The sequence below is a fragment of the Chryseosolibacter histidinae genome, assembly GCF_018598225.1.
Lineage (GTDB): Bacteria > Bacteroidota > Bacteroidia > Cytophagales > Cyclobacteriaceae > Chryseosolibacter > Chryseosolibacter histidini.
Genome location: NZ_JAHESF010000015.1, coordinates 57,672 through 115,342, shown reverse-complemented (window position 1 = coordinate 115,342; position 57,671 = coordinate 57,672). Strand labels below are relative to the sequence as shown.

Sequence of the window (57,671 nt, the reverse complement as noted above, 5' to 3'; positions counted from 1 at the left end):
TTACTCCTTTTTCTCTGTTTTCTCCATCGGTAGCTCCTCCAATCTGCTCCACTCCTGCAGTGAGCCGTCATACAGTTTCATATTGTAGCCGAGCAATCTTCCAGCCATGTATACCACACTGGCGGTCTGGCCAATGAAGCAATAGGTTACTAATTCTTTGTCCTTTCCGGATACAGGTGTAAAATAAGCCTGGAGCTGGTCCAGTGGCTTGAACATGTTAGCCTGATCCACCATTTCTGTATAGGGGATATTTTTGGCACCTGTGATGTGTCCGTCGCGGGGATTGCCGGTAGGCTCACCGTCATAGAAGCGCTGCATGCGTGCATCCACAACAATGCCGTTGTCAGACTTCAATGTTTTCAGCACATAGTTCTTGTCTACCAGCAGCGGAACACCAGGGCTGATCTTAACATTTCCTTTTTTTACCACGGGCACATCTTTCGTAACAGGGTTGCCTTCCTTTTTCCAGGCGTCAAGGCCTCCGTTCAAAAAAGATACTTTCCCGGCGAAGCCCAGGTGCTCTAACGTGAGGAACATACGCGCTGTGGGGCTTACCTCACCGCGGATGTGGCACAACACAATGTGAGAGTTGTCTGACACGCCCAATGTTTGCAGCAGCTCGGTAGCTTTTTTCAGGTCCGGCGCATTGTAGGCGCCTTCCGGCGAATCCGGCGCAAGCCATCCGGGCCACAGGTAGCGGGCTCCTTCAATGTGTTCGCGATCGTAATCGAATTTCAGGAAACTGGTCTGAAGCACCACAACATTTGGGTCGCGGAGGTGTTCCTTCAACCATTGTACTGACACCAGGATCGGTTTATCTTCTGCTTTCGCCACCAATAACAGGCACATGAGCAGGAAAAGGCCACTTATTTTTTTCATACCATCAAGATAACGATAAGAATTGTTGCTTGAAAATACCTCACCTGCCCTCTTCTGGGAGGAGGCGGTCGGGGTGAGGTTTTCCCACCGCTGTAGAATAATGCAACACGTTAAGCGGGCGTATGGAATAGTCGTTTTTTTTGAGCCCTGAATGGCAATGAGTTAGAAGCGGCCTTGCCAGATAGGTACGACATTCGAATTAAAGGCGGGAAAATATGTTAAACTAAACTCTTTAAAGTCATGAAAAAGTTATTGTTATCAATAGGCCTGTTGTTGGGTGGTGTTGCTTTTGTTAACGCACAGGATACAACTTCGGTACAACCACAGCCTCAACAGTCCACTACTACTACATCTCAGGACCAGCAACGTGAACAGGTACAGGTGAGCGACCTTCCGGACCCTGTTAAAAGGGCCATCGAAAGTCAGGACTACCAAGGCTGGACAGTAGCTGCAGCCTACAAGTCGACCATGAGCGACTCCGGTGTACAAGGTGAGAACGCCACAAAAGCAGGAGAAGAAATTTACATCCTTGACCTGAGAAACGGTGCAGAAACCAAAACTGTGAAGTTCGACAAGGACGGCAATAAGCTGGACAAAGAGCAAAAAGATGACCAGAAAAAATAATCTGCTCGTCTGAAGAGTTTGTTTCGTGCTGACCAAACAGAAGGCTGAAACATTACGGGTGCCATTGAACAAATGGCACCTTTTTTTGTGCCTGCGCCTTCCTCTCCGATTTCGCTAGGTTAATTTTATTCCACGATGATCCCCATTCTTTTCACGTTGGCAGAGATCTTCATACCTCTGCGCTCGATCGATCCGCAGTTGATCTCATATTTCAGTTTACCTTCCACCAGCAGAAAATTCACGCCGCTTCCTTTTCTGGCATAGTCCATCTTATTGGTAATAATGAGTGTCGGCTGAACACCTATTTTTTCCAGCACCGCAGCCAGGGCCCTGGCTTTGTAAGCAGGGATAAAAAGGATATGGCATCCTCCAACCTCCTCGGGTCGCTGAATTTCTTTTACCTCGATCTTCTGATTTCCTATTTTAGCGGAGGCCGTTGCTGTACCCAGCTCCGCCGCCAACGGAGGATACTCCAGCACACCGATGACAAAATTTCCGTTGTTTTTTGTTTCGGGCCATTGTATACCTCTTGCAAAATTGAGCATCATCGCCGAATATATTTTTTCCTGCGATTGCGACCACACCTGGCCCCTGGTCAACGTGAAGAGTGTGCAAAGTGCGATAAACCTTATCGATCTTGTAAGACTTCGAATACGCATCCTGAATGATTCGTTGGTGATCCGTCAATACTAGTGCGTTGCTGTTATCCGGATGTTACGGGGGCATTATTAAACAAAATGGTAAACGGTAATCGGGTAATCGGTATTCAGTAATCGGTTCGAGCGTTGTATTATCCCTCCACGTTACTGATCCTGATTACTGGTTACTGATTACCGATTACTGACTCCGTTACTAGATCATCTCGTCCAGTATCACGGCTTCGCTTTCAGGTGTGTTCACATTGCCTTGCCTGAGATTAGGCAGGTTCAGGTAAAAAACGGTCCACTCACCGAGGCTCGACTTTACAGAGATCCGGCCCCGCAGCATCTTCACCGACTCTTTTACGAGGAACAATCCGATGCCCGTTCCTTTTGAATGTTCAACGGCCCTGTAGAACATATCGAACACTTTGCGAATGTGTTGCCTGGCAATACCGATGCCGTTATCGGCCACCGAAATATTCATACAGGTTTCGCTCACCACACCCTCTATCCTGATAAAGGGATCGCTCTTGGTGAAGTCCATGTAGCGAAAGGAATTTGAGATCAGGTTTTTAAGGATGATCTCGAGCCGGGTTTTGTCGGTATAGAAATCAGCTCCTTCGATGTTCACAATCACCTGCATGCGGTCCGCCTGGGGAAGGAACCTCACGCTTTCGAGGATCTCCCGTACCATACGCTCCGCATCCACACGTTCTACCCTGAGCTGCTGTCTTTTGTTCTTGGCGTAGTCGGTGATGTCGCGGATAAATCCATCGAGCTTGCCCAGCGAAGCGCTCATCATCTCGAAGTAATGCGCATGCTGTGGACTGTTGATCTCTCTTTCGGCCAGTAAAACCAGTCCGTGCAACGACGCCAGTGGCGACTTGAGGTCGTGGGCAGCGCTATAGATAAAACGGTCGAGCTCTTCGTTGAGCTTTTGCAGTTCTTTGTTCTGGTGGAGGATCTCGCTGAACTGTGTTTTCAATTTGCGGCTCAGCTTGATAAAGGAATGTGAAAGATTACCGATCTCATCGGCGACGGCCGCATTCTCCAGCTCCTTTTCATTCAGCCCTTCGTTCACAATAAATTTTCCGATGGTGGATGAAAGCTTCCGGATCGGTCTTGCCAGCCGGGTGGAAGTGTAATAAGTAAGGATCATCGAAAAAACGATGAGAATAAAAGAGATCACCGAAAAGATGATCGCGCTTTTTTTGATCACCTCGTCTTTACGCTCGTTCGACAGCAGTGTGAGCTGCGCCAGCCGGTCTGACATCACCTTCGTTTGAACGTTCAGCTTGCCGAGCAGTCCTTCCTGGGGCGTGACGCCGATCTCGTAGTCGAGTGCCGTGAGATGCCTGAATGCAGCCTGGTAATTTCCGAGGATCTCGGCGCAAGCCTGTTGTCCCTTCTGGTTCATGGCCAGCAATGCCCTGGCGGCCACTTCATTGAAGCGATCTATGTAACGGTCTTCCTTGCGCAGCATGAAATCTTTTTCATGGCGGCGCAGGGTGAGCAGCTCCGTCATAGGAATGGCAGTATGCATGTTCTCGAGCTGGTGTGCATACTCACGCATGATGCCCTCCAGCCCGTGATCTTTAAAGCCGCGCTCGTTGATCCTGGACGTGAGCACGCTGAAAGTAGTATTGTAGATGGCAAGCGCACTGTCGATCTGGTGAAACTCATAGTCGATCAGGAAGTCGTTCGCCACCATTTCGCCGTATAATAACAGGTTCTGATTGCGAATCAATTCTGAGAGGCTGTCGCGCTGCTGCAGTAGCGAACTCTGCCCTGTTTCATAATACTGCTGATTGACGGTTTCAAACCGCAGAAAATCGAGATCGGTTTTAATAAGCTGTATGGCCAGGATCCGCTGGTTGTCGATGCGGTGGCTGATCTTGCTGATCACACCTGTGCGCCAGAGGAAGAACAGGGCCAGCACTGAAATGATCACAATATTGAAGACAAGGATACCGAAAGAAAAGAACAACCGTGTGGTTATTGTATTGATACGAAACCTCATTGCAGAATTAAACCGAAAATTATCAGATAATGAAGGGCACCGTAATGAATGTTGATTATTAATTCGTTAAGAAAAGATTACCGAAGAGTCCACGGTTCACAGTCGACAGTCCACGGCCGTGTAGTGTGTCGGCCATGACCGCACTTCGTATCCAGATAGCCATTGGCAGGTACTACTACCGTCTCGAAATAAGCAAACGCTGATTTAGCACGGCATTGCTGTGGACCGTCGACCGTGGGCTGTGGACTATGCATTTCCGCGTTGTCGTTCCTGCCGGATCTTGTATTCGAGCTCGTGCATTTTCAGCCAGTCCTGAAGTGGTAATTCCAGGAACAGGCCTATGATCTCGTCGTTGGTCATGGGTACCAGGCCGAACTTGTTGCTGAATCTTCCGGAGCGGCCGCAGGTGGCGCAGACGAGGATATCATCTTCTTCGAGCGAACCGGTGAGGCTCCAGCCTGACAGGGGATTCATACAGGCGCGGCATACATGCTGCTCGTCCTTAACAAAACCATGAAGATCTTTTTTGGGGCCTGGCTTACGCCCCATCCAACGCTGTAGCAGTAATTTCAAGGATGGAAATATTTTCAGTATTACATTTTAAAATAAAATCAGGAACCGGAAGCCGAGCTGAGATATATTAACCTAAACCTTCTTAATCAATGCAAGGATTTGAAGAGAGGCGTTCCGGTCCTGATTTTGCCAACGTTACCCATTTAGAGGAAACTCCTGAGACTAAGAAGTACTTTAATAACAATGCAGTTCACGCAAAGTGCACGAAGAGGCAAAGCGGCTAAGTTTTTTTTAACCGCGGAGATCGCGGAGAACACGCAGAGGGCGCAGAGTTCTCCTTGAACGAGCATTAGCGAAATCTTTGTGTTCTCCTGCCGTATCCGATAAGCGATTCAAACAGATCTGCGCAGGCCAGAGGAAATACTGCATATACTTCTCTGCGGTCTCTGCGGTTCCTTTGCGCTTTTTTGCGTTTTGCATTTTAAATAAGACACGGACGCACGAAACGATGACTAGTGGCGATGAAAATTTTCAAAAATCATAAAATTTTATCCGGAAAACGTAAACATGCGTTCTGGCGATTTTGCGAAATTAAGTCGGTTAACCCCACGTTTTATGAACCTCAATACCACAAATACCCTCGTGCCGCTAACGCTGGCAGGCCTTGCAGACCCCCTGGAGAAGGATAAGCTGGGCTTTGCGTACCTCTCGCACGCCAGCCGCACTGTTACTTCCGCCACCACCTTTTCAATAGCCCAGCGGCGTGATTTCATCGGACTGCATTTTAACCTGGGGGCCCGCGTACATTACACCATCAATGGCAAAAGTTACAGCCTTCGCCCGCAACAATATGCCCTGGTATGCGTGCCCACCGCTACTTACCAATGCACTGTAGCGCCCGGCAGATCGGAGACCTTCAGCATTCACCTCTCTGTTGAGTACCTTCAACGTCTGGAAGCGCACTTCCCCATTCTCAGCGAGATGCTTAAAAGTATCAGGGAACAACAGTTCTTTTCAGCGAGTGAAAAGATCCTGGAGTGCACCACCGACATGCGAAAGAAAATAAACGAGATACTGCACAACGACTGGACCGGCATCTGCTGGCAAACGTTTATGAATGTGCGCGTGCTCGAGATCCTGTTAGAGTGCCTCAATAACATCGCCATGCGCAATACAAAACAGCTCACCCGGCACCGGCTGGAGCTTGTGCGCAAATACCTGATCGATCATTTACAGGATCGTTTCTCTGCCGACGCTGTGGCCGGCAAAATGAAAATAGACAAACACAAGCTGCGGAAGGATTTCAAAGCCATGTACAACGTCACCATGCAGCAGTTTGTGCTGGAAGAACGTATGAAAAGGGCACGGGCTTTTCTTCGCGACTCAAAACTACCGGTCAGCGAGATCGCCGCCAGCATCGGGTACAAGAAGCTGTCGCATTTCAATGATCTGTTTAAAAAACGATATGGATATCCGCCCAGTCATTTGAGATAGAATTTTAAAACAGAATTTAGAATTTAGGAGTTAGAATTTAGAATAATACAAATACCTCATTCTATATTCTAAATTCTACATGCTATACTCTTTTCTTTAAGATCTGCTGGATCGATTCAGTCCATTCCTGCTCATTCAGCCCCTTTTGCTCATCGTCGCGCGCCAACAGGTCGTCCATGTGCTTTTCAATTTCGGCAGCCGCCTCGTCGTTTTGGCTCATGCGCAGGAATTCTTCAGCTTCCGGCTGCGATGCCGTGTTTTTGCTGAAGCGCTGAAGGAGGTCTTTGAACTTATCCATATATCGATACGGAATAGAATAGTCTACTGGCCTAATATAGTAAAGACCCAGCGAAAGGTCCAAATGACTATATCTGCTGCCTTTTTTTGGAAATGAAAAATTGTTTAAAAAAAAAGCCGGAATTGCTCCCGGCTCTTTTCTTAATGCTTCACGGTTACAGAACAATTACCAGGGTGCGTTGTTTTGCCACACGCCCTGCATGATGTCCATCTGACCCTGCGGGATGGGCCAGAGGTAGCCATCGAATTTACGCTTGCTTCCGTTCTGGTGATACTGGATCTGGGGGATATTGATGTGAGCAATATTCCAGCGGATCAAATCATTGTAACGCAGTCCTTCGTAGGCCAGCTCAACACGGCGTTCGTTTCGGATAATGTCCTGGGTCAACGCAGGTACGGGAGGCATATCCACGCCGGGCCGGGCACGCACATCGTTCAACGCTTTGAGCGCACGTGCATCGCTTCCCTGACCGCTTTCAAACATCGCTTCCGCATATAGTAACAGCAGATCTGCATAACGCATCTTCACGATATGCTGATCGCTCAGATTGGATGAGTTGGCGGTACGGAGCGCAGGATCGATCCATTTTTTAAATGCCATGTTGGTGAATGGTATAGCACCTTCCGATACGCGGCCGTCATTGGAGAAAGTACCCGTTTTGGTATTGTTAACCCATGGATCACCTGCCTGAAAAATAGTCATCTTCAAACGTGGATCCTTCAGCCCTGTCACCGGATTGGTCTCATAAGAGTCGCGTAGCTGCGGCGTGGGGAACACGGACATACGGCTGCTGACATACTGATCCAGCTGATGATAATCATCCGGGGCCTGGTATTGAACCGAGAACATGATCTCGGGATTGTTCTTCTGTTCTTTGAAAAAAATACCGGGATAATTGTTGTAAAGCCTGAACGGGTTAGCCGCATCTCCGATGAGACTCCATGCGGCGCTTGCGGCCTCATTGTAACGCTGGTTGTTCATCAGGATGCGTACTTTCAGCATGATGGCGCTTCCCTTAACGGCATGGCCATCGGTGTAAGCTGAATTGGGTAAACCGGCGATGGCTACATCGATATCCTGGAGTAGCTGTGTCACCACTTCAGCCTTCGGTGTACGCGGCACATTCTGGTATCCGCTGTTCAGATCCTGAGATACCAGTATCAAAGGAACTGCTCCATATAATTGCACCAGTTCGTTGTAAAAGTAACAACGGTTGAACAGCGCTTCGGCTTTGTACTTATTGTAATTGGCATCTGTAAGAAAGCCCTTTGCCTTGTCGACATTATCAAGGAAATAATTGCATTTAGCTATACCATTATAACAATCGCTCCAGAACTGGTTGATCGCTCCTCCCGTGCTGGGACCGATACCGCCCTGCATGATTCCCTGGTAGCCTGCAAAGCTTGAAGTGATGATGGCATTATCCGACAGGCTTTCCAGATCGAACGAAACACCGTTGGCGCCCCTGGCCGAACCAAAAATGCTGGTCCGGTATGCCGAATAGGTAGCAGCTAGCGCCGCCTGTACATCCTGTTCCGTTTTCCAGAACGTTTCAGAGCTCAATCTCGTCAACGGCTCCTTTTCCAGAAAATCACTGCAAGCCGATAGCAACATGATGGCTGCAATAAAAAAGCTTACTGATCTTATATTCGTTTTCATCGGTGTAAATATTATAAGGTTGCTCTGACGCCAAATGAATAAATGGTTGACTGAGGATAGATGGCGGCACGTGCCGAATTCGTTGCCGTACGTTCAGGATCCAGTCCCTGGAAGAACTTGGTAAAGGTCACCAGGTTGTCGGCGGCGGTGTATACCCTGAGGCTCTGCAGTTTCACCTTCTGGCTCCATGCAACCGGGAGTGTGTAGCCCAGTTGTACATTCTTCAAGCGCAGGTAAGAAGAGTTGCCCAGCCAGAACGTGGAGTTCTGTGAATTAGGGGTGTATCCGCTGTCTACATAGATGTGCGGAACGGAGTTGGACGTTCCTTCGCCATCCCAGGCATCTGTTTTCCACCAGGAAGGCGGCGCCGATGCCTGGTTGAACGGAGAAACTCCCCAGCCTGTAACATACGTTTTCCTTCCATAAACACCTTGCACAAAAACGCTCAGGTCGAAACCTTTATACGAAGCGGAAAGGTTCATGCCGTAATTGAACTTTGGAAATACGCCTTCCACCGGTGCCCGGTCATAGGTCAGGTCTACCACGCCATCCGGAACACCATCGGGGCCGCTGATATCTTTGAATCTCAGGTCACCTGGCTGAGGCAGTATGCTTGTATAGGCAGGGGTGGGTCCGTTAGTGACCTCATTTTGGTTTTGGTAAATACCGTCCTGGAGCAGCACATAATAAGTATTGTAAGGAAGTCCTTCCTGACGGATGTTGACACCGCTGATCTCCCGTGCGCCGAACCTGATCAGTTTGTTCCGGTATGTTTCCAGGTTTCCATTAACGCTGTAGCTGAAATCTCCGATCTTGTTTCTGTACCCGAGAATGAACTCCCAGCCGGTATTCTCGAGGATACCGTCGTTGATCGTAGGAGCTTCCAGTCCGATATGATCGGGCACCTGCAGGCTTCGCAGGATATCTTTCGTGGTCTTTTTATACCAGTCTACTGAACCGAACAATTTTGCGTTGAAGAGCGCAAAATCCAATCCGAGGTCCGTTACGGTGGTGGTCTCCCACCGGATGTTGGTATTGTTCAACGAACGCTTGGAGATCCCTTGCGTCAGCACGCCGCCGAAATTATAATCCAATACCTCATCATCAGGTGCCGTCGAGATATGCAGTATATCCTGATAAGGATAGTTACCGATATTCTGATTACCCAGCTGCCCCCACGATCCGCGCAGCTTCAGCTCGTCGATCCAGCTGATACCGGTCATGAAAGATTCTTCCGAGAGACGCCAGCCTCCCGAAAGCGATGGGAAAAATGCCCAGCGATTGCTCTCCGGAAAACGTGATGAAGCATCATAACGGAAGCTTGCCTCGAACAGGTAGCGATCCTTGTAATCATAATTCGCCCGTCCAAAAAACGACCGAAGCGCCCACTCATAAGCATCGCTGCCGGTGGTCTGACTTGCCGCAGGCCCTGCTGCGAGCTCCCAAAGCTGTTTGGATGGAAGTTTGGTGCGGTAAGCATCGAGACGGTCGTAGCGGAAACTTTCCTGCTGAAAGCCCGCCAGGCCTGTGATATGATGATCGCTGCCAATGGTTTTTGTGTAATTGAGTGTTCCAAACAGCGTATACTGATTCTCACGCGTGTTGCGCTGTGCAAGCGAGTTGGCGCCGCCATTCCATATCGCGCCCTGATTGTAAACGCCATTGGCATCAGGGAAGAACTCATAGCCTACAGACGACACCACCAGCGCCTTGGCCATCTCTTCCTGGAAACGGACGGAGCCCTTGACCTGGGCCGTCAATCCTTCCAGGATCTTAACATCTATATAAGGTGTGAACAGTATATAGTTATTGACGAATTCTTTTCCACCACCGTCTGTGGCAATAGCGATCGGGTTCTTGTTACCGCCTTTGTTCTGAAAAGCATAAGCTGTGAACCTCCCACTGCCATCGGCCAGCAAAGGTGTGCTCGTCGGAGGTGCCGCATAGGCTGACAACATTTGATCTTCAGAGCTGTTGGAGTCGATCAGCTGAGGTCCTGTGTTGCCGGTCGTCAGCGCTGAATCATGACGTTTTCCTTTTGCCATGGAAATATTACTCCCAAAGGTCACACGCCCGCCCAGGTTTGTTTTGAAATTGACCTGCGCATCATAACGGGAATAATCAGTAGCTAACAATAGCCCGGTCTCGTCAAGCACCCCCAGGCCGACATTGAAAGTGGTGCCACCTTTACCACCGTTGATCCCGAGATAATGTTTGTGGATCGGAGCTTTGCGGATGAGATATGAAGTCCAGTCGGCGCTGGGATATTGCGCGGGGTTGGTGACGGATCCCTGACGGTATGCCTCGATCTGCGCATCGGTGTATCGCCATTGTGTCTGTCTTCCGGAGTAGTCGATCGCCTTGTTCATCAGCTCCATGTACTCCACCGAGTTGGTCACACGATCGATCTTGATCGATGGGTCCTGCAGGGAGTAATTGTAGTTGTATTCGATGTTGAGGCGGCCTTCCTTTCCTTTTTTAGTGGTCACGAGGATCACACCGTTTGCAGCGCGCGAACCGTAGATGGCCGCCGAAGCCGCATCTTTCAACACGGAAATATCTTCGATCACATTGGGATTCAGCAACTCGAGCTTGCCTTCAACACCGTCGATCAGTACCAGTGGGTTGCTGCCCGCAGAGCTGAACGTGCCCTGTCCGCGGATCCGGATCTGGTTATCTTCAGCTCCCGGCAGGCCCGAATTCTGAACGATCTGGAGGCCGGGCGTACGGCCCTGCAACAAAGAGACCGTATTGGGAGCCTGCCTGGAAACGATCTCTTCAGAAGAGACTGTTGACACCGCTGCCGTAAGATTCACTTTCTTCTGCGTTCCATATCCTACCACAACAACTTCATTGAGTGTTTGAATATCCGGAAGCAGTGTTACGTTAACAACAGTTTTATTGTCTACCGCCACACGCTGGGTGGTATAGCCTATAAAGGAAAATACGAGCACTGCATTAGGGCTGCCAACACTCAATGTATACTGACCACTGGCATCCGTGGTTGTACCGATGGATGTGCCGTCAACGATCACATTAACACCGGGCAACGCTTCGCCATCATCGGCGCTCACTTTACCGGAAACTTGCTGCGCCCACGTTGCATTCGAAAAGAGCAGCAGGATCACCCCCAGCCCCAACGAAGTCCGTAGCGGATTCATAAGGTTCAATAGTTTTCTTATCATATGTTTTAATTAAGGTTCGACTTGAAAGATGAGATCAACTCATCTGTAGCAGATGACGTAAAAACGCGCAACAAACCTGATGTGCAAACATGGGTTTTGTTTGAAAAGTATCAGGCGACAGTAACGGTGTGCACATAACTGCGCAACTTACTGTGCAATTGCACAATGCTGGAGCGACCGGGTGTTGCTTTATTTAAATGCTGATGACAAGGGGAAGTAACATGAGACCCATGTGCGGCTCAAGCCTCTCGCGGATAAACCTCAGGGCGGTGTTCATATGATTGTTGACGGTGCGGTCAGAAATGTTGAGTCTGAGGGCGATGTCTTCGTGCGTGAGTCCTTCCATGCGTGAAAGCTCATATACGCGTCGCTGTTGTGGTGGTAGTTTTTCCAGGGTCTCTTTCAGCAGCGTGGCGTATTGCTGATCAGCCAGCGGATGTTCGGCCGTGCTGCAAGCCTTATCCCGCCTGATCGCATACTGATATGCCGCGGCCACTTCGGTAGCTTTTTTCCGGAGAATGTTCAGGGTAATATTTTTCGCCATGGTGAAAATGAAGGCTTCGAGGTTCCGCACATTCTCGAAGGCCTCTCTGCGCGTCCATACTTTCAGGAACACGTCTTGTACAACATCTTTGGCGAGCTCGCGTGATTTGAGAAGGTCAAGCGCTGCAGCAAATACCCTCGGGTGGTAACGATCAAAGATGCGGGTGAAAGTATGTTCGCTGCCCTGCACCAGCAGCGAAAGCATTTTGGCTTCATTGAAGGGAGTGTTTTCTTTCATTGACCCGGTAATACGTAGTCTTGTTACTTTTCAACATGCCGCTCCTTTCTTTCCCGGAAAAACCTTACGTCTAAAAGTAATGAAAAATTGAGCCACAATTCGTAAAGGATACTCGTCTACCGGTAATAAATTCTGCAGCAATTTCTCTTGCAGAAGAGAACTCAAGTGTGCGCAGAAAAAAGTGAATCCCTTTCACACCCATCGGCGTGGAAGTATAAAACAACAAAAAATGAAATGGATATTACACCGGGGAAATAGGCATTGGGAATGCCTCACTCATAACAGCCCAACAGCATCTTGTAAAAATTGATGTGCGTTTCACCTCCGGCTACCACAGCACATTGCGCAGACACCACGCAAACATCTTCTTCTTTTGATACATCGGCCCCTATGGGGAACTGGGCCAGGTAGCTTGCAGCGATAAAAAGTGCATCCAGGAATTTGCTGCTGTTGCTGGCGCAGGAGTTGAGGATGTGGTCTTTCGCGTACATCTTCAGCAGCACGTGCCCGGTACTTTTTTCAATGACCAGGTCATCGGCCTCACACCTGCCGAAGTAATAGTAATGACCATCCTGCCTGATCACTTTGTTGAAGGTGATCGCACCGATCTCCAGGCGCGAGGTATCGTAACCGCTGATGAGCGACAACAATGGATCGGTGGGTTCTTTGGGAGGGCCCTGATTTCGCTTCCTGATCCTGTAGCTGCTCTCCAGGTCACGGATATAGTCCCTTCCATAAACCTGGAGGTCGTTCTCACTTACGTTAAAAGTGATGGTGTTCATGATATCGGCAAATTCTTTTGCTTCCATTCCTTTGGGAAATCGTAGTGTTACAGATTCAAAAAATATTGGGATGGTTCGCAGTGCCGCAACGGGTACATGCGCAAAAAGCCAGCAGACAGGCGCCCAATATCGCAGTCGATTTTTTAATGGAATACATGCAGGTCTGAGCGCGGGTAAAATCAGAGGTAAGGTTTGCCCTGAAAATGCAACAATGCCCCTATAATCTCTCGGCGTCAACCACGTGACACGATCGGTCGACAACGGATCGTTTACTGGTTACGTGCGGCGAATGCAGGATGGCTGTATAAAACAAAGCCTGATTACTGGTGTAAGATGAATAAACATTCAGGCGATTTATAGTGAGGGCTGACCGGGTATCTTTATTCCAAGATTAAAGTTTTCAAAGAGAGGGTCTTTTCTTTAATCCTTATAACAAACCCCGGAGGATGTCCGGGGTTTTGTTTTTTTTGGTCATGCCTGATGCCCGGCCGGCCAGTAACGCAACCGTTGACTCTGTTGTGCGTGGCCGTGCACTCTTGCCATTGCCGTGAAATTTCATGCTTCCGTTTTTCAGCACATGGTGCCCCACGGCGCCCTCTGACCAATTTGGACATAACGTTTTACCAGCGTAACCCTGTTGGAGCAGGCTTCACAATCACTTAAATAATCCATACCGGCAGTTGAGGAACCAGGAGTGGGCTGGCGAGCGGCCGCTGGCAGACATCAGCTTAAAAGTGGTATTTTAGGGTCGGAAAACTGCGTAAAAATGGCCCTGAGGCAGGTATTTCGCCATTTTTTGAGCACAAAGCCAGAATTGATTGACGTCAGGCATTGCAAATTCGGTTTTAACTTCTACCTTTGCAGTCCTTATTTTGAAGTAGCACCATGGCAAATCATAAGTCAGCAGAGAAAAGAATCCGGGCAAATGAAGCTAAACGGGTAAGAAACCGTTACCAGCACAAAACCACCCGCACGGTTGTAAAAAAGCTTAAGGCCACCACAGTGAAATCAGAAGCTGAAGCCCTGTTGAAAGAGGTTTCTTCCATGATCGATAAACTGGCCAAAAAGAACATCATTCACTGGAAAAAGGCTGCCAACCAGAAATCGAAGCTGGCCAAGCAGGTGAACGCACTGAAGTAATTCCATTATATCTTTCAGATATCTGAAACCCTTTCCGGGCACCGGGAAGGGTTTTATTTTTGTTTAGGGGTAAACCATTTTCACAAGCCGGCGGCTATATTTGGTTTATGGAAGTGAGTGATTCAAAGGTTCCCAATATCAAGCACTGGTCGCCGCAAGACCGGCCGCGCGAGAAGCTTATGCTGAAAGGCACCACTTCGTTATCGGATGCCGAGCTCCTTGCCATCCTGCTGGGCTCAGGCAACAAGACCATGAGCGCCGTAGACCTCGCCAAAAAAATACTGAGGTCTACAGGCAACAATCTGCACGAGCTTGCCAGGCTTTCCGTGAACGACCTGATGAAAATAAAGGGCATCGGCGAGGCCAAGGCCATTGCAGTGGTTGCGGCGCTGGAGCTGGGCAGAAGGCGGAAAGACCTCGAAGCCGAAGACAAACCCAGGATCTCGGGCTCCAAAGACGCTTTTGAGCTGCTGAGACCCCACCTGCAGGATATCCAGCATGAAGAGTTCTGGATCATCCTGGTGAACCGCGCCAATCGGGTGATCCGGAAACAACAGATCAGTCAGGGCGGCGTAGCCGGTACCGTGGCCGATCCTAAAATAATCTTCAAGGCCGCGCTTGAAACACTGGCTAGCGGCGTGATACTGGCGCATAACCATCCGTCGGGCAACCTGATCGCCAGCCCGGCCGACATCCAGCTCACCAGAAAGCTTAAAGAAGCAGGTAAACTGCTGGAGATTCAGGTTCTCGATCATTTGATAGTGTCAGGGCAGAATTATTTTAGTTTTGCAGACGACGGAATGTTGTAATAAGGGGAGGGAAGTGTAGCATGAGAAAGAGAAAAGGCAACAGGAAAATCAAGATCGTTTTATGGGTGCTTGCACTGGTCTCTTTTTGCGCCCTCCTGATCAACCTTTCGGAACAGCCACAGGGAAAAACACCCGTGCCCCACGTAACTCTTCCGGCACAGCTCGAGCCCAACCCTTATGTTCTTGGACTCCTGAACGAGTACGAAGGTGATATCCTCAAGCTGCAGGCCCAAACCGGCACCCCCGGCGTGGCCATCGCCATTGTACAGGATACTTCCATCATCTACCTGAAAGGTTTTGGCGTGAAGCAGGTGGGCACAACAGACTCCATTGACGTTCACACCGTTTTCAGGCTGGCGTCTGTTTCAAAATGTTTCGCACCCCTGCTGACCGGCCTGCTGATCGAAGACGGAATCCTCCACTGGAACGACCGCATCGTAAAACACCTGCCTGATTTTTCGCTCAAGTCGCAGGTTTTCACAGACAATCTCACCATCAAACACGTGCTGTCGCACACCACGGGGCTGCCCTATCACACCTACACCAACATGGTGGAAGAAGGCATGGACCTGAAAAGTATGCTGGCGCTGCTGAAAGACGTGAACCTTACGGGAAAAAAGCCCGGCGAGATCTACAGCTACCAGAATGTAGCCTACAGCCTCATCGGAGAAGTGATCCGCTCTGCCACCGGAAAAACCTACGAGCAGCAGATGGCGGAAAGGGTTTTTATCCCCCTGAAAATGACCGACGCTTCCATGAGCTATTCCGACATCCTGCTGAACAAAAATGTGGCGAGACCTCATTTACAGTGGCGCAAAGGATGGCGTGTCACCTCTATCAACGACACTTATTATAATGTTGCTCCCGCGGGCGGCATCAACGCCAGCATTTCAGACATGGCCCAATACCTGAAAGTGCTGCTGGGCACGCGCAAGGATTTTATCCAGGATGCAACCCTCGATTCGATCTTTACACCTTCTGTGAAAGCCCGCTCGAAGAACCGGAACTTCAGGCGATGGATAGAACGCGCTGACTCATACTACGCCCTTGGCTGGCGGGTGCTCAATTTCCGGAACGACACCCTGCTCTATCACGGCGGATATGTGAACGGCTACAGGAGCGAGCTGGCCATCAACCGTAAAGACAAGATCGGCATCTGTGTGCTGAGCAACGGCCCCGGCAGCCTGCCTGACAACAGCGTTCCTTATTTTTTCAGCTTATATTTCAACCAGCGCGATTCCATTCTCCACTGGCAGGACGAGCAGGCTATCCTCGCCCAGCAATCGAAACTGATCAAACGTTAACATGAAGAAAAAAAATATCCTGTTGCTGCTCACGGTGGTACTGGTCATCATCATTGTGTTCTATGGTTTTCAGGGAAACGATACAGACCCCGCCTATGCAAACAAGATCCTGAAAGCACGGGAAGAGAAAGACAGGTTCATGCGCACATCGCCGGAGTCGCCATTCGCCAAAGCAGAAGGCACGTTCAACGGGCTACGGTATTTTGCTCCCGACGCGCGCTACCGCGTTGTGGCCAACCTCACCCCTGTGGAGAATAAAAAGATGGTGGCGCTCTCCACCAACGACGGCAAGAGCCAGCGTTACATGGAATACGCCCATGCAACTTTTTCAGTGGACGGTGTGGATTGCAAACTGCTGATCCTCGAAGTGATGGAGATGGGCCCCTTCCGCGGAAAATTATTCCTGGCGTTCGGCGACGAGACCAGTGCCCGCGAGACCTATGGCGCCGGACGTTACCTCGACCTGAACAAGGTGCCCGGAGCCACGTCTATCACCCTCGATTTTAATGAAGCCTACAATCCGTACTGTGCTTACGACAATACCTACTCCTGCCCCCTGCCTCCCACCGAGAACCTGCTGAAAGTTGCGTTGAAAGCCGGCGAGAAGAGTTATCACTAAAGTCCACAGTCGACAGACCACAGTCCACGGCAGTTTTGTTGCTGTTTTCGCTTTTCTGACAACGAAACACAGAACCGGTGATCTTTCACCCGGTCTAACCGTCGACCGTCGTCTGTGGACCGTCGACTATTCAAGAGTTTTCACAACTTTTAGGGGAGATTTCATCAAAGACCTTTATTTTTGAAGGTTTAAATCATTTCAAAGGCTAAGCCTCCAATTATGACCATATCGTACAACTGGCTGAAAGAATATATCGACATCCCCGAATCGCCCGAGGAGATCGGAAAAGTGCTGACGTCCACGGGACTGGAAGTTGAACATGTTCACGCTTTTGAAACTGTAAAAGGTGGCCTGAAGGGACTGGTGATCGGCGAGGTGCTCACCTGCGCCAAACATCCCAATGCTGATAAACTGTCTTTAACAACGGTTGACGTTGGCGGTGAAAGGCCGTTGAACATTGTCTGTGGTGCCTCCAATGTAGCTGCCGGGCAGAAAGTTGTGGTGGCGCTCATCGGCACAACGGTGTACCCCACCAAAGGAGAACCGTTCGCGATCAAGGCCGCCAAGATCCGGGGCGAGCAGTCCGAAGGTATGATCTGCGCCGAAGACGAGATCGGCCTCGGCGAAAGCCACGCAGGCATCATGGTGCTCAACACCACCGCTGCCAACGGAACCCCTGCAGCTGAATTTTTCAAAATAGAGAACGATCATACCATCGAGATCGGGTTAACACCCAACCGCGCAGACGCCACCTCACACATTGGTGTTGCACGCGACATCAAAGCATCCAGGAACAGGCTCATCAAATGGCCCGCGGTGGATCATTTCAAGACCGATAACCATGACCTTTCAATTCCCGTGGTGATCGAGAATGCAGACGCATGCCCGAGATATTCAGGTGTTACACTTACGGGTGTAACCGTTGCGGAATCGCCGGCATGGCTGAAGAACAGGTTGCTCACCATCGGGCTCACCCCGATCAACAACATCGTGGATATCACCAACTACATTTGTCACGAGATGGGTCAGCCCATGCACGCTTTTGATGCCGATGAGATCGCGGGTGGCAAGGTGATCGTAAAAACATTACCGGCGGGCAGCAAATTCACAACCCTCGACAACAAGGAGAGGACTTTGTCTGCTAACGACCTGATGATCTGCAACGGTAAGGGAGAAGGCATGTGCATCGCCGGTGTTTTCGGAGGCATCACTTCGGGCATTACCGCCAAAACCAGGAATATTTTTCTGGAGAGCGCGCATTTCTCCGCACAATACGTGCGCAAGACTGCCATGCATCACCAGCTGAAGACCGATGCATCGTTCCGTTTCGAACGCGGCACCGATCCTCACATCACCGTGTATGCCCTGAAACGCGCGGCCCTGCTCATCAGGGAGATCGCCGGTGGCAAAATATCGTCAGAGATTGTGGATGTATACGCGAAGAAGATCGAGAACCGGATCTTCGAAGTGAAAGACAAGAACATCAACCGCCTGATCGGCAAGGTGATACCCCGCGACGAAGTGGTGGCCATCCTCAAAAGGCTCGACATCGAGGTCTCCAACATCCAGAACGACAGGTACACCGTATCGGTACCGCCTTACCGCGTGGATGTGATGCAGGAGGCAGACATCGCCGAAGAGATCCTGCGCATTTACGGTTTCAACAACATCGAGCTGTCTGATACGGCCCGCACCGATTATCTCGCGGAATTCCCGGTGAAGAACATTGACCGTTACAAACGCACCATCGGAGAGATGCTGGTGGCCAATGGCTTTTACGAGATCTGGACCAATTCTCTTACCAATCAGTCATACCAGCAAAAGCACAACCTCACATTCAAGGGTGAAGCGGTGGAGATCCTGAACAAGCTCAGTGAAGAGCAGGGCATCCTGCGCCAGACGATGCTGTTCACGGGGCTCGAAGTGTGCGCTTACAACATCAACCGGAAACAGAAAGACCTCAAACTGTACGAATTCGGAAAAACATACAACCGGGTTTCAGGCAAATACGAGGAAGACGAAAGACTTGCCCTTTACATGACCGGTAATCTGGAGACAGAGAACTGGCAGCGCAAGACACAGGCTGTCCGTTATTACGATCTTGCGCAGCAGGTCAGTCACATTTTGCAAAAATCAGGTATACAAGACATTAAACAGGAGGACGTTCAGGATCAGTTACTGGAATATGGAGCTAAGCTGATGCTGCGCGACCAGGAGATCGGAAGGCTGGGAAAAGTGAAATCATTGTTATTGAAGGATTTCGGGATCAGGCAGGAATTATTTTACGCCGAACTAAACACTTCCTTGCTTTTCAGGTCGGCAAGTCCTAAGTTAGTAATTAAGGACGTTCCGAAATTTCCGGAAGTAAAGCGTGATCTGTCCCTTGTGCTTGATTCACCGGTAAGGTTCGATGATATCCGCAAGCTGATCCTGGAGACCGAGAAGCGGCTAATCAAAAACATTGTTGCTTTCGACGTTTACGAGGGAGAAAACATCCCGAAAGGTAAAAAAGCGTACGCACTGAGTTTTACGCTGCTGGATGAGACCAAAACGCTGACCGACGAGGAGATAGACAAGACAATGGACCGCCTGATGCGGGCATTTGAGCAGAAGCTCGGTGCGGTGATCCGGAAATAGGAAGAAAAAAGACAGAATAATGTAAGACCGGTATGATGGTCTTCGATAACCCACTAAAGGAAATGGATCAGGAAGTATTAAAATCCAATCTAAGCGGTTTAGAAAGAAAACTTCTGGTACTTATCAATGAGCATAAAAGCCTCAAAGAAGAGCTAAAAACCCTAAGATCGGAGAATCAGGAGCTCCGGTCTGCAGTAAAGGCGCGTGATGAACAGATCTCGGGTTTTCATAATCAACTGAAAATCACTAAAATTGTGGATAATTTACACCCGGAAGACGGAAGTGTTCTGGAGTTGAAGAAAAAGGTAGACGAGTATATTCGAGAGATCGATAAATGCATCGCTCACTTAAGTAGATAGCAACCGTAAGATTATTTGATGGAGGAACTTTCGATAAAAATCAGGATAGCCGACCGCGAATACCCTATGAAGGTAAAGCGTTCGGACGAAGAGAGGGTAAGGATTGCCGGCAAACTCATCAATGAAAAGTTAAAATCTTACAAGGAGCAGTTCGGTATCGACGACAAGCAGGATCTGTTAGCCATGGTGGCATTTGATTGCCTGGTTGATAAAATGGCGGCTGAAGAAACACACCAGGTCATCGATCAGACCGTGTTTGAGAAGGTCAGCCAGCTGAACCACATCGTCTCCCAGTCTATCCTTTAATTCTTCCGCCCATTACTTCCCAGCCAAAGCGGCATACCGGGGTTAATTCATAACCCTTATTATTTTTTATGTCAACGACAGTCATAGCCATTATCGTAAGCACCGTTGCTTCGGTTATCGTCGGCCTGTTGATCGGTTCAGCGATCTCCAAAAGAAAACAAGCCCGTGTAAACGAAGAAACCGAAGAAAAATCGAAGCTCATTCTCAAAGAAGCCGAGATCGCAGGTGAGAACCTCAAAAAGGACAAGATCCTGGAGGCCAAAGAAAAGATCCTCAAAATGAGGAGCGAATTCGAAGAAGAGGCCAACCGCAAGAAGAGCCAGATCATCAGCAACGAGCAGAAGATCAAACAACGTGAACAGTCGCTCAGCAAGGAGATGGAAAGCATCAAACGCAAGGAAGGAGAGCTCGACGACATCCGCACCGACCTGGCCGCCCAGCTTGAGCACGTGAAAAAACGCAAAGAAGAGCTGGACAAGTTCAACCAGCAGAAGATCCAGATGTTGGAAAACCTTTCCAAGCTCACCGCCGAAGAAGCGCGCGAGCAGCTGATCGCCTCTCTGAAAGACGAAGCCCAGACCAAGGCCTCCAGCTACATCAAAGACATCATGGAGCAGGCCAAGCTGTCTGCCACCAAAGAAGCCAAGAAGATCGTAGTAGAGACCATCCAGCGCACCGCCACCGAACACGCCATCGAGAACTGTGTATCGGTATTCAACATTGAAAGCGACGATATCAAAGGAAAGGTGATCGGCCGCGAAGGACGCAACATCCGCGCACTGGAAGCTGCCACCGGCGTTGAGATCATTGTAGACGATACCCCGGAAGCCATCATCATTTCGGGCTTCGACCCCGTAAGAAGGGAGATCGCCCGCCTCTCGCTGCACCGGCTGGTTCAGGACGGACGCATCCACCCCGCCCGCATTGAAGAGATTGTTGCCAAAACCACCAAGAACATTGAAGATGAGATTGTAGAGATCGGAGAGCGTACCGTGATCGACCTCGGCATCCATGGCCTCCACCCCGAGCTGGTGAAGATGGTAGGCCGCATGCGCTTCCGTTCGTCGTATGGCCAGAACCTGCTGCAGCATTCACGTGAAGTAGCCAACCTCTGCGCCATCATGGCAACCGAGCTGGGCCTCAACGTAAAGCAAGCCAAACGCGCAGGCCTCCTGCACGACATCGGCAAGGTATGGACCGAAGAGCTCGAAAAGCCCCACGCCATTGTGGGTATGGAGCTCGCCCAGAAATGGAAAGAACATCCCGTGATCTGCAACGCCATTGGCGCGCACCACGACGAGATCGAAATGACCAACATCATCTCCCCGATCGTTCAGGCCTGCGACGCCATCAGCGGTGCTCGTCCCGGCGCAAGGCGTGAAGTGATGGAACAATACATCAAACGCCTCAGGGAGCTTGAAGACGTAGGCCTGAGCTTCGACGGTGTTGAAAAATGTTATGCGATACAGGCCGGCCGTGAGCTGCGCGTGATCGTTGACGCAGAAAAGGCAACCGACGAACGCGCCAGCCAGCTGAGCTTCGATATCTCACAAAAGATCGAACGCGACATGCAGTACCCTGGCCAGATAAAAGTAACGGTGATCCGTGAAATGAGAAGCGTGGCGTACGCTAAATAGTCCACACATCGGCTGCGTTCGTAGCTTCAGCAAACGAGGTGGTCGATAGTTCACAGTTTTTTAAAAAGCCCTCCGGGGCTTTTTTTATTTTTATCCAATCCGTCTGAGCCGGTATCCTGAGCAGTGCAGGCGTGCTGGCCTTGTGCGCGCGAAGGATCCCGACTATCAGAAACACCCCTAACATCCGGTAGGGGGCCTGATACTACAAGGTACGATCCTGCGATGTCGCACTGCACTGCTGTGGTCCGTGGACTGCGGACCGTGGACCATTCAAAGAATTCAAATTATTCCACGGGTGGTACCATGATTTTAAAAGATTATAATTTATTTTTCATAGTCACTACTCCTAACGTGGCACCCTGATGTATAAAGCCCTCACCGTTTACTTGCTCTTCTGTGCATCGCTGGCACTGGCCCAACCCGCTGCCGACACGCTGTTTGTGCGGGATGCGGTGAAGAACACCATCGGGTTTTATACCACTTCCATCCAGGGACAGACATCGCTCTACAACGGCAGCCAGTACCGGGAGCCAAACCGGTCTAATAACGACCAGCATCCGTTTTTTGAAAACGACGATTGGGTAACAGGAACCGTGACCTATGACGGCCAGTATTATGAAGATGTGCCGTTGCTTTACGACATCACCTCCGATAAAGTAGTGACCGAGAACTACTACAATGCCGACCAGATCGTGCTGGTGTGGGAAAAGCTCGACGCCTTCACCATCGGCGATGAGGCTTTTTTAAAGCTCAGTCACAAGACTTTGCCCAAAGCCGGATTCTATCATGTGTTATATGACGGCGAGACCAAGGTGGTAGCGCGGCGCCAAAAAGTGATCCGCGAAAAGATCTCCGGGCAAAGCATCGATATCGAGTTCGATCCACGGTACCGCTACTTCATTTTCAAAAACGGCGCGTACTTCCCTGTAAAAAGCAAAGCCTCCATGCTCAAGGTGCTGGAGGATGAAAAACCCGCGCTCCGCCAATTCATCAGCAAAAATAAATTACACTTCAAGTTCATGCGGGAAGAGGCCTTGCGCCGCGTGGCTGCCCATTACGATACTTTAAAAAAACAACCATGAAGGCACGTTACCTTTTACTGCTGATCTGCTTATCCGGCTTTCTGGTAGCCAGGGCACAATCGGATCATCGCATCAGCGGCGACTTCAGGGGCATGACCTTCAGCCAGTTCGTTGCTGCCGTGGAGGGCCAGACCAATTATCGTTTCTATTATAAACCGGCATGGACAGACAGCCTCTCCATACAGGCGCAGGTGCAGAACAAGAACATTTCGGCCCTGCTGGATGAGGTCTTCGCCGGCACCGATCTCAACTATGCCATTGACGACAATAATACAATTTACATCACCCGCGAAAGGAAGATCCTGACCCAGCTTACGCCCGGCTTTTTCGAAGAAACGAAAAGTGTATCGAGGCCAGCACAAAGCTTCGATTACTCAGACTACGAGCGAAGGGAAAAGCAGAAAAAAATAGCGGAAGCAAAACTTTATAACATCGGCGCAAGAACCACCAACCTGCAGGGCAATGCCACCGTCGCAGGCAACATCCGCAACGCCACTTCCGGCGAACCGGTGATCGGCGCCGTGGTCTTCGTGGAGAATCCCACCATCGGAGTTACTACTGACCAGTTCGGCTACTATGCGCTTACCCTCCCCAAAGGCCGGTACGAGGTGAAGATCAAAAGTGTGGGCATGAAAGGAACCCAACGCCTCATTATGCTCTATGCCAGCGGCAGACTCGATATTGAAATGGATGAGGATGTCACACCCCTGAAAGAAGTTGTTGTGGAGTCGGATCAGGACCTGCGCGTTTCAGGCGTGCAGATGGGCATGGAGAAGCTCGACATCAAGACCATGAAACAGATCCCGCTGGCGCTCGGCGAAACTGACATCATGAAGGTGGTGCTCACCCTGCCCGGCGTGCAGAGCGTTGGCGAAGGTACGGTGGGCCTCAACATCCGGGGCGGCGCCGCCAACCAGAACCTCATCCTCTTCAACGATGCTGTGGTGTACAATCCTTCGCACGTGTTCGGCTTCTTCTCAACGTTCAACCCGGATGTGCTTAAAAATGTGGAGCTCTATAAAAGCAGCATCGGTGCCGAATACGGTGGCCGCCTTTCTGCCGTGCTCGATGTGCATTCGCGTGAAGGGAACACCAAAAAATTCTCAGGGTCGGGCGGCATCAGTCCTATCACCGGAAGGTTTACAGTAGAAGGGCCCATCATTAAAGACAAAACCTCTTTCGTGCTGGGCGTACGCTCTACCTATTCGAACTGGCTGATGCGCCGGTTGAACACCCGGTCGCTTCGAAACAGCAAGGCTTCGTTCTACGACCTTACCGCGCAGGTAACGCATAAGATCAATGACAACAACAGCGTGTACCTCTCGGCCTACACAAGCGAGGATGAGTTCAAGCTGAACAGCGATACCTTATACAAGTACACCGACCAGAACGCCTCGCTGAAATGGAAACATGTTTTTAATAACAAGCTTTATGGCGTTCTCACGGGAAGTTACAGCCAATACGAGTTCAATATCTCGAGTGAAAGGGTGCCCCTGAACGCCTTTACCATGGACTTCAACATCCAACAGTGGAGCGCGAAGGCAGACCTCAGCTACTTCCCCAATTCAAAACACACCGTGAACGCAGGTATCAACAGCACACGTTACTACCTGTTGCCCGGCGACATGAAACCTTACGGCACTGAATCGCAGATACTGCCAGACAAGATCGACCGCGAGCATGGACGTGAAAGTGCCGTTTACATCAGCGACCAGTACGAGATCAATCCGAAGCTGTCGCTGTACCTGGGATTGCGTTATTCTTTTTATCAGTACCTGGGCCCGCGCGACGTTTACGTTTATGGCAACGGGCTGCCGCGAGAAAAGACCAACATCACGGACACAGTGTATTATGGTAGCGGTAAATCAATCGCCGACTACAGCGGAGCCGAGCCCCGGTTCTCGCTTCGTTATTCTTTGAGCAAGAATGCTTCGCTGAAGCTGAGCTACAACAGAATGCGCCAGTATATTCAGATGCTCTCCAACACCACGGCCATTCAGCCAACGGATATCTGGAAGCTGAGCGACCGGCATATCCGGCCACAGATGGGAGACCAGTATTCCATCGGCATTTACAAGAACCTGAAAAGCGGACTGATCGAAATGTCGCTCGAGGGCTACTACAAGACCTTGCAGAACACCATCGACTACAAAGGTGGCGCAACACTTTTGCTGAACCACTACATCGAGACCGACGTGCTGGAGGCCAAAGGCAAAGCTTACGGCATCGAGTGGATGGTCAAAAAATCTTCCGGCAAGCTCAACGGTTGGGTTACCTACACCTACTCACGGTCGTTCCTGAAAACAGAATCGGCTTTCCCTTCGGAGACCGTGAACAAGGGTAAGTATTATCCCAGCAACTTTGACAAGCCCCATGCCGTGAATTTCATCGGCAACTACAAGTTCAGCCGGCGGTTCAATTTTTCGCTTAACCTCGTTTACAACACGGGCCGCCCTATCACGCTTCCGATCGCTGTGTATAACGTCAACGGAACACCTCGTGTGCTGTACTCCGACCGTAACCAGTATCGCATTCCTGATTATTTCCGCTCCGACATTTCCATCAACATTGAAGGCAATCACAAGGTGAGGAAACTGGCGCACAGCTCATGGACCTTTGCCGTGTACAACCTCACAGGACGGGCCAACGCCTATTCTGTTTTCTTTGTCTCGCAAAACAATGCCATCAAGGGCTATAAGCTCTCGGTGTTTGCAAGGCCGATCCCTACCATCACCTATAACTTTAAATTCTGATGATGAAACTGATCAGGCTCGGCTTTCCTTTCTCTTTTGCCATGTTGCTGATGGCCATGGGATGTGTCGAGCCTTATAATCCGCCGGTGGTCAGGCAGGAAACCAATTACCTGGTGGCCGATGCCTATCTGAGCACCAACGATGGCACCGTCACTGTATCACTGTCACGTACACAACCTTTATACGCTACTGAGATCCCGCCAGAGTCGGGTGCTGTGGTTACACTGGAAGATGACCAGGGAGCCGTTTATCCCCTTCAGGAGCAGCGCAGCGGTCAGTATTCAACGCAGGGTGTGACGGTAAGCGCAACAAAAAAATACCGCATGCATATCCGAACATCGGGTAAGGAAGATTTCTTCTCGGAGTTTGTCAGCGTCAAAACTTCACCGGAAATAGACAACGTGTACTGGCTGCCTGAAAGTGACGGTATCTTTATTTATGTCGACACCCATGATCCCTCAAACAATTCGCGGTATTATAAATGGAGTTACACCGAAACCTGGGAATATACTTCGAATTTCGCGTCCATTGTGAAAATACTCGAGCCTGGCGTGATCGTGCCGCGTCCTTTTGAGGAGTATATGTACATGTGCTGGCGCACGGTTAACTCCACGGGCATTTTCGTGGGATCTTCGTCCAAGCTGCAGGAAGACGTGATCCGCCAATACCCGCTCATCTTCATACCGAAGGCCAGTTGGAAGCTGGCAAGAAAATACAGCGTACTGGTAAAGCAGCAGACCCTCACAGAAGAAGCTTACAACTACTGGCTGCAGCTTGAGCAGACCACGGAGAGGCTGGGGGGACTGTTCGACCCAATGCCCTCGGAGATCACCGGTAACTTTTACAATGCCACTGACCCGTCGCAACCCGTGCTGGGGTTCTTCAGCGGAGGCACCGTAGTGGAAAAGCGTATGTTCGTATCTTTTATAGAGCTTCCCAGGCACTTACAGGAAACAACCCGCGACTTCTGTGTTGCGGATTCCATTAAACTCGAAGACATCGTCAACTATGGTCCAGGAACCTTGCTGATCGATAGTTATGGCTCGCCTTTCGTTGAAGGCTACCTGACCTCAGCCGGTTCGTGTATCGACTGCCGTACAAAAGGAGGCACTACTACCAAACCTTCATTCTGGAAATGATGGCGCTGCAAATAAAATATCAACCTCATACAATCAAGGCACTGTTCGCACTGCTGATGTTTTTGAGTGCGCACGTGGCACACTGCCAGCAGGCCGGGCTTGACTCGATCACCAAAAAATTTGATACCTACCGTCGTCATGCACTGCAGGAGAAACTGTACGTGCACCTCGATCAGTATTTTTATTTCACGGGTGAAACACTCTGGTTCAGCATCTACTATGTGGATGGAAGCTTTCACAAACCGCTGAATGTAAGCAAGGTCGCTTATGTCGAGATCCTTGACAGGAACAATGCGCCGATGGTCCAGGTGAAGGTTGAGCTCAGCAACGGCATGGGAAAAGGTTCGGCTTTCCTGCCGGCCACCATTCCTTCGGGCAATTACACCCTGAGGGCTTACACCCAGTGGATGAAGAACTTCGACGCCGGTTTTTTCTTCCGGCAGGAGATCACGATCGTGAATCCTTTTACAAAACCTGAAATCGAAGCAAGCAAGTCAACCGCTGATCATCGCATCGCATTTTTCCCGGAAGGTGGCCAGCTCGTATACGGCTTGCCAGGCCAGGTTGCGTTTACGATCACAGACATGTCGGGTAACGGCATACACCGCAACGGTGCCATTATCAACCAGCAAAACGACACCATCGTAACGTTCAGGCCGCACCGCTTCGGCATGGGACGTTTTTCGTTCACACCCGCAGCCGGCCAGGAATACCGCGCGGTGGTGAGAGACCACAACGGCCGCCCTGTAGTGCATGCGTTCCCGAAGATCAGTGATACCGGTTATGTGATGGCTGTAACGGAAAACAACAATCAGGTGAAGATCAGCGTGAGCTGCAAGCCTAACGGAACCAACCCGGCTTTTGTTTACCTGTTTGCCCATAGCCGCAACGTGGTCATTCGCGCAGAGATGAAAATACTGAAGGCACAGCAATGCGAGTTTGTGATCGACAGGAACAACCTGCGCGAAGGCGTAAACCATTTCACCATCCTGGATGAAGCACAACGCCCCGTATGTGAACGTTTATACTTCAGGCAGCCTTCACCCGCGCTCACCATCAGGGCCAGCACCGATCAGCAGCAATACGGCACCCGGCGAAAGGTTACCCTGCAGCTCCAGTCAGGCTTACGCGATCAGCCCGTACCGGCAAACCTTTCTGTAGCCATCACAAAGATCGACTCACTTTCCGCTCACAATCCGCATGACATCTTCCGCTACCTGATGCTCTCTTCCGACCTGCAGGGAAAAGTGGAGCTGCCGGCCTATTACTTTACACCCAACGATGCCGACGTTGCACTGGCTACTGACAACCTCATGCTTACCCGGGGATGGCGGAAATTCAACTGGGACAAGATCCTTTCATCGGACCTCACCTTCGCGCACATTCCGGAGTACCGCGGACATATCGTACGTGCCAGCGCAACCCGGGCCAGCGATACCACCAAAGGCAGCGTGCTCACGTATCTTGCCGTACCCGGAAAACAGGTGCGGTTCCGTGGAGCCCGCAGCAATGCCAGGGGCGAGCTGTTGTTCGATGTAGGCCTCCTCACAGGACAGCACAAAATGCTGATGCTTACCACGCCTAATCAGTCGGGCAACGCCAGGCTCGAAGTAAAGAATCCGTTCTCTTCCGAACCTGCCGCAGGTATAAGCCCTTTCAGGCTGCCCGCGGGCGCCGAGAAAAAATTCCTGGAACGAAGCATTGCCATGCAGGTGCAGGATATCTTTTATGAAGAAACATCAACGCAGGCTGCGCAGCCCATTTCTGATACGCTTGCATTTTATGGGAAAGCAGACGAGACCTATTACCTCGACCGGTACACGCGATTTCCCGTGATGGAAGAGGTGATGCGTGAATATGTTCCGGGTGTATTTGTGCGCAAGCGGAAAGATGGATTTCATTTTATCGTGATCGATGCCACCAACGGCGGTGTGTTCTCAGCAGACCCTATGATCCTGCTAGACGGTGTGCCGCTCTTCGATGCCGACCGCATCATGGAGGTAGACCCCAGGAAGGTGAAAAAGTTGGAAGTAGTGAAGCGAAAATATCACCTCGGACCATTGTCTATGCCCGGTATTGTGAGCTACACCACTTATCAGGGAGACATTGCTGGTGTTGAGATGGATCCCGGAAGCATTTCACTGAATTATGAAGCGCTGCAACAGTACCGCGAGTTCAGCAGCCCGCATTACACAAACCAGCAGCAGTTCGGCAGCCGCATGCCAGACCGGCGTTATCTTATTTACTGGGCACCACACGTAACCACCGGCACCGATGGTACCTGTACACTCGAATTCTATACCTCTGATGTTACCGGCACGTTTCAGATATCCGTTCAGGGGCTCGCCAAAAGCGGAGATGCAGGCAGCACTGTACAAACTTTTACAGTGAGGTGATCGCGGTAAATGGCCCATTTTAAAGGTAGTTCCACAAAAGGTGTTGCCTCTTGTGAAGTGACTGTGGCACAAGGCTCAGGCTGAACTTTTATAACACCAATTTCCTTGTTACGTTTGTAATTATAATTGTATGGCAACGAAAACTCAGGACCTGAAAGCGATCGAAAAGATCTCCAAAGCCCTTGGCGACAGGAACAGACTCAATATTCTGCAGCACATCACTAAAAAAGGCGGTTGTGCCCAGTGTTCAGAGATCCACGACATCATAGACCTTGCACAGCCTTCTATCTCGCACCACGTGAAAATTCTGACGGAAGCAGGCCTTATCGAGCCCGAAAAAGAAGGAAGGAACTTCAAATACACCCTGAATACCAGCGTGTTGAACGATTATCTGAAATTTTTAGAAAAATTGAAGAACGATTAGCGCTTCTTTTTTGTCATAAATACATTGAAGTTTTTAAATATATCAATATTTAAATTAAAGAATGAACGTATGGCAAACACCTTATTCACACCTTACCGCTTGAGCGGACTTGAGCTCAACAACCGCATTGTAATGGCCCCCATGACCCGGAGTCGCGCCATTGGTAATATTCCCAACGAGACCATGGCCGAATTTTATGCCCAGCGCGCTGCCGCCGGCCTGCTGATCACTGAAGGCACTTCTCCCTCGCCTAATGGCCTGGGTTATGCCCGCATCCCTGGCATTTTTTCAGATGAACAGGTTGCTGGCTGGAAAAAAGTGACGGATGCAGTGCATGAGAAAGGTGGCAAGATCGTGGTACAGCTGATGCATACAGGCCGGGTAGCTCATGCTGACAACCTCCCTGCAGGTGCTACCGTATTAGGGCCCTCCGCAGTGAAGCTCGAGAATACAAAAATGTGGGTGGATGCAAAAGGTGTTCTGGAATTGCCTGCAGCCAAGGAAATGTCAGTTGAAGATATCTTATTAACCATCGATGAATATGTACAGGCAGCACGCAATGCGATCCGCGCCGGCTTCGACGGCATCGAGCTGCATGGCGCCAACGGCTATCTCATCAAACAATTTTTAAATCCTCATTCCAACCGGCGCACCGACCAGTATGGTGGAAGCATTGAGAACAGGTCGCGCTTCCTGCTGGAAGTTGTCTCGGCCGTGATCAACGCCATCGGCAAAGACAAAGTGGGTATTCGCCTCTCTCCTTTCGGCACCTATAACGAAACACATGCTTACCCTGAAACTGAAGCCACGTACCTTTACCTGGCAGAAGCGTTGAAAAAACTTGACATCGCCTATCTGCACATTACCGATCAGTCTGTTAAAGGAGAGCCAAACGAGCTGACGAAAGCGATCAGGAAGATCTTCACCAATACAGTGATCCTCTCCGGTGGCTACAGTGCAGTAAAAGCAGAGGAAGCGCTGAGCCAGGGCTACGGCGACCTCGTTTCATTCGGCGTGCCCTTCATCGCCAACCCTGACCTGGTCGATCGTTTCAAAAGCAAACTTCCGCTCAACCAACCCAAGTTCGATCTGTTCTATACGGCGGGCAAGGAAGGTTACACAGATTATCCGGTTTTTGAAGACGTTCCGGTATTCGCGTGAAAAAGGAGTAAGGAGTAAGAATTAAGGAGTAAGGAGTCGCCCGAAGCCGGATCCTCCGTACCTCGTTCCGATAGCTATCGGGATCGTACCTCGTACTTAAGACATAGCTAGTAGGTTGAAGTAAGGAGCTAGGGATAGTGATGTCCCTGCTCCTTTAATTATTCCATATGAGCGATGATCTCGTTCTCGTCGATGCGGATGTCGTCTTCGCCTACTTCGTCAAACGGGTGCTCGAGGTGGTCCTGGATGTTGTCGAGGCTTACGAGAATAAAGCTGTAGAGCACGGGCATCACGTATTCGAGACTCGCAGAGAAGTCGTTGAAAGTGCTGGCGAAGTAAGGTCCGTAGATCACGGGAAACACGTAGATAAATACTTTGCTGTAGGCCCTGAGCGTAATGGGTGTGCGGTAGTCATGAATGATCCGCAGGTTATCGAAAGCAATGATCATTTTGCTCACGTACTGGTTCACACGCGAGATCTCTCCCGCCTGCACACCATACTGGCGAAATTCCATGGTGAGGTGTGAGAGCTTGGAAAAATATCCGTAGATCTTCTTTTCATTTTGCTGCCACTCCGCCTTCTGCCGGGAAGTGAACATGGTGCGCATCAGGATGATCATTTCGTTCACCAGCGAGCGCACACGGTTGGGCAGATCATTGTTCTTGTCTGTAGGCCAATCGCGTGAAGCATAATACATGGCAATGGCATGGCCTTTAAAATCGGAGAAGCGCTGCAGTGCAGTTTCGCGGCGATTGTATGCCGAACCGATAGAGAATACCACCGGGAATACGATGGCCACACCCACCAGCATATCCGGAAACTTGGCCGTAAGTCCCAGTCTGTAACACACATACGTGGAGATTACAGACAGGGCGGTAACAACCAAGGTCTTATAGTTGATGATGAGAAAAAAACTTTTCAGAACTTTTTTCATAGGCCGGGTTATTCGGACGCAAAAGTTCTAAAAAATAGAAATATTAACAAATTGTTAAGCCAGTAGGCAGTAGGCAATCCCGATAGCTATCGGGACCGATAATTATCGGGAGCGGTAGGCAACCGACCCGCCCAGATGCCAGGGACCAGGTTTCTATTCAGAGAGCACCTCTACCTCCACGCGCAAATTCTTTTTGGCATTGGCACTGTTCTCGTTATAGAGGGGTTTCTTGCCACCCCAGGCCTTCACCTCCATGCGGGCTGCGTCAATGCCGTGGCTCTGCAGGTATTCTTTTACTACATCAGCGCGGCTCTCGGAAAGATCTTTGGCTGAGCCCGTGCCCTCTTTGCCACCCTCCAGGGAGAAGAAGTTCTTGTTCGCTCCCAATGTGATGATGCGCCCGTGATAATTTCCATTGGCATGGCCGTGCAGGCGTATGCGACAACGGGGATTCTCCCGCATCATCTGCAGCAGCAAGTCAAGGTCGGGTTTCGATTCGGGAAGCATCAGCGCTGCATTGTTATAAAAGCTCACACCCGAAAGCGTGGTCACATCACCTGCGCGGTAACGGGTCAGGTTGAAGTTCATCACAATGGTGGTGCCCATAAGGTCCACATAATCTTTCACCGTGTCGGCCAGCGGCAACGGATAGTTGAGCTCCTGCTCGATGCGACGATAGCCAATCGATTCACAGATCAGCGTGAGCCGGCCCGATTTATTTTTAGGATCCGGCAGCAACAGGTACTCGTTGCCCCTTACTTCCTTGATCAGTCTTTTGCGATCGGCGTCCATCACTTTCACCACACCATCAACGATACGGTTATTGGCCGCGTCGTACAGGCTCAGAAATACCTCTGTGTTGCCGAGCGTCATCTGCGCATATTGTTTGATCTCCGGGTTGTCTGTGACTTCGGTCTCATCGACCTGAAGCGATACGAACGTCACCGGGGCAGGGCTTTGCGCGGCGATGTCAGACTGATTAAGCGACGCCGTCTCCGTGGCTTTGCCATCCGGTTCACTCGCTGACACGGTTGCCTGGGGCGCTTGCTGTGTTTCCTGTTTTGCATTTGCAGCCGTGATATTGCCGGAAACCACACGCACCCAGGCGCCCGCAAATTCTGATTGCTTCCTCGTCTTTTGCATCTCCCGGAGCGACTCTTTCAGATCTGTGAAATACCGCAGGTAAACGAAGAAGTAATTCCGGCTCGAGTTAAATCCGTAATCTGCCTGGAAGCCTTTCTGCTGAAGGATGGTAGCATAGCTGCGCGCGATGTTCTCATGGGCAGGTGCGTAAGCGCTCACCACGATGTAATAACCCGGCGCCAGCTCCGTGGCATGTTGCGCTTGTGTGGTAAATGACAGACATACCGATATCAGCAGGCCGAGGGCATAGGTACAGGTTTTCATGTAAGATTGAAGGGATTAATTCTACCGAATATTGCAAAAAGTTAAGGAATTTGCAACGGTTCGATGCCTGCTTTTAGCGGTATCAGGATTTTCTCACGTATGATTTTAACCGTTCTTGTAAAAAACCAAGACCATAGCCAAAGAACTGGATGAGCGCTGAAGGCACTGCCAGCACCCCCACGGCAAGGCTCCGGGTGGTGAGTACGGCATGTATAAAAATGGCCAGGAGGTAAAACAGGAATCCTGAAAACAGGAATCCGAACCAACGTACATCCACGAGCAGGGTCGCCAGCATCATCAGGGTACCCAGGGTAAAGAGCGCGGGAACCCAGTGGGTGATTTTGACCTCCTGTGGGTATACTTTTCCAATCAGGGCGCGGCCTTTTCCGAAATTGAATACCTGTTTATAGAACTGGCCGAATGAGGTCCTCCTTTTATGGTACACAAAGGCATCGGGAATCAGTCCTACGTTGAAGCCCTGGTTCCGCATGCGGATGCTGAATTCAATATCCTCCGCAAAACGGTCGAATTTGAATCCCCCGGTAACCTCGAACACCTTGCGTGAAATGCCCATGTTGAAGCTCCGGGGCTGAAACCAGCCGATCCGTTTTTTTCCGCCCCTGATCCCCCCCGTTGTAAGCACCGAAGACATGGTATAAGCCATCGCGCGTTGAACCGTGGTGAAATTCTCATGGCCTTTGTCGGGACCACCCCAGGCATCAAAACCAGATTCCTGCAACCCACGCTCCACAGCCTCAAAATATGCGGGCGGCAGAATGCAGTCTGAATCGAACACTACAAAATAATCACCCCTGGCCTGCTGGTAGCCTACGTTGCGGCTTGGACCCGGCCCCGAGTTGGGTTTGTAGATATATTGAATGGACAAACGGTCGCGGTACGGGTCAACCACGGTGTCACAACGGACTGACGACCCGTCTTCCACAATGATAACTTCGAAATCTTTTCGCGTTTGTAAGATCAAACTTTCCAGAAGCTCCTGTACCTCCTGTGGCCTGTTGTAGACGGGGATGATTATTGAAAACCTGGGATTCATTGGTGACCCGTAGACAGTAAGTTAATAGTAGGCAGTAGGCAAACCCCGATAGGCATCGGAGCAGTAGGCAAATGGTGGGTCAAACAAATCACTTTTTTTATTTTCGGGTTCGGCAGCAGCACCTAACAAAATCGCAGCACGAACTTTGCCTACTGCCATTTTGCCTACTGCCTACTGAATAACGATCTTCTTCGTGGGGAGATCCTGCAACCCTACTTCGTCTATCACCAGATAATCCCTCTTAGACAAGCTTTGCATGGCGATCATCTCGGCAAGGAACCCAGTTACGAACAGCTGCACCCCGATGATCAGGGCTACCAGTGCCAGGTAAAATAGCGGTTGGGCCGTAATATCCCTTTTCATGGGCAACTTTGAAAAGAACAGTGAATCCATTTTATCCCAGAACAGCTTGACGGTGAACAGAAAACCGATCGCCATAGACAGTGTTCCAAAGGTTCCAAAAAAGTGCATGGGCTTTTGCCGGAAGCGGCTCACAAAAGTGATCGACAGCAGGTCGAGGAAACCATTGATAAAACGTTCGAGCCCGAATTTGGTACGGCCATATTTGCGCTCCTGGTGCTCTACCGGTTTTTCCGTGATCCTGGTAAAACCAGCCCATTTTGCGATCAGGGGAATGTAGCGGTGCATTTCTCCATACACCGTGATATTCTTGACCACGGAGGTCTGATAGGCCTTCAGTCCGCAGTTGAAGTCGTGCAGGTCGATGCCTGACAGCTTCCGGGTAATGTAATTGAAGAACTTGGAGGGGATGGTCTTCGAGAGCGGGTCGTATCTTTTTTTCTTCCAGCCCGATACGAGGTGAAATCCTTTTTCGCTGATCATCTTATAGAGCTCCGGGATCTCGTCAGGGCTGTCCTGGAGGTCGGCGTCCATGGTGATCACCACGTTGCCCTTGGCGGCCCGGAAGCCGGTTTGCAGGGCGGCGGATTTACCAAAATTGCGATTGAAACGGATGCCTTTGAAGCGGCTGTCGGCGGCGTTGATCTCCACTATCTTCTGCCACGTCTGGTCTGTGCTTCCATCGTCGATCATGATCACTTCAAAGGAAAAGCCGTGCGCTTGCATCACACGGCCTATCCATTGACACAATTCCGGAAGTGATTCCTCTTCGTCTTGTGCGGGTATTACTACGGAAATATCAAGATTCTCTCTGTTCATTAAATCATTTCAGGCTCACGTTTTCTTACAAAAAGGCCGATGATCAATGCGCCCAAGCCATAAAATAATAGCGCAATGCCAAAGCCTGTTAACATTCCCAGAGGCGTAAAACGTTTCGTTACGTCTTCCGGGTTGTACTTATCCCTTATCTGCTCCACCGCATCTTCCGGTGCACCAAACTTCTGGGCCCAATATATAGAGGTATCCAGTTGCGATTGGGCCATCTGGTCAGGAAACGCCGGATCGATCAGCAAAAATATTGCTGTAAACACCGTACCGAGCAATCCATTAAAAAGCAATACGATAAATGCGTATTTGAAAGCAGCTCCATAGCTAACATAACCTCCTACACTTTTTCTCCATTGAATACCCTGGTATATCGTATAACCAAGATTTACCGCCAGGATGATAAACAGGTAGGAAAATCCCGTCAATTTACTGGGAAAAGCCACATAAATAACAAGAAAAAGAACAATATGTATCACGCCCAGTATTAAGCCTTTTTTCATGGCATCCTGGAACCAGGACGATTGTTGGACAACTGCTGTTTCTTCCATAAGTGTGAGGTTTTAGGTTTTAGGTTGACGTCTTAAAATTACCGATAAAATGATACTTACCAGAAGCCCTATCCAATAGCATTGCTTAAAGTAGTTCCATCCCATCCAGAAAGCATTAGTCGACGCCAGCGCTTCCAAATTACGGTCGATATTCTCTTTTCCGATCTGTTTGACCTCATCCGGGCCAAGCGCCCGTACCTGCTTGGTGAACAGATCGATAAAGGTTGTCACAAAGGCGTTCTCCCAGGTGGCGAACAGCGTGACCAGGGTCGACGCCAGGAGCCCGTACACAGTTATAAAAATAAAGCTGGCCATGAGTCCCTGCCCGAAATACAATACACCACCCTGATAATGGTCGCGCAGCTCTTTCAGCACAAAAAAGATGAACACGCCGAAAAGAAAGATCCGGAAATCAAAAAAAACAGGGATCAGGAACGGGTGCTCGGTAATGTAGTACAACCCGATCACCAGCACGGCACCCAGGCCTCCCGCGATGAGCCCGTAGAACAAAGGTACCTTGACAAGGGGTTTCATGTTAAAGATCGAACGCGTGTTTAGTATTGTTGAATACAGCTACGGCCTTTCCCCTGAGCTGCTGCCCGAACCAGGGCGAGTTCTTCGATTTGGAGCTGTTGCTCTTCTCGTCCAGTACCCATTCGCGTTGGGGATCGAACAGGGTGAGGTTAGCCTTCGTATCTTCTTCGATGCGGGGCATCTCCAGGTTCAGCACACGGCGCGGCCCCACCGTGACCTTTTCGATCAGCACATCCCAGTCAACATTGCGCGACAGTGACACTAGGTTGGCGCCGAAGGTCTGCAGGCTGATGATACCGAAGTCGGCCAGGTCGAACTCCAGGTTCTTGCTTTCGTCATCATGGGCTACGTGGCCGGAGCAGATCACATCGATGCTGCCTTCTTTCAATCCTTTGATCAGGGCATCGTTGTCTGCCTTTTCCCGCAGGGGCGGATTCACCTTGTAATTGGTATCGAAATCAACGAGCAGGCTATCTTCCAGCAACGGTTGGTATGCTGTAACATCGCAGCTGACGTTCAGCTTCTTCCGGGCAGCTTTGATCAGCTCAACCGATTTGGCGGTGGAGATCCGCGAAAAATGCAGGCGTCCTCCGGCATAGGCCAGCAGCTCCAGGTATTTGCTTACCACGATCTCTTCAGCGATGCGCGGCATACCTTTCAAACCAAGCCTCGTGCTGTTGATGCCTTCGTGCATCTGGCCGAACATGTTGAGCCAGTTGTCTTCGGGGTGATCGATCAGCACGCCGTTGAACTTCTGCAGGTATTGCAGCGCCTTCAGCATGATATCGGTATGCCAGATGGGTTTGAGTCCATCGGTGAAGCCCACGGCACCGGCCTCGTGAAGGTCAATCATCTCCGTGAGCTCTTCACCCTTGTTGTTGCGCGTTACCGAAGCCAGCACATGCACCTGCACCAGCCTGTTCTCGTTGTTGCGCATGAGGTAGCTGATCTCGTTCTTGGTCTGCACGGCCGGAACGGTGTTGGGCAGCACGGCAATTTCCGTGAACCCTCCTGCCGCGGCGGCACGGGCTGCGGAGTTAAGGTCTTCCTTGTGTTCCAGGCCGGGGTCTCCCACAAAGGTGCCCAGGTCAAACCACCCCGGTGAAAGCAACATGCCTTCGGCCCTGATCACTTTGTCTGCCGTGTAGTTCTTGTCGCCGATCTCGGTGATACGGCCATTGCTGACGAGAACATTTTTTTCTTTTTGATGAAAGGGTGAGTTGGGATCGAGTATTAGGGGTGATTGAATTAAAATCTTCATCAATCTTTATTTTAGAAAGCGGATCAGCAGAACCTCTGCCAGCAGGAAGAACAAAGCCAGCATGATGGCATACTTCCATAAAGGTTTGCCCAAATATCTCGCTTTTATTTCGTTGCTGAAAGCCTCCGTGGAAGCAGCCTCAAAAATAGTTATGTTTTTTCCGTTCCCCATCTGCTCGTGCACTTCTTCGCCTGTAAACTGATCGAGCAGGGATTCTGCCTTGTCGGGATTGAAGGCTACCAGGCTCACGGTGTCGCGGTTCGAAACCACGTTGTAAAATCCCTGGGCCACAGAGAATTTCGGAATGTCGAGGTAAACAATGTCGCTCACCTTGCGCTGCGCGGGCACGATCTCCTGGGCCCCTACCAGGCGCAACGATTCATCGGGCGAAAGGCTATCCACGCGCAGGGTGATGAAGTCTTCGTTCAGGGTATGATACAACCTGCTGTCGTTCTTGCGGCTGCTGCCGGCGATCCTGTACATCACAGGCACAAACAGCGCGTGGTTGTAAAAATCGGTGAAGGCCGACTTCAATGGCGACGCCATCAGGTACAAGGTGCCGCCCTGGCCAAACCTTGAAAGAAATGGCTGATCGTTCTTGAAGCGAAGAATGGCCGAGCGATCAATGCCCCAGTCAAGCACCCGGCTGGCCCGGGGCATGGCAATGGAAACGGAGCGCTCTTCAAATACATTTTCAAAAAAAGGATTATTGAAGTCGGGGCGGTCAAGCTCCTGGAGTGACGCGGCCCCCGTAATAACCTTCAGCGGATTATTACCTGCAAACTGCTGAAGGCTTGCGGCATCGGGACTTGTACCGGGGATCAGCAGCAGCGTGCCCGATTCGTTCAAATAGGTGCGCAACGAAAGACTCAGCGACGCGTCGAGCTTATTGAGGCCGTTCACCACCACAAGATCTGATTGCCCCAGCAGGCTGTAATTGAAATTGCCTACCGGGAAACTTCTGAAGTTAAAGACCTGCTTGTTGCCAAAGACCTTCTCAACGGGGGTAATTGCGTTGTCGGGTTTGATCTCGATGATATTGATCTTGTCTGTGAAATTGAGGGCCAGGAAGAATTCGTTGTCAAAGCTCACGGGAAAATCATTGAACGAGATCACGGCCCTGTTCAAACCTGAGAGGGCTGTGGTAAGATCGAAGCTGGTCTCTGTGATACCGTTCTGGGGGATGCCGATGGTAACGGTTCCGGCCTGGATGTTATTGATGGTCAGCTTGAGGTTGAGCAGGTCAACTTCAGACCGCCCTTCGTTCCGCACCTTCACCTTCAGCACATTTTTTTCTCCGCCTGCCGCAAACGGATTTTCGAGGTAAGCCGAGTCGAGAAAAACATTGGGCAGCGGTGCCAGGGCGATCGGTACCAGGTGCCACCGGGTAGTGCTGTCCCATGCCGCGGGGATCTTTCCGGCGGTGGATTTTTGAAAGTCTGAGATCCAGAAGAATTCGCGCGACCGGTTTACACCGTCCTGTTCAAGCCTTTGTTTTATTTCCTCCATGGAGCGGCTTACGGGCGAGAGGCGCACCTGTGCCAGCAGGTCCAGGGCTTCACTCCGGGTCTTGAATGCATTGGAGAAAGGGGCAAAGTCATTGGTAAGGATCTTATACCGCGTGTCTGGCGGGAAGAGCTCAACGATGTTCTGGGCGAAGCTCAGCGCCGCATCGATTGCCCGGGTCTTATCGCCGAGCTGGGCAGACATGCTTTGGGAGTTGTCGATGTACAGCACAATGCTTCTGCCTGCCCCCAGCTGTTCACGGGCCGGGATCAGCGGCTGGGCAAATGCCAGCACCACAAAGAGCAGGAACAGCAACCTTGAAGCAAGGATAAGGTAGTGCTTGAGCTTCCGTTTAGCCGTTGTCACTTCTTTTACAAGCTTCAGGAAGCGGGTGTTGGAAAAATAGATCCGCGTTGTTTTCCTGAAATTGAAAAGATGAATGAGTACCGGTATGGAAAGCGCTGCTAAAGCCCAAAGAAAGGTTGGATATAAAAACGTCATTCGCCCAAAGATAACCCGGGGAGGTTAAAAGTTTGAAGTTTGAAGTTTAAAGTTTGAAGTTTAAAGTTCAAGGCTTAAAGTTAGGAGCGGTGAATGGTTGCCCGTTGCCGGTTGGTGGAATCTGATTCATTCAAGGCCGATAGCAGATTTAACAACTTACCGTTGCTGCGACGAACCCAACTTTAACCTTAAATCTTAAACTTTAAACTGCAAAAACTAGCCGTCAGACCACCCCTTGGATGGCCCGAACGGCTAGAACCCCTCAGACTACCCGATTCTTACGGGAACCGGGCAGCCCGTGCGGCTATGGCTGCTCTTTATCACCTTCTTTAGTGGGACTGCCCAGCATCAGTAGCTCGTTCACGTTGACCTCTGTGATGTAACGCTTTTCTCCTTCGGCTTCATAGACGCGGTGCACCAGCTTTCCTTCCACCATAACCTCATTCCCCTTTTTAAGGTATTTTTCTGCCACGTCGGCCAGCTTGCCCCAGATCACGATGTTGTGCCATTGCGTTTCCTCCACCTTTTCACCTTTCTGATTTTTGTAGTTGTCGCTGGTAGCGATCGAGAATGATGCCTTTTTACTTTTGCTGAAACTTTTCACTTCGGGATCCCTGCCCAATCTTCCGATCAGTTGCACGCTGTTTCTCATGCTTTTCATAAGTGATGATTTTTTGATGGTTAATGATTTTTATGGTTTGCCAGTTTGTTTGTTATCGCGACTGACGATGCAAAGGTGGGGGCTGAAAAAGGGTGCAGTCGTATGAAAAACGCTTATAATCGATTATATTCGTTTGTAAACATTTTAAGATGCCCTCTCCTCAAGAAAAACTTTGCCTTGAATGCCAGGCTGCGTTCAGGGGAAGGATCGACAAAAAATTTTGCTCAGACACCTGCCGGATCGCCTACAACAACAGGCTCAACAGCCACGACATCGGTTACATGAGAAACGTGAACAACATCCTTCGCAGGAACAGACGTATTCTCATGGCGCTGAATCCGGATGGCACCAGCAGGGTAAGCCAGGACAAGCTCGCATCCAGAGGCTTCAACTTCAATTATTTCACCAGCATTGATACCACAAAAGGTGGTGCGCAGTATTTTTACTGTTACGAGCACGGGTATTTGCCTCTTGAAAAAGAGCAATGCCTGCTGGTGATCAAGAAAGATTTTAATTGATATTCCGTTGACAACACTGAACCTGATCTCGGGCCCCAGAAATATTTCTACGGCCCTCATGTATTCTTTTGCCCAAAGGAATGACATCCAAGTTGAAGATGAGCCGTTTTATGCGCTCTACCTTTCAAAAAGTGGTGCGCAACATCCCGGAAGGGATGAAGTGCTGGCTTCTCAGTCGCCCGACGAAGCTACCGTAAAGGCGCAGCTCGCTTCGGCAGGCAAACCGGTGTTGTTCGTAAAAAATATGGCGCACCACATGGAGGTGATGCAAGCTCCGTTTATCGAAAAAGCGATCCATATTTTCCTCATCCGCGACCCGAAGCAGATCATCGCCAGCTATGCACAGGTGATTGAAAATCCTGTGATGCGCGACATCGGCATCGAGTATCAGTATCAACTTTTCCAACAACTGGAAAAAAAGGGCGAACAACCGATTGTTCTTGATTCGGGACTGTTATTGGAAGATCCTGCCAGTGTGCTGGAAAAGCTTTGCCACCGTTGTGCTATTGGTTTTCAGCCTGCCATGCTTCATTGGAAGGCCGGTGCGAAACCTTATGATGGTGTTTGGGCTCCTTACTGGTATGAGAATGTACACCAGTCCACGGGTTTTAAAAAACAGCAGACCAGCGATCGCCCTTTACCGCAACATTTGGGGCCTCTCTATCAGCAGGCCAGGGGTTATTACGAAAAACTGTTACCATTTTCCATAAAAGCTTGACCCATAGCGAAAATAATCTTTACTTTACTCAAGCCCATTTTTACCCGCCCGATTGAAAAGGATTTTACTGGTTAATTGATTAGCTCACGTACGTGTAGCTACAGGTGAAGTATGTTGCAAAAATTTAATCCACAAAACTCTAACATCTTTATTCACGTTGGAGGGAGGCTCATGCCACGTCAAGAGGCAAAAGTTTCCGTTTTCGACAGCGTAGTGCAGGGCGGAGACGCAGTATGGGAAGGGTTGAGGCTCTATAAAGAAGGCATTTTCTGCCTCGACCACCACCTTGACCGCCTCCAGGCTTCAGCGCATGCGTTGGCATTTGCGCACATCCCCTCCAGGGAAGAGATCAAAAAGGCCATTGCCGAAACCCTTCAGGCCAACGGTATGACTGACAACACCCACATCAGGCTTACGCTGACCCGTGGCGAGAAGGTTACGTCAGGCATGGATCCGCGCCTGAACACAAAGGGCTCGTGCCTGATCGTGCTGGCCGAATGGAAACCGCTGGTGTATGACAACGACTCGGGGATCAGGGTGATCACCTCCTCACAACGGAGGAACAACCCGCAATTCCTCGACTCCAAGATCCACCACAACAACCTGCTCAATAACATCCTGGCCAAGATCCAGGCCAACGTTGCCGGAGCAGACGCGGCCATCATGCTCGATGACCACGGATTTGTGGCAGAGCTTAACGATACAAATATTTTCCTCATCAAGGATGGTTCAGTATTTACGCCGCACGCCGATGCCTGTCTTCACGGCATCACCCGCGGCCTTACCATAGAAATTTGCGCGGAGCTGAAGATACCTGTGGCAGAAAAAAATCTGTCACTTACAGAATTCTATACAGCAGACGAAGTTTTTGCAACCGGTACAATGGGAGAGCTCACGCCCGTCACCGAGATCGACGGCCGTAAGATCATCAACCATTCAGGCAAGAAGACCTATAAAAAGATCATAGAACACTTCAAAAACCTAATACCCAAGTTTTCCAAACAACTTAACTAAATTCTTATGGCAACAACAAAGAACAATTCTGTCAAGTTTCTGTCCGGCGAGCGCTGGAAGGAACTGGAGCTAAAGAAGGGCGTGACTACCAAGCGGTACGCCATTTCCAACCGTGGAAGGATCGTAAGTTTTAAAACCAAGATCGAAGAAGGTTACATCCTTCGTCCGCGCCTTACACAAGGTTATCCCAGCGTGACCATCGGCCGTGAAGCCAATCGTCAGAATTATTACCTGCACCGTCTCGTGGCGGAATACTTTACCAAAAAACCGAGCCCGAAGCACAACTTCGTGATCCATGTCGATCACATGAAAGAGAACAATAAAGCAGATAATCTGAAATGGGTAAAGCATGAAGACCAGATCTCCCATGCATTGAAAGACCCGAATGTGGTGCTGCGCCAGAATCCGGAAGAAGGACCGAAATTGAATGCCGGCAAAGTTCGTCAGATCAAACGTGCACTGAAGGCCAAGAACCAACCTACACTGAAAGCGCTTGCTAAACAGTTCAAGGTTTCTGATATGCAGATACACCGGATTAAAACAGGTGAGAACTGGTCGCACGTTACCGTATGATCACCAGTTCAACAACTTGTGTATGACTATTAAAGTTGGCTTGCTTTCTTTCTACCGACGATCGTCCGTCCGCAACTGACGATAAAAGCAACTGCTTCTAAAACCGTAAGCTTCCCGTTGCAGCGTTGCTGAAAGAAAGCAAGTCTTGATTACGATTATTTACCGCCCAGTCCGCAAAACCGGGGCAAAACATTCTGACGCCTCATCCCTGATGCTCTTCTACAGATAAGAAAGCCACCAGTATGCATGCTTTTTCCTGTAGTGTCCAAACCATCGGCATGGAAAATACAAGGCAGCCACCACAAGCGCCCAAACCAGGTAGATCCGCCAGAGACGAAACGCATATGCCTGCGGAAGCTCAGCCGCAAACGAAAGATTGACGGGCTTGCCATAAGCCACCACGGTCCAGGCATACGCAGCTACACTGATAACGACAAAGTGTAGCAGGAAGTAAAAGAAGGGCACCTGGCCAAACACCTGCAGCCAGGCCGTAACTCGGTTCTGATGCCTGTTGAAAAAAGACAGCAGCAACACGCCGATGCCGATAGTCACAGAGAGAAACAACAGCGACGGCGGATATTTGGTCACATTCAAAAATGAGCACACCGTAAAGATCCATCCTCTTGACTGAACACTCCAGGGAACCGGATCGCCATAAACATTGAGAGCCCGCACCACCAGAAAAACCCCAAGCAGCACCACTCCCAGCATGCACAGCTGACGATTCAGCCGTTCGGCAGGAAGTGTGAACCAGTGACCAACAACATACCCTGCGATCATCACCGCGGTCCAGGGCAAAATGGTATAGGCTACCAGCAATGTCGGCATACCTTCACCCAATGGAAACACAAAAGGGCTGTTCACCAGCAACGCGGGAAAAAGATTGGACGCCGTAACGGCCTGGATACCGGGCAAAAGATTATGCCCCGCTACAACAACAATCGCCAGTGCAGCGAGCACCTTCCGCGGTAACCAGATCAGGGCCGCCAGCAGGATCATCGACCAGCCTATTACCCAAAGCACGGCAAAGATGATGAACTGATAACGCCATTCTACAATGAAAGTGAACACAACAACTTCCACCACCACGAGCCAGAGTCCTCTCGTGAGCAAAAACACACTCACCTCCTTCCGTGATCTTTTCTGCGCGAGCTGAAATACACTGACGCCTGCGAGGAAAACGAACGTTGGAGCACACAGGTGGGTAATCCAGCGCGTGAAGAACAGCGGCACCGAAGTTTGAGTCACATCTTCAGGGCGGAACGGTGCCACACCCCAGAAGTCACGCACATGATCGATCGCCATGATCACCATCACCAGGCCGCGAAGAATGTCTATGGAAGCAATGCGTGTTTTTACAGACGATGAGGTCAGCGTTGACTGGTCAGCAAGTGCGTATGGCATAAAGATCGGTTAGCATAAAAGCTAAAGATACCGATCGGCAGGATAAAATTCCATGTGAAAAGTTGCGGAACTTAATAGTTGACAGTTGACAAAAGGGCAATTGACAACAGATATACAAGGCCACCTGGGTACAGCACTGATCCAGTGACGTATACCGCACATGTTGTCAATTGTTTTCTCGTCAACTGTCAATTGTTTACCCTTCGTTCACCTTGATCTCTTTATGATAACCATTGGCCAGCCGGTTGAACGGCAGGTTCACTACCAGCTCTTCATTTTCCAGCCGCGCTTTGATCTTGCTGATATCGATGTAATACGGTACGTTACGGTTATAAACAAATCGCGGAAGCTGGATCATTCTGTCGGTGCAGATGATGTTGATGAAATAAAAAATGGAAAGCGTGTTGTTATGTACTTCCACATGTATTTCATCCAGCTTGATACCGGGTATTTTCAGACGGATCTCGCGGAAATCTTCATAGTGGATGAGATTGATCTGCGGCTCACTCACACCACCATTCACCGTATTCAGAACATCGATCGATGTTATCAGATCCAAATAATTTGCTCTTTTCATGCTTCCTCCCCTTCCTGGTGCCAATGTCATAAGAACAATTACCATTCCAATCTCGCAGACAAAACGACGTCTATCTGGCCATTTTGACTAACTTTATGTTTGCGTATGCTGCCAGATTTCGAAAACATCAGCTACCTAAGAAGCGGTTCCCCTATCCAGCGGAAAGCTTACGATCTGCTCATACATTCAAAAATATTGTACCACCTCAGACCGTTCCGTCCCATATTAACCGGCACTTTGCCGCTTGACCTTTTCATCGACGGAAAAAGTGATCTCGACATCATTTGCCAGAGCAGCGACTTTGAAAGTGTTGAAAAATTTCTGCTGCGTACATTTGCCGCCTATTCTGGTTTTTCTATTCTGCAAAAAAATACCCGATCGGTGCCTACGCTGATCTGTCGTTTCCACCTTGAGGGATTTTTATTCGAGCTGTTCTTTCAGGCAACCGATCCAAGAGAACAAATGGCTTACCGCCACATGCTCATCGAGTATAAACTTTTGGAAAAAGGCGGTGATACCTTCAGACGCCGGGTGATGGAACTTAAAATGCAGGGTACTAAAACCGAACCAGCCTTTGCCGTGTTGCTTGGACTACAGGGAGATCCGTATGAATCCCTGCTTTCACTGGAGGAATAATGGTAATCGGTATTCGGTAAATCGGTGATCGGTAGGCACAGTACGACCGATACCGATTACTGATTACTGATCACTGATTACCGGTTACTGATTACTGACTACCGACTCCCATTTTACCGATTTGTTTATCATCTTTACGTTACCCACGCTAATCTGCCCTTGTTATGAACCCTGCTGTTATCATTACACAGAATTTATCGAAGTCATTCAAAACAAAAGTACTGAGCGACATCAACCTCACCATTCAGGCCGGGGAGATCGTTGGTTACATCGGGCCCAACGGCGCAGGCAAAAGTACCACCATCAAGATCCTGACAGGTATCATTCCCGATTTCGACGGCGAAGCAACGGTGCTGGGCTTCGACATCCGCAAAGAACCGCTCGAAGTAAAACGACGCATCGGATACATCCCTGAAAATGCGGCGTTGTATGAAACGCTTACGCCGCTGGAATACCTGCATTTCATCGGGCAGCTCTACAAACTTGAACGAACCGAAATAGAGAAAAAAGGAAAAGAGCTCCTGAACCTCTTCGAGCTCGGCAACTACATGGAATCGCGCATGACCACCTTCTCAAAAGGCATGCGCCAGAAAGTGTTGCTCATCGCCGGCATGATCCACAACCCTTCGTTGCTTTTCCTGGATGAACCACTCTCCGGACTCGATGCCAACGCGGTGATCCTGGTGAAGGAGATCCTGACTCAATTGAAACGCAGTGGCAAAACAATTTTTTACAGCTCGCACATCATGGACGTTGTAGAAAAGATCTCGGACCGCATTGTGATCATCAACAAAGGTGAGATGATCGCCAACGGCACCTTCGAAGAGCTCAATTCACAGGCGCACCGCGGATCGCTGGAGAAGATCTTCACAGAGCTTACCGGCAACCAGCAGCACGTTTCCGCCGCCGGGCAATTCATCAACATCCTCGAAAGCAAATAACGATGAACGACATCCTTCTGAAAGTGCTCGACCTGCTGCGGGGCCTTTACAAGCTGATGGGCGTTAACTACCCGCAGCTTCGCGCCATTGTGAGCATCAAACTGACCATGGACAACCGAAGGCAGGTGATCTCTTACCGAAAAAAAGAGAACAAGGAACCGGCCAATACATTTCTGATGACCATGTTCTTCTACGCGCTGTTCGGAGGTTTCATCGCGCTGGGCCTGTATGGCGTTTCTTCTTTTATGCTGGCGATGGTTGTGTTCTTCAGCTACATTATGGTGATGGTGGCGATGACACTGATCACGGACTTTTCGTCTATCCTGCTCGACACCAGCGACAATACCATCATCCTGCCCAGGCCGGTCGATAGCCGCACGTTGTTCATCGCCCGCACCACGCATATTTTCCTTTACCTCAGCCAGATCACCATAGGGCTGTCGGCTTTTCCCGCGTTGGTAGTGCTGTTAAAGTACGGTTTTGTGATGCTGTTGCTTTTTATTGTGGCCACTACCCTGGCCGTGATCACGGCAGTGTTCATCACCAATGCTTTCTACCTGCTCATTCTTCAATACGCCAGCGAAGAGCGCCTGAAAAATGTGATCAACTATTTCCAGATCGTAATGGCGGTTGCCATTATGGGAGGCTATCAGCTGATGCCACGAATAGCCGGCAGGTTGAATCTTGAGGATTACGTTTTTGAATTCAAATGGTGGAGTTTTCTCGCCCCACCCGTGTGGATGGCCGGTGCGCTCGAAACCTGGCACCTTAAAACAACCGATGCGGCACACCTGATCCTCACCGTTTTTGCCATTACACTCCCGGTACTCGGATTTTACGTCGTGAACAAATACCTCGCGCCGGCGTTCACCAGAAAGCTGGGTGTAATGGGTGTTGAAACAAAGACAACCGAAGCAAAAAGCACCAAAGCCGGATGGGGCATGCGCATCGCACCGCTGATCACACGCAACCGACTGGAGCAGGCTGCCTTCGAGCTCATCTCGCGTGTTGTGGGCCGCGACAGAAAGATCAAGCTGAAAGTGTATCCTTCGTTCGGTTATATTCTTGTATTCGGATTCATCTTCATGTTCAGGGACCAGGGCGGATTTACGAACGCCTGGCATAATCTACCCGATACCCAGAGTTACCTGTTCCTGATCTATCTCTCGTTCATGATCCTGCAGGTGGCACTGTATGAGATACCTTATTCGGATGACTTCAAGGCGAGCTGGATCTATTTCTCCTCTCCGCTGGAAACGCCGGGAGATATTCTTGCCGGAACAGTGAAGGCGCTTTTCGTGAGGTTGTTCCTACCGGGATACATGGTCATCAGCCTCGTCATTGGCGTGGTGTGGGGCTGGAAGGTGCTGGGTGATATTGTTTTCGGCCTGCTCAACAACCTGTTGATGCTGCTGATCCTGGTGCTGATCAACCGGCGTTATCTGCCGCTATCGGTTGCGCCCAACGCGCGAAACCAGGCGGGAAGTTTTATCCGAGGCCTGATCGTGCTGATCCTGGCTGGTGCTTTGGGACTCACGCACTATCTGCTGGCAAAAAGTCCGGCACTGCTCATGGCAGCCATCCCTGTACAGGCACTGGTTGTCTACTGGCTTTTCAACTTATACCGGAAAACCGGCTGGCGCCAGCTTACTCTTTAAAACGGAGCTTGAAGAACAATAAGGTAGAAGCGAGCATCAGGGTGAGCAGGTTGGCCGCGATCACCGGAATGTCTCTGACGATCAGTCCATAGGTAAGCCAAAGGGCCACACCAAGACAAAACAGGGAGAACATTCCTAAAGAAAGGTCTTTGGCAGAACGTGTCTTCCAGGTTTTGATCACCTGCGGAAGAAACGCTGCTGTTGTCAACGAACCGGCTGCTAATCCAAGTAGCTGGATGGAATTCATAGTTTTAAATTGCTTACACAAATATAACGCACTGGAAGGTGTCTGGTTGCGGAATGTAATTTTGGGTGAAATATTTCGTATTACATCGATTGCGGAAAAACAGCTCAGACCCTGCTTTACCTGTTAGGGTCATAGGTGATCCTTTCCTTGCGAGTAGCCAGTTCGCTGAGCTGGAAACCGAATCTGATTTGAAACCGTCTTGGATGAATCGGGTTTTTATCTTCGTTATTAAGGTTGTACAGCAGGGTCGTGTTCAAATAGAGCTTTGGATGAACTAGGATCTTCTTACCGATACCAACAAAGTAGTTGTTCCTCCATTCACGTTTAGCGTGATCATTTAACTTACCAGATAGTCGACTTCGCTCCCATTCACCATAAGTAAAAAAACCTTTGAAGACACCGTAATTAGCGAACCCTTTAAAGCTGGTGTTCACCGGTGAGACATACCAGTTGTGTTTTATACTGTCCCTGAAAGTATGCCGGTAATTCATGCCCACGCCTAGCGAAAACCTCGTTGTGAATTTATAACCTAGCAGTGGCGACAGATCGATAGAAACCGGGCTGGTGCTCACAATGTTGAAATTACCACCAATCACGAGGTGCTCCCAAAAGGTTTTACCTTGCATAGATGTCCTTTTTACCGCAGTGCTGAGATCTTCAGAATTTGATATGTCTCTGTATTTTGACAAAAGCTTACTGACCTTTGCCTGAGACATTTGCAGTTTACCTACGTGCGTGGCAAAATAGTCGAGTGCCTCTCCTACCGCTTTATCCTTTCCCTGTTCTTTTAACCTTTCCTGGTCTGTGTACTGCTCATACTGTTTGCTGTATTGCCCGGGCAGGTTCTTTAGCTTCCCCGCTTCTGCAAACTCCTCCGACAGTGTGCCAGCTCCCGTTAGTTTTTGAAACTGGCTCACTGCACGGTTTTCTGCCATAGAAAACAATTGCTCAGGGTTTGAATCAAAAACACCGGCGAGGGTATCGATTCCGGGAACCTGAGCTGCAACTGATTGCCAATTCACTGAGTCTCCGTTGAGCTGATATTGCTCCATCAGGTGCTGAAAACCAGGATAAAGGCTGGCCTTTTGTAAAGCAAGCTGTTTTACTTTCTGTTTTGCTTCCACGCGTAGACTATCGGATGCACTCGAATCTTTCGCCACAACGTACCATTGCTTCAATTTAGCATCTAACGAGTCCATTTGTGAGAGTTTGTTATTCGGCACCATTATTCCTTTTCTGGCCAGGCGTTTTCGAATTCTCTCCTGCTTGTGGTCAGCACGATAGGTGCTATCAAGAAGTTTCTTGTAGTACTTCTCTTGTTTCCTGAAATGTTTTGCACTGTCTCTCTTATAGAATTTATAAAACTTCGTCAGCCTTTTGTGACCCGATTTGATCGTTGAAAGTTTTTGGGAGTGCCTGGGAGAAAGATTGACGTTTAAGCTTTGAGCATGTATATAACAGGGCAAAAAGATCAATGACATAAGTAAACCAACCTTGTTCATGAATAAATTTTATTGGAAGCTGCTGCTGAATACACTGATCTCTTTACGAACACCCGGTTTATTATCACTATGATTCAAACATGGCGCGACACCTATCGAATCATTTCTTAAAAGAGAATGACTTATTCTTTTATCGAAGAGAACATGAATTTTACCTACAACGTTATACGTTTCCATCAATGCTTATCCTCTCTAAACCTTTTTGCAATAATTTTTATTTCACTCCCTGTTGAATTCAAACTAAACTTATAAATTTTCAATTTCACATCACTAATTACTCCCTTCCACTTTGAGTAAAGGCTTTTTAAATCCTGATCACTTTCTTCAAGTTCGGATGCATTTAAAATAGTTTCATTTGCCACTATGCCAAAATTCAAATTCATAGAAGCCCAATAAACCTCTTCAAAAATAAAATTAGTTTTCCCTTTTTCTTCTGGCAATTCGACTTCAAATATGATAGTGTCCTTAATGCCTGGACTATTCCTATCGATTTGTATATTTTTTATAATCGCATCATGCCAATAAATATCATTAAAGTTCATTTTATTGTTGTTTATAGTTTACCACCAAGGCCAATTTCCTGTAAAATGTTTTCCCTTACCATTCAAGTGATAGTGACTGAAATTCGGTCCTTTCATATTCGCTGGTGTTGGTGGGTCAATTCGCAGTTTCTCAATAAATTTCCCATTTTCTACTATTCCATAGTTAGAGCTGCGGAAAGGATTTTCTACAAATTCACTTGGAATCTTTGCTCCTTTCGGTAGCACTACTCCTTCCTTTGTAACAAGGAAAACGTTACTTTCAGCTTGTATTACCATCTTAGTGGCGACGGTTTGAACTTCAGAAGCAGTGCTTATTGTGCGAATAGTTCGCAGAAGACTGGAAAATGCTCCTAATTCCGTAAGCCCGCCCCCCAAATTCAAGGTAGCACTCCCATAATCCCCATTTCTGGCATCAATCAATCCATGTGCTACACCACCAACGATAGGTATGGCTCCTCCCACATACGACATCACCTGAAGGAAAGTGCCGTGTCGACCGCTCGCATATTGCTCTCCATAAGACTGATATGGATTATAATTGCCTGCCCTATGGGCCATATCTGTATTCCACTTTTCAAGCGTCGGCGCCCACAAACGCTGCTGCATGACATAAGAGGCATTATTAGCCATCTGCCCATACTGATAAGCTGTATTCTGCCATTGTGCTTGAGCTAGGAGTTGAGCGTTATAAAAAGGCCAGGTCATATTATAAGCAGGATTTGCCGTCCGGCCATCCGGGTCAACAAAGGAAAGCGGGTTATTCAGCACAAAATTATAAGGAGAGTGACCGTAGAAATTCTCGGCCAAAGGATCAACACTATTGAATCTTCCTAACGCAGGCTCATACATCCTCGCTTCGAAATCATACCAGTTCAGGTCAAGATCTTTCTCAAATGACTTTCCCTGAAACAGCATACGATTCCGTAACGACGTGCTGTACTTATTATTCTGAGGATTGACAGCGTCCGTGCTCACGGCATACAACCTGTCGGAATGATATTCATTGAATGGAAGACCAAAAGGATAATAGTCTGTTGCTTGTGTTACCTGCAACGACGCGGCATTCTTTTGATGAACGATGTAAAATTCGTCGAAGTAAACGTCTACGTTTGCCTGGTTGTTTTCGTTGGCTACATAGATGTAGAGATGCCCATTTGTAGTTGCGGTAAATGAACGGTCAAGCTTTTCGAACTTACCATACGCCTGTTCAGAAATTCCTTTAGTGCCGAACCTTATAAAATTATTGGCATCGTCAAAAAACAGGTATACCAGGTATGCCTTAGGTGTCGTAGAAGTTTGACCAAGTCCGATTGATGCCGATGGCGCATAAGTATTGAAACCAGACCAAAGCGTTGCCGTCTCACCACTGTTAGCAATATTGAAGCTGTTAGCGCCTGTTAATGCGCTCACCAATGCTGATGAAACAATATTGTTGGTATTGCTGCCACCCTGGTTATAACGTGCGAACACTTCCATATATACCGCATCACCCTGCTGCACCTTCAGATATTTCGCCGGACCTATCGGCGTACCTGCCAGGCCATTGAGCTTGGCAGCCCTGTCAGGAGACGGTGTATTTTCAGAAGCCGGTGTATAGTTGACCGTAGCTGTTGCGGGTCTTGTCTCATTCAGATTCCTGAATCCCAGATTCTGTTCGACAGTTGCCAGGCCAGGTTCCATGGTAGCCCTGTAGCTGGCGGTTTCTTTGAAGGAGCCAAATCCGACCCTTGTGTTGCCCAGGTAGTCACTCAGAAAATATTCATAATCATAGCCTGTGCCGTTGTTAAGGACCCTTCCCTCGGGATGAAGAAAGAAGGAAAGCCTGTTTTCATCATACTGATATTTCTTACTGTACCTGGTTGTCCAAACGTCTGTGCCATTAACATTAATTTTCCGGGACAACTTGTTCCCTAACGCATCATACGTATAATAAATCCTATCTACCTGTCCACCACTCCTGGTGAATTGCACCATCGTAGGCAGGTTCAAATGATTGTACGTAACCTCCGAAACGCTCTTGTTATGATCGAACTTGAGATTTCCATTCTCATCATATCTATATTCTTCAGGATCACTGGCTGCGGCCGGCCGAAAGCCTAATTTGTTGCCGGTTACATCCTCCATATTGATGATGTGATCGGTCTTTTCATCTGATGATGTATAATAGTCATAAGTCAGATCATCGATCAGCGTTTTGGCTCCTTGAACTTTGTTGTAACGCTTCAGCCCGTTGATGTTTCCGTGTTTGTCATAACCCGTGATCTCCTCATCAAACATCCCACCTTCTGCATTCCAAGCACCAGCGTTCTTAGTGGCAGAATAAGCGTATTTAATGCGACTCAGCGCGTCGTAGTCAAATCCGTAAATGCGTTCCGCTGGAGTCACACCGCTTTGCAGTGTATTGGTTTTCCACTTAACAGCTGAGATCTTACCGTCATAGTATTTTTCCGTTGTATAAGCACTGTTAATAGGAGACAGAGATGTTGGATTGTATTCTATCTCCATCCCGAACAGATCGCTCTGTGAGTCCCCTGCCTGTGCAGCAAGCGAGCTATTGTTGATATGTGTGATCCATCCGCGGATGTTGTATTGGTAATCCACAGATTGCAGATAAGTGCTACCGCCATCGTTTGAGTGCAGATTCTTCTCCACAAGCCGCCCGAGCTCATCATACTTGTTAGAGACAAGAATCAAGGGTGTAGCACCATTGACCGAATGCCTGATCTTTAATACACGGCCAGCATTGTCATAATCGTAGGTATACTCTTCAAACAGGGAAGAATATGAATTTTTGTGGTGTTTTTTTTCGAGACGTCCTGCGAAATCAAATTTATTAGTTGTTACCACAACGCCACCAATATCAGCCTCATCTATCGACTGGGCCATATGATAATCATCATAATAATATATCACTGAGTTAAGCCACTTATCAGGCTGACCCAGCACGCGAACTTTTGATCCGGTTTGATATCCCTTGACAGCACCCAATTTTTCTGAAGCCGGCGGATAGCCCGCCACATTTTGATAGCTGAAATCGTTACTCTCTTCGTCCCAGCCAGTAAGAACAAAGTCATAGTTATCCAAGAAATTGACCACGTAAACATCATCTTCGTCGATACCTGAAAAGGGAAAAGAGTTTCCAAGCGTGTACATCGCACCATTCTCGACCAATGTTTCAAACCGGCTGGCATCAGACACATTCATCGCATTGGTTTGCAAGGTGCCATGCGCAGTTGATGTAGTATATATACCGGCTAAAATGGGACGATTAAAACGGTCATATTTCACAAAAGACCACTGATTGGCAACACTTTGTTTCGGGTCCTGTGAGAGCACAAGGCGGTCCCACTTGTCATACACATATAAGTACCATCCAGTGCCCGGAACCTTCTTTTGGGATACTCTCCCATATTTATCGTAAATAAACTGATATGCCCAACGGTCAAGAAAAGTCTGGCGTTCAGTGTCTGTTTGAAAGCCCAGGTACTGCGAAATAACAGCAGAAGCCTCTGGCGGAAATACAATCCTTAACCTGTCCTGATCATCGTATACATAGTACGTTTGCAACCAGGATCCATCAGTACCCTGAACTTCTTCCAGCACCTTTCTATTAAAAAAGTCTGTATAAGTTTTTGTAACGTGATCCTCCTCATCAGTTGCCTCTGAGTAAGCCAGCGCTCCCACGGGATAACGTCCGGTCGGGTTTTCATAAGTGGCGAGGCTGGGGATACCGGAGGTTTCATTGTATTGCCAGAAAAGAATGTTGGCGCTTACATCTATTTTAGAAAAAGCGGAAATGCCCCGGTCATTGGTTTTCCAGTCGTTTCCAGGGGAGAAAGACCGAAGGGTGCGACTGAGTGGAGAACTCTCCAGTTCATTTTCTGTAAACGGACGACTATCGTTAATAATCCCCGTTGGTCCATAAAAAGCCGATTGATCGGAAAGGTAGTTTGCCTGAAACTGACCATTGGCTGAACCGGCGACATACGGTAAATAGTCAAAGGGAGATCTTCCAGCGTTGTCATAAGTAAAATATTTAACCACATCTTTTCCCAGGGGACTGTTTCCTTGAGAAACCTCCTGCGACGTCCGTCCCAATCCATCAACATATTGATAGTTCACTGCGATCTGCGAAGGAGTCAGATAAGGGATCTGGTCTTCGTTCACAATATCCTTTACCAGGATATTTTCGGTGCGGATAAAGTTCTTATCAAGGGAGGAAGGAATATTCTGCTTGATCCTTGAAGCTTCCGCAGGTTTGACGAAGAATACTCCTTGCTGAGCCGCGCTTATCTTGATATTTCCCCCGCCTCCAGGAGGTGAAAGCTTAACCCCCTTTGTATAAATGTATGACTTGTTTTCGTAGGCAGTTTTCTCGGCATACTCCACAAGCTCCCGGTTTTGCGCCGAAAGTTTGAAGCCGATAATTAAGAACAGTATTAATATTTTTTTCATAAACAATTACGGTGTCTTATGTGATGGCTTATCAATTAGTTCTCCTCACAGTCAGGACTGGGGTTGACATTGATTGTTACAATATTGCTTTCACCGGTCATGCCACAATTACTTGCGGTTTCTGTCACAACACACTTGAATTCGAGTGCGCCATCGCCATGAACAGTGAAACTAAACTGAGTACCAGTACCAAAGAAGGTCCATTCTGAGCCTGAAGTTCGCTGATACCATTCAACGGTCCTGTCCGGACAACCTCCTGATACCGAAGCATACAGGGTGCAACTTGGTCGGTTAAGCTTACAGTAATAGACATTCCCGCAATTACTGGACGCCGTCACAACAGGAGGCCCATAGACCGTAACAAGCTTATTTGTTGTAACCGAACCGTACTCAGGATTGATTGTTGCCAACTTCACTGTATAGTTACCAGGTGAGCTGTAACTGTGAGATACAGGTGTGGATGTACCTTCCAATACCTGGCCATCACCAAAATCCCAAACATACCGGTTTCCTCCAATCAGCCTGGAATCTGCAAAAGAAAAGCTCATAGAATTGCCAGGGTGCGTTATACCGGCAACGTTAAGCTCCACGCCGGCAAAACTTGCATTTACATAACTGGTCCTATAACGTTTTTTGATAAAGCTGTTGTTATCTCGTTCGAGTAACAATGCGCCAAACCAGTCATACTCATAATATTTACTTCTATCGTTTTCGTCTATCTCGCTCGTGGGCCCAATAAGCGGTTTATAGCCAATTGACTTTCTGTGCTGATAATCTTCTGATGGAGCGGTATTAGGATTCGAGGTGAAGGCGGTTACATAGTTCTTCTGATAGTCAGTGCTCCATTCATACGCTGTCGGAATGCCATCCACCTTAGTCTCGGCCAGGAGATTTCCCGTGGAAGCATCGTAACTGTCATAACTGTGGACTTTCCGCATCCGCGTGTCCGTATTAAACGACCCGTCTGCAGGGTCAATAAAAGCAGCCAGATAAGGCTCGATCCCTGATCCGTAGTTCAAACGCTCTTTCGTGCTCCATACATCCTTTGTAACACTATAGTAATTAGGGGAGTTACCGATTTTGGAGTATTTATAGACAGCACCGAAGACGAGCTTTGTTTCTCCGTTACGGCTGACCAGATTCTGCACCTCAACCGGCGCATTCAATTGATGTGCTGCAATCATCGTCTGGATAGCATCTGCCTCCGGTCCCGACGGCGCTGCACCAGGAGTGTCGATGCAGTTGGCACTTCCATAAAGTGTGTTGCACTCCTGCTCCATTTCTGCTCTTGTGAAGGGATCCGAATATCCCGCGGCTGCCTGCATGCATGCATTATATTCTTGCTGACAGTTAAGTGCAGGATGTGGATAGTAAGAAAAATCTGAGACGTACTTTGTTTTGGTGATTTTTTTAAACGACGGATATACCGAATTATACTGGGCAATCTCGGTTGGAAGAAGGGTATTCAGATCGTAAGCGTATTCCATGATCGTACTGGTATTCGTAAGATCACCCGCAGGAGTACTCTGATCATATAACGAGGTAGTGGTTTTCTTCAGGACATATGGCCGTGAAATAAGATAGTATCTGCCTACGTGGTAGGTGGCCCCAAAAGCAGAACCGGCTCGGCGACCTGCTTTGTATGCGGGAACCGATTTAATCGCAGCAAGATCAAATTTATATTCATACCGATCCGCAGATAATAGTTTTCCCTCTTCATTATATATAAGTCGGTCTGTCAAAAGACCTAGTTCTCCTGATTTTAAGGTCCGTGGCGTATATGGAAACCCATCTGGCGAGATTGAGCTTTGCGCTTGGCCGGAACCACCATAAACGTAGTAGCCAAATTGCTCAGGTAGCAAATTGCAATGATCTTCAACTCCGTTGGGATGTTCACCTGGCAGATCCTCGTGTTCAGGTATTGAGTTCGTAAAGTAATTTAAAACATACCCATTCCCGAGCATCTTTTCCCTGACGTTCGAGTATGTAACATGGGCGCCATTTATATCAAACAGATTTGTTAATGACTGAGATTGCCTTATTAAGTAGTCTCCTCCGTACACCCCGACCGGTGAAAGATAAGCAGTCCTGCTACGGAAATGATATTCGGGGTGACCATTGATAACACCACTTGACTTGGAATTATCATCAAAGCTCTTATAATAATAATAAGTCGCCTTACACTCAGAGTCACTCGCACACTCTCTGACGATCCTGATCCTCACGCCGCCCGCGATCTGATTATCGCCAGTGGCGTCTTTATACTGATGTGCCGCGTAAACAAATTCTGTGAATCCTCCGGTTGCCCTAACTATTTTTTCAAGGATATTAGCTCTTGATCTAAGAGAATCAGGACTTTTGTCGGCCCCCTCATGAGTTCTTCCACAAGGGCTTTCATGATCTGTCAGTCTTGGCACTTTGGTATCAGCAGTGTTTGCATTGAAAAAGCCCCAATGGTCCACAGCATGCGAATTTCTGCCAGGCAAATTAGTACTATTGTATTGAAAGCTATACAGATCAATAGAAGTACCTCCAGCCGATTTTGAGACCTTATTTAATTTTAGTCGCTTACACAAAGCACCAGTACAATCGTCACTGGAAAAATAACCGTAGTCAAAATCATATTCCTCGACCAAATTTCCGTTATAA

At 49.1% G+C, this 57,671-nt stretch carries 48 protein-coding genes (1 of these 48 only partly in view); 23 read left to right on the top strand and 25 right to left on the bottom strand.

Going from position 1 to position 57,671, the window contains the following annotated elements; translation table 11 throughout:
• The gene (locus tag KK083_RS16625) at window positions 1–879 is read right to left on the bottom strand and encodes a sulfurtransferase (protein ID WP_254164757.1); all 879 of its coding nucleotides are present in this window, start codon (window positions 877–879) and stop codon (window positions 1–3) included.
• 240 nt (window positions 880–1,119) lie between these two features.
• On the opposite strand from KK083_RS16625, the gene KK083_RS16620 reads away from it, so the two are divergent.
• On the top strand, window positions 1,120–1,503 hold the full coding sequence (locus KK083_RS16620; RefSeq protein ID WP_254164749.1) for a hypothetical protein: 384 nt from the start codon (window positions 1,120–1,122) through the stop codon (window positions 1,501–1,503).
• A 125-nt stretch (window positions 1,504–1,628) separates the two neighbouring features.
• Here the strand turns inward: KK083_RS16620 and KK083_RS16615 are convergent, their stop codons facing one another.
• From KK083_RS16615 to KK083_RS16605, 3 genes are all read right to left on the bottom strand, one after another.
• Window positions 1,629–2,051, bottom strand: coding sequence for a YfiR family protein (locus KK083_RS16615; RefSeq protein ID WP_254164747.1), 423 nt, complete (start codon window positions 2,049–2,051; stop codon window positions 1,629–1,631).
• 304 nt (window positions 2,052–2,355) lie between these two features.
• Window positions 2,356–4,164 (bottom strand): sensor histidine kinase, encoded by a 1,809-nt coding sequence (locus tag KK083_RS16610; protein ID WP_254164745.1) that lies wholly within the window; start codon window positions 4,162–4,164, stop codon window positions 2,356–2,358.
• A 246-nt stretch (window positions 4,165–4,410) separates the two neighbouring features.
• The gene (locus tag KK083_RS16605; RefSeq protein WP_254164743.1) at window positions 4,411–4,737 is read right to left on the bottom strand and encodes a hypothetical protein; all 327 of its coding nucleotides are present in this window, start codon (window positions 4,735–4,737) and stop codon (window positions 4,411–4,413) included.
• Window positions 4,738–5,292: 555 nt separating this feature from the next.
• On the opposite strand from KK083_RS16605, the gene KK083_RS16600 reads away from it, so the two are divergent.
• Window positions 5,293–6,171: a helix-turn-helix domain-containing protein gene (locus tag KK083_RS16600; RefSeq protein ID WP_254164741.1), complete on the top strand. Its 879-nt coding sequence runs from the start codon at window positions 5,293–5,295 to the stop codon at window positions 6,169–6,171.
• Window positions 6,172–6,253: 82 nt separating this feature from the next.
• On the opposite strand, the gene KK083_RS16595 is transcribed toward KK083_RS16600, so the two are convergent.
• The 5 genes from KK083_RS16595 to KK083_RS16575 form a co-directional block, all read right to left on the bottom strand.
• Window positions 6,254–6,469: a hypothetical protein gene (locus tag KK083_RS16595; protein WP_254164739.1), complete on the bottom strand. Its 216-nt coding sequence runs from the start codon at window positions 6,467–6,469 to the stop codon at window positions 6,254–6,256.
• 165 nt (window positions 6,470–6,634) lie between these two features.
• Window positions 6,635–8,128, bottom strand: coding sequence for a RagB/SusD family nutrient uptake outer membrane protein (locus tag KK083_RS16590; RefSeq protein WP_254164737.1), 1,494 nt, complete (start codon window positions 8,126–8,128; stop codon window positions 6,635–6,637).
• 11 nt (window positions 8,129–8,139) lie between these two features.
• Entirely contained in the window at window positions 8,140–11,289 is a 3,150-nt protein-coding gene (locus tag KK083_RS16585; RefSeq protein ID WP_254164735.1) for a SusC/RagA family TonB-linked outer membrane protein, read from the bottom strand.
• A gap of 217 nt (window positions 11,290–11,506) precedes the next feature.
• A complete protein-coding gene (locus tag KK083_RS16580) occupies window positions 11,507–12,094 on the bottom strand; it encodes an RNA polymerase sigma factor (RefSeq protein WP_254164733.1) in 588 nt (195 codons plus the stop codon).
• Window positions 12,095–12,366: 272 nt separating this feature from the next.
• Window positions 12,367–12,903, bottom strand: a complete 537-nt coding sequence (locus KK083_RS16575) for a hypothetical protein (protein WP_254164731.1) — start codon at window positions 12,901–12,903, stop codon at window positions 12,367–12,369.
• Between the two features lie 858 nt (window positions 12,904–13,761).
• Here KK083_RS16575 and rpsT point away from each other — a divergent pair.
• From rpsT to KK083_RS16505, 14 genes are all read left to right on the top strand, one after another.
• Entirely contained in the window at window positions 13,762–14,016 is a 255-nt protein-coding gene (rpsT, locus tag KK083_RS16570; RefSeq protein ID WP_254164729.1) for a 30S ribosomal protein S20, read from the top strand.
• Window positions 14,017–14,123: 107 nt separating this feature from the next.
• Window positions 14,124–14,825 (top strand): RadC family protein, encoded by a 702-nt coding sequence (radC, locus tag KK083_RS16565; protein WP_254164727.1) that lies wholly within the window; start codon window positions 14,124–14,126, stop codon window positions 14,823–14,825.
• A 20-nt stretch (window positions 14,826–14,845) separates the two neighbouring features.
• Complete coding sequence (locus tag KK083_RS16560) at window positions 14,846–16,129, top strand: serine hydrolase domain-containing protein (protein WP_254164725.1); 1,284 nt, start codon at window positions 14,846–14,848, stop codon at window positions 16,127–16,129.
• Window position 16,130: 1 nt separating this feature from the next.
• Window positions 16,131–16,748, top strand: a complete 618-nt coding sequence (locus tag KK083_RS16555; RefSeq protein WP_254164723.1) for a DUF1684 domain-containing protein — start codon at window positions 16,131–16,133, stop codon at window positions 16,746–16,748.
• A gap of 219 nt (window positions 16,749–16,967) precedes the next feature.
• Window positions 16,968–19,385, top strand: coding sequence for a phenylalanine--tRNA ligase subunit beta (pheT, locus tag KK083_RS16550; RefSeq protein ID WP_254164721.1), 2,418 nt, complete (start codon window positions 16,968–16,970; stop codon window positions 19,383–19,385).
• A 62-nt stretch (window positions 19,386–19,447) separates the two neighbouring features.
• Window positions 19,448–19,744, top strand: coding sequence for a hypothetical protein (locus KK083_RS16545; RefSeq protein ID WP_254164719.1), 297 nt, complete (start codon window positions 19,448–19,450; stop codon window positions 19,742–19,744).
• Window positions 19,745–19,762: 18 nt separating this feature from the next.
• The gene (locus tag KK083_RS16540) at window positions 19,763–20,050 is read left to right on the top strand and encodes a cell division protein ZapA (protein ID WP_254164717.1); all 288 of its coding nucleotides are present in this window, start codon (window positions 19,763–19,765) and stop codon (window positions 20,048–20,050) included.
• A gap of 68 nt (window positions 20,051–20,118) precedes the next feature.
• Complete coding sequence (rny, locus tag KK083_RS16535; protein WP_254164715.1) at window positions 20,119–21,687, top strand: ribonuclease Y; 1,569 nt, start codon at window positions 20,119–20,121, stop codon at window positions 21,685–21,687.
• 362 nt (window positions 21,688–22,049) lie between these two features.
• A complete protein-coding gene (locus KK083_RS16530) occupies window positions 22,050–22,769 on the top strand; it encodes a hypothetical protein (protein WP_254164712.1) in 720 nt (239 codons plus the stop codon).
• On the top strand, window positions 22,766–25,522 hold the full coding sequence (locus tag KK083_RS16525; protein ID WP_254164710.1) for a TonB-dependent receptor domain-containing protein: 2,757 nt from the start codon (window positions 22,766–22,768) through the stop codon (window positions 25,520–25,522). Before KK083_RS16530 ends, KK083_RS16525 begins: the two co-directional genes overlap by 4 nt.
• Entirely contained in the window at window positions 25,522–26,661 is a 1,140-nt protein-coding gene (locus KK083_RS16520) for a DUF4249 domain-containing protein (protein WP_254164708.1), read from the top strand. Before KK083_RS16525 ends, KK083_RS16520 begins: the two co-directional genes overlap by 1 nt.
• A complete protein-coding gene (locus KK083_RS16515) occupies window positions 26,658–29,057 on the top strand; it encodes a hypothetical protein (RefSeq protein ID WP_254164706.1) in 2,400 nt (799 codons plus the stop codon). Before KK083_RS16520 ends, KK083_RS16515 begins: the two co-directional genes overlap by 4 nt.
• A 130-nt stretch (window positions 29,058–29,187) precedes the next feature.
• Window positions 29,188–29,481, top strand: coding sequence for an ArsR/SmtB family transcription factor (locus KK083_RS16510; protein WP_254164704.1), 294 nt, complete (start codon window positions 29,188–29,190; stop codon window positions 29,479–29,481).
• Between the two features lie 69 nt (window positions 29,482–29,550).
• Entirely contained in the window at window positions 29,551–30,642 is a 1,092-nt protein-coding gene (locus KK083_RS16505) for an alkene reductase (protein ID WP_254164702.1), read from the top strand.
• 158 nt (window positions 30,643–30,800) lie between these two features.
• Here KK083_RS16505 and KK083_RS16500 read toward each other — a convergent pair whose 3' ends face one another.
• From KK083_RS16500 to KK083_RS16460, 9 genes are all read right to left on the bottom strand, one after another.
• Window positions 30,801–31,577, bottom strand: coding sequence for a hypothetical protein (locus KK083_RS16500; RefSeq protein WP_254164700.1), 777 nt, complete (start codon window positions 31,575–31,577; stop codon window positions 30,801–30,803).
• Between the two features lie 153 nt (window positions 31,578–31,730).
• Window positions 31,731–32,984, bottom strand: a complete 1,254-nt coding sequence (locus KK083_RS16495; protein WP_254164698.1) for an OmpA family protein — start codon at window positions 32,982–32,984, stop codon at window positions 31,731–31,733.
• An 82-nt stretch (window positions 32,985–33,066) separates the two neighbouring features.
• Complete coding sequence (locus KK083_RS16490; protein WP_254164696.1) at window positions 33,067–34,038, bottom strand: glycosyltransferase family 2 protein; 972 nt, start codon at window positions 34,036–34,038, stop codon at window positions 33,067–33,069.
• A gap of 171 nt (window positions 34,039–34,209) precedes the next feature.
• Entirely contained in the window at window positions 34,210–35,217 is a 1,008-nt protein-coding gene (locus KK083_RS16485) for a glycosyltransferase family 2 protein (RefSeq protein WP_254164694.1), read from the bottom strand.
• A complete protein-coding gene (locus KK083_RS16480; protein WP_254164692.1) occupies window positions 35,217–35,774 on the bottom strand; it encodes a DUF4199 domain-containing protein in 558 nt (185 codons plus the stop codon). Before KK083_RS16480 ends, KK083_RS16485 begins: the two co-directional genes overlap by 1 nt.
• Before the next feature lie 12 nt (window positions 35,775–35,786).
• Window positions 35,787–36,308, bottom strand: coding sequence for a DUF4199 domain-containing protein (locus KK083_RS16475; protein WP_254164690.1), 522 nt, complete (start codon window positions 36,306–36,308; stop codon window positions 35,787–35,789).
• 1 nt (window position 36,309) lies between these two features.
• The gene (locus KK083_RS16470) at window positions 36,310–37,569 is read right to left on the bottom strand and encodes a dihydroorotase (protein WP_254164688.1); all 1,260 of its coding nucleotides are present in this window, start codon (window positions 37,567–37,569) and stop codon (window positions 36,310–36,312) included.
• Window positions 37,570–37,575: 6 nt separating this feature from the next.
• The gene (locus KK083_RS16465) at window positions 37,576–39,576 is read right to left on the bottom strand and encodes a vWA domain-containing protein (protein WP_254164686.1); all 2,001 of its coding nucleotides are present in this window, start codon (window positions 39,574–39,576) and stop codon (window positions 37,576–37,578) included.
• Window positions 39,577–39,880: 304 nt separating this feature from the next.
• Window positions 39,881–40,237, bottom strand: coding sequence for a single-stranded DNA-binding protein (locus KK083_RS16460; RefSeq protein WP_254164684.1), 357 nt, complete (start codon window positions 40,235–40,237; stop codon window positions 39,881–39,883).
• Between the two features lie 149 nt (window positions 40,238–40,386).
• On the opposite strand from KK083_RS16460, the gene KK083_RS16455 reads away from it, so the two are divergent.
• The 4 genes from KK083_RS16455 (at window position 40,387) to KK083_RS16440 (ending at window position 43,060) form a co-directional block, all read left to right on the top strand.
• Entirely contained in the window at window positions 40,387–40,755 is a 369-nt protein-coding gene (locus KK083_RS16455; protein ID WP_254164682.1) for a hypothetical protein, read from the top strand.
• Between the two features lie 7 nt (window positions 40,756–40,762).
• Window positions 40,763–41,473, top strand: coding sequence for a sulfotransferase-like domain-containing protein (locus KK083_RS16450; protein WP_254164680.1), 711 nt, complete (start codon window positions 40,763–40,765; stop codon window positions 41,471–41,473).
• Window positions 41,474–41,644: 171 nt separating this feature from the next.
• Window positions 41,645–42,487: an aminotransferase class IV gene (locus KK083_RS16445; RefSeq protein ID WP_254164678.1), complete on the top strand. Its 843-nt coding sequence runs from the start codon at window positions 41,645–41,647 to the stop codon at window positions 42,485–42,487.
• A 6-nt stretch (window positions 42,488–42,493) separates the two neighbouring features.
• Entirely contained in the window at window positions 42,494–43,060 is a 567-nt protein-coding gene (locus KK083_RS16440; RefSeq protein WP_254164676.1) for an NUMOD4 domain-containing protein, read from the top strand.
• Window positions 43,061–43,279: 219 nt separating this feature from the next.
• Here the strand turns inward: KK083_RS16440 and KK083_RS16435 are convergent, their stop codons facing one another.
• Both KK083_RS16435 and KK083_RS16430 read right to left on the bottom strand, forming a co-directional pair.
• The gene (locus KK083_RS16435; RefSeq protein ID WP_254164674.1) at window positions 43,280–44,464 is read right to left on the bottom strand and encodes an acetyltransferase domain-containing protein; all 1,185 of its coding nucleotides are present in this window, start codon (window positions 44,462–44,464) and stop codon (window positions 43,280–43,282) included.
• A 196-nt stretch (window positions 44,465–44,660) separates the two neighbouring features.
• Window positions 44,661–45,023 carry an Hsp20/alpha crystallin family protein gene (locus tag KK083_RS16430; RefSeq protein ID WP_254164672.1) on the bottom strand — a complete coding sequence of 121 codons (363 nt, stop codon included), beginning with the start codon at window positions 45,021–45,023 and terminating at the stop codon, window positions 44,661–44,663.
• Between the two features lie 123 nt (window positions 45,024–45,146).
• On the opposite strand from KK083_RS16430, the gene KK083_RS16425 reads away from it, so the two are divergent.
• The 3 genes from KK083_RS16425 to KK083_RS16415 all read left to right on the top strand — a co-directional run bounded on the left by KK083_RS16425 (window position 45,147) and on the right by KK083_RS16415 (window position 48,276).
• Window positions 45,147–45,677, top strand: coding sequence for a DUF4269 domain-containing protein (locus tag KK083_RS16425; protein WP_254164671.1), 531 nt, complete (start codon window positions 45,147–45,149; stop codon window positions 45,675–45,677).
• 164 nt (window positions 45,678–45,841) lie between these two features.
• Complete coding sequence (locus tag KK083_RS16420) at window positions 45,842–46,618, top strand: ABC transporter ATP-binding protein (RefSeq protein WP_254164669.1); 777 nt, start codon at window positions 45,842–45,844, stop codon at window positions 46,616–46,618.
• A gap of 2 nt (window positions 46,619–46,620) precedes the next feature.
• Complete coding sequence (locus tag KK083_RS16415) at window positions 46,621–48,276, top strand: hypothetical protein (protein WP_254164667.1); 1,656 nt, start codon at window positions 46,621–46,623, stop codon at window positions 48,274–48,276.
• Here the strand turns inward: KK083_RS16415 and KK083_RS16410 are convergent.
• The 5 genes from KK083_RS16410 to KK083_RS16390 all read right to left on the bottom strand — a co-directional run.
• The gene (locus tag KK083_RS16410; RefSeq protein WP_254164665.1) at window positions 48,266–48,523 is read right to left on the bottom strand and encodes a SemiSWEET transporter; all 258 of its coding nucleotides are present in this window, start codon (window positions 48,521–48,523) and stop codon (window positions 48,266–48,268) included. The genes KK083_RS16415 and KK083_RS16410 overlap by 11 nt on opposite strands.
• A gap of 116 nt (window positions 48,524–48,639) precedes the next feature.
• Window positions 48,640–50,025, bottom strand: coding sequence for a porin family protein (locus KK083_RS16405; protein ID WP_254164663.1), 1,386 nt, complete (start codon window positions 50,023–50,025; stop codon window positions 48,640–48,642).
• Between the two features lie 176 nt (window positions 50,026–50,201).
• Window positions 50,202–50,567 carry a hypothetical protein gene (locus tag KK083_RS16400; RefSeq protein ID WP_254164661.1) on the bottom strand — a complete coding sequence of 122 codons (366 nt, stop codon included), beginning with the start codon at window positions 50,565–50,567 and terminating at the stop codon, window positions 50,202–50,204.
• 18 nt (window positions 50,568–50,585) lie between these two features.
• Window positions 50,586–55,022 (bottom strand): DUF6443 domain-containing protein, encoded by a 4,437-nt coding sequence (locus KK083_RS16395; RefSeq protein ID WP_254164659.1) that lies wholly within the window; start codon window positions 55,020–55,022, stop codon window positions 50,586–50,588.
• A gap of 35 nt (window positions 55,023–55,057) precedes the next feature.
• On the bottom strand, window positions 55,058–57,671 hold the 3' portion of the coding sequence (locus KK083_RS16390) for a PKD domain-containing protein (RefSeq protein WP_254164657.1). 995 nt of this gene lie beyond the right edge of the window; only the last 2,614 of its 3,609 coding nucleotides appear in the window; its start codon lies beyond the right edge, outside the window; its stop codon occupies window positions 55,058–55,060.

What these genes read in the sequence shown, in the direction of transcription:
- pheT (WP_254164721.1), top strand. Translation starts at nt 16,968, where the DNA reads ATGACCATATCGTACAACTGGCTGAAAGAATATATCGACATCCCCGAA.
- KK083_RS16575 (WP_254164731.1), bottom strand. Translation starts at nt 12,903, where the DNA reads ATGGAAGCAAAAGAATTTGCCGATATCATGAACACCATCACTTTTAAC.
- rpsT (WP_254164729.1), top strand. Translation starts at nt 13,762, where the DNA reads ATGGCAAATCATAAGTCAGCAGAGAAAAGAATCCGGGCAAATGAAGCT.
- KK083_RS16560 (WP_254164725.1), top strand. Translation starts at nt 14,846, where the DNA reads ATGAGAAAGAGAAAAGGCAACAGGAAAATCAAGATCGTTTTATGGGTG.
- KK083_RS16530 (WP_254164712.1), top strand. Translation starts at nt 22,050, where the DNA reads ATGTATAAAGCCCTCACCGTTTACTTGCTCTTCTGTGCATCGCTGGCA.
- KK083_RS16405 (WP_254164663.1), bottom strand. Translation starts at nt 50,025, where the DNA reads ATGAACAAGGTTGGTTTACTTATGTCATTGATCTTTTTGCCCTGTTAT.
- KK083_RS16415 (WP_254164667.1), top strand. Translation starts at nt 46,621, where the DNA reads ATGAACGACATCCTTCTGAAAGTGCTCGACCTGCTGCGGGGCCTTTAC.
- rny (WP_254164715.1), top strand. Translation starts at nt 20,119, where the DNA reads ATGTCAACGACAGTCATAGCCATTATCGTAAGCACCGTTGCTTCGGTT.
- KK083_RS16460 (WP_254164684.1), bottom strand. Translation starts at nt 40,237, where the DNA reads ATGAAAAGCATGAGAAACAGCGTGCAACTGATCGGAAGATTGGGCAGG.
- KK083_RS16485 (WP_254164694.1), bottom strand. Translation starts at nt 35,217, where the DNA reads ATGAACAGAGAGAATCTTGATATTTCCGTAGTAATACCCGCACAAGAC.
- KK083_RS16590 (WP_254164737.1), bottom strand. Translation starts at nt 8,128, where the DNA reads ATGAAAACGAATATAAGATCAGTAAGCTTTTTTATTGCAGCCATCATG.
- KK083_RS16470 (WP_254164688.1), bottom strand. Translation starts at nt 37,569, where the DNA reads ATGAAGATTTTAATTCAATCACCCCTAATACTCGATCCCAACTCACCC.
- KK083_RS16500 (WP_254164700.1), bottom strand. Translation starts at nt 31,577, where the DNA reads ATGAAAAAAGTTCTGAAAAGTTTTTTTCTCATCATCAACTATAAGACC.
- KK083_RS16510 (WP_254164704.1), top strand. Translation starts at nt 29,188, where the DNA reads ATGGCAACGAAAACTCAGGACCTGAAAGCGATCGAAAAGATCTCCAAA.
- KK083_RS16400 (WP_254164661.1), bottom strand. Translation starts at nt 50,567, where the DNA reads ATGAACTTTAATGATATTTATTGGCATGATGCGATTATAAAAAATATA.
- KK083_RS16520 (WP_254164708.1), top strand. Translation starts at nt 25,522, where the DNA reads ATGATGAAACTGATCAGGCTCGGCTTTCCTTTCTCTTTTGCCATGTTG.
- KK083_RS16515 (WP_254164706.1), top strand. Translation starts at nt 26,658, where the DNA reads ATGATGGCGCTGCAAATAAAATATCAACCTCATACAATCAAGGCACTG.
- KK083_RS16440 (WP_254164676.1), top strand. Translation starts at nt 42,494, where the DNA reads ATGGCAACAACAAAGAACAATTCTGTCAAGTTTCTGTCCGGCGAGCGC.
- KK083_RS16555 (WP_254164723.1), top strand. Translation starts at nt 16,131, where the DNA reads ATGAAGAAAAAAAATATCCTGTTGCTGCTCACGGTGGTACTGGTCATC.
- KK083_RS16625 (WP_254164757.1), bottom strand. Translation starts at nt 879, where the DNA reads ATGAAAAAAATAAGTGGCCTTTTCCTGCTCATGTGCCTGTTATTGGTG.
- KK083_RS16615 (WP_254164747.1), bottom strand. Translation starts at nt 2,051, where the DNA reads ATGATGCTCAATTTTGCAAGAGGTATACAATGGCCCGAAACAAAAAAC.
- KK083_RS16525 (WP_254164710.1), top strand. Translation starts at nt 22,766, where the DNA reads ATGAAGGCACGTTACCTTTTACTGCTGATCTGCTTATCCGGCTTTCTG.
- KK083_RS16435 (WP_254164674.1), bottom strand. Translation starts at nt 44,464, where the DNA reads ATGCCATACGCACTTGCTGACCAGTCAACGCTGACCTCATCGTCTGTA.
- KK083_RS16445 (WP_254164678.1), top strand. Translation starts at nt 41,645, where the DNA reads ATGCCACGTCAAGAGGCAAAAGTTTCCGTTTTCGACAGCGTAGTGCAG.
- KK083_RS16545 (WP_254164719.1), top strand. Translation starts at nt 19,448, where the DNA reads ATGGATCAGGAAGTATTAAAATCCAATCTAAGCGGTTTAGAAAGAAAA.
- KK083_RS16410 (WP_254164665.1), bottom strand. Translation starts at nt 48,523, where the DNA reads ATGAATTCCATCCAGCTACTTGGATTAGCAGCCGGTTCGTTGACAACA.
- KK083_RS16495 (WP_254164698.1), bottom strand. Translation starts at nt 32,984, where the DNA reads ATGAAAACCTGTACCTATGCCCTCGGCCTGCTGATATCGGTATGTCTG.
- KK083_RS16585 (WP_254164735.1), bottom strand. Translation starts at nt 11,289, where the DNA reads ATGAATCCGCTACGGACTTCGTTGGGGCTGGGGGTGATCCTGCTGCTC.
- KK083_RS16480 (WP_254164692.1), bottom strand. Translation starts at nt 35,774, where the DNA reads ATGGAAGAAACAGCAGTTGTCCAACAATCGTCCTGGTTCCAGGATGCC.
- radC (WP_254164727.1), top strand. Translation starts at nt 14,124, where the DNA reads ATGGAAGTGAGTGATTCAAAGGTTCCCAATATCAAGCACTGGTCGCCG.
- KK083_RS16505 (WP_254164702.1), top strand. Translation starts at nt 29,551, where the DNA reads ATGGCAAACACCTTATTCACACCTTACCGCTTGAGCGGACTTGAGCTC.
- KK083_RS16490 (WP_254164696.1), bottom strand. Translation starts at nt 34,038, where the DNA reads ATGAATCCCAGGTTTTCAATAATCATCCCCGTCTACAACAGGCCACAG.
- KK083_RS16595 (WP_254164739.1), bottom strand. Translation starts at nt 6,469, where the DNA reads ATGGATAAGTTCAAAGACCTCCTTCAGCGCTTCAGCAAAAACACGGCA.
- KK083_RS16580 (WP_254164733.1), bottom strand. Translation starts at nt 12,094, where the DNA reads ATGAAAGAAAACACTCCCTTCAATGAAGCCAAAATGCTTTCGCTGCTG.
- KK083_RS16425 (WP_254164671.1), top strand. Translation starts at nt 45,147, where the DNA reads ATGCTGCCAGATTTCGAAAACATCAGCTACCTAAGAAGCGGTTCCCCT.
- KK083_RS16540 (WP_254164717.1), top strand. Translation starts at nt 19,763, where the DNA reads ATGGAGGAACTTTCGATAAAAATCAGGATAGCCGACCGCGAATACCCT.
- KK083_RS16420 (WP_254164669.1), top strand. Translation starts at nt 45,842, where the DNA reads ATGAACCCTGCTGTTATCATTACACAGAATTTATCGAAGTCATTCAAA.
- KK083_RS16610 (WP_254164745.1), bottom strand. Translation starts at nt 4,164, where the DNA reads ATGAGGTTTCGTATCAATACAATAACCACACGGTTGTTCTTTTCTTTC.
- KK083_RS16395 (WP_254164659.1), bottom strand. Translation starts at nt 55,022, where the DNA reads ATGAAAAAAATATTAATACTGTTCTTAATTATCGGCTTCAAACTTTCG.
- KK083_RS16455 (WP_254164682.1), top strand. Translation starts at nt 40,387, where the DNA reads ATGCCCTCTCCTCAAGAAAAACTTTGCCTTGAATGCCAGGCTGCGTTC.
- KK083_RS16620 (WP_254164749.1), top strand. Translation starts at nt 1,120, where the DNA reads ATGAAAAAGTTATTGTTATCAATAGGCCTGTTGTTGGGTGGTGTTGCT.
- KK083_RS16475 (WP_254164690.1), bottom strand. Translation starts at nt 36,308, where the DNA reads ATGAAACCCCTTGTCAAGGTACCTTTGTTCTACGGGCTCATCGCGGGA.
- KK083_RS16465 (WP_254164686.1), bottom strand. Translation starts at nt 39,576, where the DNA reads ATGACGTTTTTATATCCAACCTTTCTTTGGGCTTTAGCAGCGCTTTCC.
- KK083_RS16600 (WP_254164741.1), top strand. Translation starts at nt 5,293, where the DNA reads ATGAACCTCAATACCACAAATACCCTCGTGCCGCTAACGCTGGCAGGC.